This is a genomic window from Dactylosporangium sp. NPDC000555 (assembly GCF_040300025.1).
Lineage (GTDB): Bacteria > Actinomycetota > Actinomycetes > Mycobacteriales > Micromonosporaceae > Dactylosporangium.
This window is the reverse complement of record NZ_JBEPDB010000079.1, coordinates 1-43,618: the sequence shown is the minus strand read 5'-3', so window position 1 is coordinate 43,618 and position 43,618 is coordinate 1. Positions and strand designations below refer to the sequence as shown.

Sequence of the window (43,618 nt, the reverse complement as noted above, 5' to 3'; positions counted from 1 at the left end):
CGGCCGGCCCGCAGTCCCGCCGTGCCGACCGCGCCGCCGTGGTGCGCCGCGTCGGCGAGCGCTACCGCGAGATCCTGCGCGAGTTCCGGTATCCGAAGCTCGCCGACGCCTACCTGGCCGAGGACCTCACGCCGTACGTGCGGGGCGAGCCCTACACCGTCGCGTCCTCCGGCGGCCGCACCCTCATCGCCCTCGCCTGGCAGCTGGCGATGTTCGAGACCGCTTGGGAGACCCGCTCGTCGCACCCCGGGTTTCTGCTGCTGGACAGCCCGCAGAAGAACCTCGGCGCGCTCGGCGACCTCGAGGACGGCCAGACGATCGAGCGCGTCTACCGGCACATCGAGGCCTGGCTGGCCGGCCGCGGCGTCGGCGCGCAGGTCGTCGTCGCCGACAACGCCCCGCCCCCGACCGCCGCCGACGACGTGATCGTGCGCTACTCACGCCGCGCCGACCAGCCCCCCTACGGCCTCATCGACGACGACGTCTGAGGCTCAGGCCCGGATCACCACTGGGCCCAGGGCACGTTCCAGTCGCCGAGGCCGTCGGTGAGGAGCATCTGCTTGGGCGTGTTGCGGACCTCGACGATGTCGCCGGTGTCGAACGTGTCGTAGAACCACTGCGCATTGGCCGGGCCCACGTTGACGCAGCCGTGGGAGGTGTTGGCCTTGCCGTGGGAGGGGATGTTCCAGTCGGCCAGGTGCACGTATTCGCCCGACAGCGAGATCCGGCACGCCAGCCGGATCTTCTCCTCGTAGTAGTTCGGGTTGCTCTTGTCGGTGATGCCGTAGCTGGCGGAGCTCATCGTGACGAGGGGCTCCTTGGTCATCAGCACGTGCACGCCGGAGCGGGTGAAGAAGTCGATCGTCTCGCCCTTGGAGCCGGTCGTGGTCCCGCCCTTGCCCAGGCTGACCGGGATCTTCTTCACCATCTGGCCGTCGATGTAGCACTCCATCTGGTGCGTGCTGGAGTCGGCGATGGCGATGCGGGACGGGCCGATCGAGAAGTTGGCGGAGAAGTTGCCCCCGCCGTACACCCCGTTGCCCAGGTCGACCCCGAGAAGGTTGACGGCGACCTTGACGGTGGTGCCCTTCGCCCAGTACTTCTCCGGGCGCCAGTGCGCGCTCTGGTCGCTGACCCAGTGCCACTTGCCCTCGACGCCGGGCGAGGAGGTCACCTTCATCCCCTTCTCGGCGGCGGCCCGGTCCCTGACGGTCTTGTTGAAGAACACGATGACGGGCTGGCCGACGCCGTAGGTGGCGCCGTTCTTCAGCGCGAGCATCGGGTTGGCCTGGAACGTGATCGAGGCGACCGCGCTGGGCTTGAGCGTGGTGAAGCTGCTGGTCTCGTTGACGTCCTTGCCGGCCGCATCGACGCCGGCGACGGTCACCGTGTATGTCTGCCCATACGTCAGCGTCCCCGTCGAGGTCCAGTTGTGCTTGTCGTCGGCGAGCTTGCCGTCGAGGTTCTTGCCGTTGGCCGCCACGGTGACCGTGTTGAGGGTGCCGTTCTCGATCGCGACCGTGACCTGGCTGGTGGGCGGCACCTCCTTGCTGTCGGCGGCCGGCGTGACGGTGACCTTGGCCGGCGTGCCGCCACCGCCACCCCCGTCGGTCCCGTCGCCGCCGGCACCCGGCGACGACCCGTTCGACGCCCACGAGGCCTTGCCCTTGGTGTCGTTGTCACACGCGGCGAGCGCGGCGGCCGCGGCGACTCCGGCGCCTGCGGTCAGGATCTTGCGACGACTCAACATGTTTGTGTCCTCCCCCGTTCGCGAACGGTACCCACCCGGGGCCGCTGCGCAAAACCCCTTGGCCGGTATTGCCCGCATTGTCCGGACGAGCGAATCCGCACTCCCGGCTTGACGGGCCCGAACCGTAGACGTGGCCGGAGGCGGCCCAGGTTGACATCGACCGAAGGAGATGGAGACGAGAAGTGGTGACATAGGCGATAAATCCGGCGAGAAGTCGCCGGATCTATCGAGAACCGGACAGTGGACGGTTCAGGAGGCGGAGACGACCGTGACCTCGAGGCGGTCGGTGTAGAAGGCGACTCGCTTCTCGATCGGCGCCACGGCCGGGTACGGTTCCTCGTAGCTCCACACCGCGTTCTCGATCGTCGCGTCCGGCGTGACGACGGAGTAGTAGGACGCGTCGCCCTTGTACGGGCAGTACGTGCCGTGCTCGGTGCGTCGCAGCAGACTCTGGTCGACGTCGGCCGGCGGGACGTAATACACGACCGGATAGGTCGACTCCTGCAGCGCGAGCGCGTCCGTGGTGTCGGCGACGACGTGCTCGCCGGCGCGCACCACGACTCGCACGCTCGCGGGTTCGACGGTGATCGGGTGGTCGGGGCCTGGGATCAGCTGTGGGCGACTCATGTCGCCAACGCTATGCGGGCAGCAGCCGGTCGACCAGGCGGGCCGCCAGGTCTTCGTCGAGGGTCCACGGCAGGAAGATGGCCCGGTAGACGATCGGCGCGATGAGCTGGTCGATCACCTCGTCGGCGGTGAGCGGGTGCGCGGCCCCGGCCCGCTCGACGATCTGCAACGCCTCGGTGCGGCGGTTGCGCAGGCAGTCGGTCTCCCGCTCGCCGGCCGTCGGGGTGCCGCCGCGCAGGATCGCGGCGTTGAGCGGCTTGCGGTAGTGCTCGACGATCTCGCCGGCCCACGCGGCCAGGTCGGCGCGCAGGTCGCCGGTCCGCGGCAGCGACCGGTCCGGGTCGAGGCGGTACGTCGCGATGTCGTTGAGCATCGCCGGCGCGTCGCCCCAGCGGCGGTAGATGCTCGTCGGGTTGACGCCCGCGCGCTCGGCGACCATCGGGATCGTGACCTTCTCCGCCCCGCGCTCGCGGACGAGATCCTCCACGGCGTACCGGATCGCGGACAGCACGGCGGCGCTGCGCCCGCCGGTGCGGCGCACAGGGGCAGACATGATGTGACCCTCCTAACTAAAGCAAATATCATTGCTTTAACGCCCGGGATATGGCGTACGTTCAGCCTAACGCAAGAATCTTTGCTTTAGGAGTCGCGCGATGTCCACCGCAACACTCGATCGCCCGCTCGTCACCGGCCGGCGCCGGACCCTTCCGCCGGGCGTGGCGTTCGCCGGCGCCGCGCTGGCCTTCGCGTCCCTGTATCTCGCGGCCGGCGCGCCCACGCCCCTGCTGGTCCTCTTCCAGCATGAGTGGGGCTTCGCGCCCTGGGTGCTGACGGTGGCGTTCGCCGCCTACGCCTTCGGCCTGCTCGCCTCGCTGCTCGTCGTCGGCTCCCTGTCCGACCACGTCGGGCGCCGCCCGGTGCTCATCGGCGCGCTCGCCGTCGAGCTGGCCGCGATGCTCATGTTCGTGGTCGCGCCCGGCATCGGCTGGGTGATCGCCGCCCGGATCGTGCAGGGCGTCGCCACCGGCGCCGCGAGCAGCGCGTTCACCGCCGCCCTGGTCGAGCTCGCGCCGCCGGGGCACAAGCGGCTCGGCGGCACGCTCGGCGCCGTCGCCCCCGCCGGCGGCCTCGGCCTCGGCGCCCTGCTCACCGGCGCCGCCGTGCAGTTCACGCACGAGGCGAACCTCATCGTCTTCACCAGCCTCGCCGTCATCATGGCGCTGGGCACCCTGACCGCGGCGCTGTCGGCCGAGACGGTCAGCCGCCGCCCGGGCGCCGTCGCCGCGCTGCGGCCCCAGGTGTCGGTACCGCGGCCGGCCCGCCCGGACTTCCTGGCCGCCGCCCCGGCGCACCTGGCCTCCTGGATGCTGGCCGGGTTGTTCATGGGCCTGTCGCCGAGCATCCTGCGCGACGTGTTCCATCACGACAGCGGTCTGCTCAACGGCGTGACCGCGTTCCTGCCGCCGGCCGCCGCCGCGACCGCCGCCTACCTGCTCAGCCGGTATCCCGCGCGCCCCGTCGTCCGGTTCGGCACCGTCGCAGTCCTGGCCGGCGCCGCGATCGTGCTCGCCGGCATCGGCACGGTCACCCTGCCACTGCTGTGGGTGGGCGGCCTGGTGGGCGGGGCCGGCTTCGGCTCCACCTTCTCCGGCGCCCTGCGCACGGTCGGCCCGCTCGCCGAGGCCCACCAGCGGGCGGGCCTGTTCGCCGCGGTGTTCCTGGTCGCCTACCTGTCCTTCGGCGTGCCGGCCATGCTCGCCGGCCAGCTCGTCGCGCCGCTGGGTCTGCTCAACACCGTGCTGTGGTACGGCGGCGCGATCATCGTGGCCGCGCTCGTCGCGCTCGCCGCCCAGCTGCGCCTGGCCCGGTAACCCGCATCCCTCACGGGCAGGATGCGCTCGCGGGGCGGCATGTCCCGGCCGGATCGGGGAAGTGGGTCCGTGCAATCTCAGGAGGTTCAGATGCAGCTCGAAAACGCCGTCGTCCTGGTCACGGGCGGCAACCGGGGACTCGGACGGGCGTTCGTGGAGGAGGCGCTGGCCCGCGGCGCCCGCAAGGTCTACGCCGCCGCCCGCGACCCGCGGTCCGTGAGCACGCCCGGCGCCACACCACTCGCCCTCGACGTCACGGATCCGGATTCGGTACTGCACGCGGCCGGCGAGGCGCAGGACGTGACCCTGGTGGTGAACAACGCCGGCATCAGCATGCGCGCGAGCATGCTCAACGGAGCCATCGCCGACATCCGCAGCGAGTTCGAGACGAACTTCTACGGCACGATCCACGTCACCCGCGCCTTCGCCCCGATCCTCGCGGCCAACGGCGGCGGGCACCTGCTCAACGTGCACTCGGTGCTGTCGTGGATCAGCCAGGGCACGTCGTACAGCGCGTCCAAGGCCGCCGCCTGGCAGGCGACGAACGGGTTCCGGCTGGAGCTGGCGCCGCAGGGGACCGGGGTGACCGGCCTGCACGTCGGGTACATCGACACCGACATGACCGCGGGCATCGAGGGCGTGAAGGTGTCCGCCACCGAGGTCGCCCGGCTCGCCTTCGACGGGGTCGAGGCGGACGCGTTCGAGGTGCTCGCCGACGAGGTCAGCCGCAATGTCAAGCGCGGCCTGTCCGCCGCACCGGAGGCGCTCTACCCGCAGCTGGTGTAAGGGGAACCCGCCCGGCGCCGGCACGCCCCCGGCCGCCCCCCGACCGGTAGATTCGAGCCATGGAGCAGGTGACCATCGTGACCGGCGGCAGCCGGGGGATCGGCGCGGCGACGTGCCTGCGGCTCGCGCGTGACGGGCACCGGGTCGTCGTCGGGTATCGCAGCGCGGCCGGGGCGGCGCATGGCGTCGTCGACGCCGTCGCGGCGCTGGGCGGCCGCGCGATCGCGGTGCGGGCCGACACCGCGGTGGAGGACGACGTCGTCGCGCTGTTCGACGCGGCGGCCGAGCGCCTCGGCCCGGTCACCGGGCTGGTCAACAACGCCGGCATCGCCTCCACCCTGGGGCGCCTGGCCGACGTGCGGGCCGGCGAGCTGCGCCGGGTCATGGAGGTCAACGTCATCGGGGCGTTCCTGTGCGCGCGGCAGGCGGCGCGGGTGATGACCAGTGGCGGCGCGATCGTCAACGTGTCCTCGAGCGCCGCCACCCTCGGCAGCCCCGGCAACTACATCCACTACGCCGCCAGCAAGGCCGCCGTCGACGCGCTCACCCTCGGGCTGGCCAAGGAGCTCGCGGCCGACGGCATCCGGGTCAACGGCGTCGCGCCCGGCTTCGTCGACACCGAGATCCACGAGCAGACCGGTGACCCGGACCGCGCCGCCAACGTCGTGTCCCGTATTCCCGTCGGGCGGCTGGGCACGCCGGACGAGATCGCGGAGGCCATCGCCTGGCTGCTCAGCCCCGCCGCCTCGTATGCGACCGGCGCCACCCTCCGCGTCGCCGGCGGCCTCTGACGGCGGGCGCACCCCGTCAGCACCACGATCGCGGCCTCAGAGGCACCGCTCTCCGCCCCGGACCCGACCAGCCCGCGAAACGTCTCGGCGACGCTCTCGAACCCGGGCGCCACGGTCCCTTGCGCGACCTCGTTCACGGCTGCGCACAGTACCGCCCGACCGCGCCCAGCAGCTGTCAATATCGCGGCGGCGATGCCCGGACGTCAGGATTCCGCCAGGCGCGCGGCGTGGTCGAGGTGCTGCCGGGTGGCGAACTCGAGCACCTCGATCATCCCCGCGAGCATCGCGTCGTCGAATCGCCGCAGGTACGCGTTGCCCTCGCTGACGACTGGGCCGTACATCTCGATCACGGCACGCTCCGCGAGTGCGGTGGGGCGCACGGTGACCCGCCGGCGGTCGGCCGAGTCGCGCTCCCGTGTCACGTAACCGGAGCGCTCCAGCCGGTCGATCGCCGTGGTCACGCCGCCGGTCGTCATGCCCGCCGCGGCCGCCAGCTCGCCCGGTGACAGGGGCGTCGCCTCCGGGCCGAACAGCAGCTCGAGGCAGCGCAGGTCGGTGCGGTTCAGACCCAGCCGGAGCTGTACGAATCCCGCGGTACTGAGGCGGCGTAAGGGCTTTCGACTAGGTTGTCGTGATCTCGATGACCCTCGTCAGGGCTGCGTGCAACTGCAGCAACTCCTCCAGCGGCATGCCGAGGCGCTCCACCACGGCCGGCGGGATGCGCTCCGCGTCCGCGCGCAGCGCCCGTCCGGGCTCCGTGAGCGTGACTTCCAGGACGCGTTCGTCGTGCGGCGCCCGCCGCCGGTGGATGAGTCCGGCCGACTCCAGCCGTTTGAGCAGCGGTGACAGGGTGCCCGGGTCGAGCTGGAGCAGGCGGCTGAGGTCCTTGACCGACAGCGGTGCGTGCTGCCACAGCGCCAGCATCACGAGGTACTGCGGATGGGTCAGCCCCATCGGCTCCAGTAACGGACGGTAGAGCGCGATGACGTTTCGTGATGCCACCGCGAGCGCGAAGCAGACCTGATGCTCCAGGGCCAGCGGATCAGGAATCCGTACCGCGGCTGCCGCGTCCTCGGCCACGTGCCCCGCCCTTCCCGAAGGTGTTGGTCGCTGCCATACTAGCGGTACACCAATAGTTAGCACACCAATGATTTGCACTCGAAGGAATCGTCATGTTCGCGTTCAGGCGTCGTTCGCAGCCGAAGAAGGACCGTGTCGGGCACTTCCTGTTCCGGATCTTCGGTCCGGCCACCGTCGAGGGCGCGATCCAGGGTTGGAGCCCGGAGGCGCGCGAGCAGTACAAGCGGCTGCGGGAGAACCAGAAGCGCGCGGCCGAGGAGCGGCGCCGCGCTCGCGAGCCGTGATGCGGGCGGCCCAATCGCTTCTCCGTGATCACGGAGTAAAAGTGCACAAGGAGCAGCACGTTCGCTCCGTGATGATGGAGAACCCCGCCGGCGCCTGAGGTCCGTAGTGGGACGGTAACCGTACAGTTACACGTGATAGTGTTCTTTCGTGGGTGATCCCGACCGACATAGACCGGCGCCGTCATGGTCGCGTAGCCGCGGCCGACGGCACTGGAGCCGGTGAACGCCGGTGACGCTCATGCTGATCGGGCTGGCGCTGATCATGGCGTTGACCGCGGCGACGGCGTACTTCGTCGCGCAGGAGTTCGCCTACGTAGCGGTGGATCGCGGCGCACTGCGGCAGGCGGCCGAGGGTGGTGACCCCGCGGCGGCGCGAGCGTTGAAGGTGACCGAGCGGCTGTCGTTCATGCTGTCGGGGGCGCAGCTCGGCATCACCGTCACAGCCCTGCTGGCCGGTTATGTCGCCGAGCCGTACCTGGGCGAAGGGCTGGCCGCGCTGCTCGGGTCGGCCGGCGTCCCGCGCACGGTGAGCCTGTCGATATCCGTGGTGGCGGCGTTGCTGGTCGCCACGGTGGTGCAGATGGTCCTCGGCGAGCTCGCACCGAAGAACCTCGCCATCACCAAGCCGGACACGCTGGCCAGGTGGCTGTCGGGCTCGACACTGATGTACCTGGCCGTCGCCGGGCCGCTGATCAGAATTTTCGACGCCGCGGCGACGCGGCTGTTGCGCCGCGCCGGCATCGAACCGGTGGAGGAGCTGCCCCAAGGCGCCACTCGTGAAGACCTCGAACGCATCGTCGCCGACGCGCGTGACCGCGGCGAGCTCGACGTCGACACCGCGCGGCTGCTCGACTCCGGCCTGGACTTCCGCAACCTCAGCGCAGGCGTGGTGATGGTGCCCCGCGTCGACGTGATCACCATGCACGCCGACGAACCCGCCAGCCGGCTCGTGCGACTGCTGTCCAGCGGCCATTCCCGCTTCCCCGTCATCGGCGCCGGCGTCGACGACGTCACCGGCATCGTCTCGGTCACCGACGTGCTGACCCTCGACCCCGACCAGCGCGACCACACCCCGGTACGCGAGCTGGCCGCACCCCCGGTCGTGGTGCCGGCCTCCGCGAAGGTCGCCCAGGTGCTGGAGCGGCTGCGCGTCGAGCGACGGCAACTGGCCATCGTCACCGACGAGTACGGCGGGTTCGCCGGCGTCATCAGCCTCGAAGACATCGCCGAGGAGCTCGTGGGTCAGATCCGCGACGAGGACGACCTGCCCGAACCCGGCGCCGAACGCCAACCTGACGGATCCTGGCTCGTGCCGGGCCGGTGGCGGCTGGACCAGATCGCCGACGCCACCGGCATCCGGCTGCCCACGAATCCGCGCTACGACACGATCTCCGGCCTCATGCTGTACCGCCTCGGCCGGGTACTGACCGAGGGCGACCACGTCGACCTGGCCACCCAACCCGGACCCGACCTGCTCGCACAGCCGATCTGGCTGACCGCCGTGACCGTGCAACGGCACGTCGCCGCCACCGTCCACGTCGCCATGCGGCAGCGGTCATGAGTCCCACCACCGCCCTGGTCGCCTCACTGGCGCTGCTGGCCCTCAACGCCTTCTTCGTCGCCGCCGAGTTCGCCCTGGTCGCCTCCAAACGTCATCGGCTGGAGGCCCTCGCCGCCGGCGGTTCCCCCGCCGCACGCGCGGCCCTGGCGGGCAACCGGGAACTGTCGCTCATGCTCGCCGGATCCCAGCTCGGCATCACATTGTGCTCACTCGGGCTGGGCGCCCTGGCCAAACCCGCCGTGGCCGACCTGCTCGAACCGCTGCTGCGCGCCACCGGGCTGCCGTCCCAGGCCAGTTACGTCGCCGCGTTCATCCTGGCCCTGGCGGTGGTGGTGTTCCTGCACATGGTCGTGGGTGAGATGGCACCCAAATCGTGGGCCATCACCCAACCGGAACGTTCGGCGGTGTTGCTCGCCGTGCCGTTCCGGGCGTTCGCCCGGCTCGCCCGTCCTGCCCTCGCCGCGCTGAACGCCATGGCCAATGCCACCCTGCGACTATTCAAGATCACCCCGCAGGAGGAACTGGCCCAGGCTCACGGTCCCGAAGAGCTCCTGATCCTGCTGCAGACCTCGCGTCGGCACGGCACCCTGCCCGCCTCCGACGAGCAGCTGCTCACCGCGATGCTCACCCTGCAGCACACCACCGTCGCCACGGTCATGGTCCCCATCGAACAGGTCGTCACCGTTCACGCCGGCGCCACCGCCCGCGACGTCGAACAACTATGCCTGCGGCACGGCCGCTCCCGGCTCCCCGTCACCGACAACGGTCACATCGTCGGCGTCGTGCACGCCCGCGACGCGCTCAAAGCCACCACCGGCCACGTCGACGCCACCGCCGGTTACCTGATGACCACCCCGTACACCCTGCCCGCGCAGTGCAGCGCGCTGTCGGCGATCCGCTCCATGCGCGAACACCGCGCCCAGGTCGCCATCGTCACCGAACACGACGGCCCGATCGGCCTGGTCGCCCTCGAAGACCTCCTGGAACAGGTCATCGGCCAGTTCGACGACGAAACCGATCCGATCGTCGCCGCGTACCGCAACGCACCGGCTCGCCAACCCCACTAACGGGCCCTTCGCCGGCTCGTCTCTTGCAGCAGCGCCAGTCGTGCGGCGCCCACGGCAACGACGGCCAGCGCCGTCCGCCACACCACCACCCCGAACTCGACGGTCGTGACCTGCCCGGACCCGAAGCGCCCGGCCACCCCGCCGAGCCCCGGCACGCTGATGATCAGCGTCAAGATCGCCACCACCGCCATCGTCGGCGCGATCCAGACCGACCGCGGCCGCTCGAACGCCGCCCAGGCCGCGCCCGCCAGCACCACCGTGGCGGTGATCAGCAGCATCGCGAACGCCACGGTGACCGGCCGGTGCCCGTCGAGCCGGCCGGCGCCGTGCAGCGTCCACCCGGTCCACACGTCGCCCCCGCGCTGCAGCAGGGTGGCGGTCCCGCCGAAATCGGTGGCCACCGTGACGGTGTTGTCTTCCCGGGCCCACGGCAACGCCAGGGCCAGTAAGGCGGCGAGCGCACCGACGAGCGTCACGACCCGGCTGCCGATCCAAGCCGGCGTGGGCTCCGGAGCCGGCGTCGCAACGGACTGACCGACTTCGGTCTCCTGCGGTGAGCTCATGCCCGTAGACCGTAGCGGGACACCGCCGGCACCGTCACTCGCCCTTGCCGATGGCCCTCGATCCGGACCTACGCGGTGTCGGCGGGTGGGGTGACGCGGAGCAGCGCGCCGGCGCGCCCGGACTACCCGGGCCGCGCGAGGCGGCGCTGTGTCGTGGAGGCAGCGGGTGAGCATCGGCGCGGCCGACCGGCGCCTCAACCTCGTCGTGTGACACTGCGTGCCGCCGTAGGGTAGGGCCGTGAACACCTTCCCGCTGGGCAAGCGCAATGTCCACCGCGTCGGGTTCGGCGCCATGCAGCTGCCCGGCCGCGGCGCCTTCGGCCCGCCCCGCGACCGCGCCGAGGCTCTCGCGGTGGTGCGCCGCGCGGTCGAGCTGGGTGTCGACCATATCGATACGGCTCAGTATTACGGGCCCGACGTCGCCAACGAGATCCTGCGCAGCGCGCTGTACCCGTACCCCAGCCAGCTCGTGTTCGTCAGCAAGGTCGGCGCGCGGCGCGACGGCAAGGGTGCCTGGCTGCCCGCGCAGAAGCCCGAGGAGCTGCGCGCCGGCGTGCTGGACAACCTGCGCGCCCTCGGCGTCGACCGGCTGCACGCCGTCAACCTGCGCCTGCACTCGAAGTCGGCACCCAAGGCGCTGGATGCGCAGCTCGACACCATGATCGCCATGCGCGACGAGGGCCTGATCGGCGGCATCGGGCTGAGCAACGCCGACACCGAACAGCTGCGGCAGGCCCTCGGCCGCACCGAGATCGTGTGCGTGCAGAACCCGTTCAACATCGTGGACCAGCAGTCCCGGCCGGTACTGGACCTGTGCCTCGAACGGGGCATCGCCTTCGTGCCCTTCTTCCCGCTGGGCGCCGCGTTCGGCCGCGAACGAGTGCTCGGCCACCCGTGGGTCACGGCGGTCGCGCAGCGCCTGGGGGCGACCCCGGCGCAGGTGGCGCTCGCGTGGATCCTGGCCGTGGCGCCCAACACGCTGCTCATCCCCGGCACGGCCTCGCTGGGGCACCTCGAGGAGAACGTCGCGGCCGGTCGCCTCGTGCTCGACGAGGAGGCGCGCGTCGCGCTCGGCCTGCCCGGTGCGGCGTGAAGCGGCGCAAGGTCGGCAACCTGCTGGCGCTGTCGGTGCTGGCGTACCTCAGCCGCGAGCCGATGCACCCGTACGAGCTGTCCAAGACGCTGCGGAGCTACGGTGACGCGCGCAGCATCAGGTTCAACCACGGCTCGCTGTACATGGTCGTGCAGCAGCTGGCCAAGGCCGGTTTCATCGCCGAGCAGGAGGTCAGCCGCGAGGGCGCGCGGCCCGAGCGCACCGTCTACGCGATCACCGGCGCCGGTCGCGCGGAGCTGCGCGACTGGCTGCGCGAGCTGGTCGGGGAGCCGCAGCACGAGTATCCGGCGTTCGTCTCCGCGCTGTCGATGGTCTCCGCGCTGACGCCGGCCGAGGTCGACTCGCTGCTGCGCGAGCGGCTGACCGGCCTCGACGCGCAGCGCGCCGAGGCGATGGCCGTCATCGAGAAGGCCGAGGCCGAAGGGGTGCATCCGCTCTTCCTGGTCGAGGAGTCGTACCGCGTGCGGCTCCTCGACGCCGAGCGCGCCTTCGTCGAGGAGTTCATCGCCAAGATCTCCGACCCCGTGGAGGGCTGGGGCCCGATGTGGGCGGCGGCCCACGGCGCGGTTTTCGAATCTGAATAGTTGACTCTGACTAGTCGTTCCCAGATAGTTGATACCAACTATTCGAGGGAGCGGGGTCTGGTCATGTCCAGGATTGGCAACGCGATCATCGTCGGCGGCGGGATCGGCGGCCCGGTGGCCGCGATGGCGCTGCGGCGGGCCGGGATCGAGGCGACGGTCTACGAGGCGTACGACGGGTCGGCGGACGGCGTGGGCGGTGCGCTGAGCATCGCCCCGAACGGCCGGACGGCGCTCGCCGCGATCGGCGCCGAGGCCGCCGTTGCGGCGATCGGGCACCCGATGCGCGCGATGGTGATGCAGAGCTGGAAGGGCAAGCGCCTGGCCGAGTTCGGCGCGCCGCCGGGCCTGCCGGAGCAGCTGCTGGTGTGGCGCTCGGACCTGTACCGCGCCCTGCACGACGAGGCCGGCCGCCGTGGCATCCGCATCGAGCACGGCAAGCGCCTGGTCACGCTGGCCGACTCCACTGCCGGCGGCGACGGCCGGGTGGTTGCGCACTTCTCCGACGGCACGAGCGCCGCCGGTGACGTGCTCATCGGCGCCGACGGGATCCGTTCGACGGTACGGCGCCTGATCGACCCCGGTGCCCCTGAGCCCCGCTACGCCGGCCTGCTCGGCTTCGGCGCGCGCACGAGCGGTGACGGCCTGGTCCCGACCGGCGACAAGATGCACATGGTGTTCGGCAAGCGGGCCTTCTTCGGCTTCCAGGTCGGCCCCGGCGAGAGCGGCTGGTTCGCCAACCTGCCCCATCCGGTGCCGATGAGCGCCGCCGAGGTCCGCCGGATCGGCGCCGCCGAGTGGCTGCGACGGCTGGCGGAGGTGTTCCGCGACGACCGCTCCCCGGCCGTGGAGCTGATCCGCCGCACCGCACCCGAGGACCTCGTCATCACCGGCGGCCTCGAGGACATCCCGTCGGTTCCCACCTGGCATCGTGGCCGCGTGGTCCTCGTCGGCGACGCCGCGCACGCCACCTCGCCCAGCTCCGGGCAGGGCGCCTCGCTGGCCGTCGAGAGCGCCGTGCAGCTCGCCCGCTGCCTGCGGGACCTGCCCGTACCGGAGGCCTTCGCCGCGTACGAGGGCCTGCGCCGCGACCGCGTGGAGCGGATCATCCGGATGGCCGCGCGCACGAACAGCGACAAGGCCGCCGGCCCGGCCGCCCGCGTGCTGCGCGACCTGCTCATGCCGGTCGCGATGCGGCTGCTCGCCAACCCCGGGAAGTGGGCCTGGCAGTTCGACTACCCGATCGACTGGGCCGCCCCGGTCACCGCGCCGGCCCGGGCCGGCGCGTAGCCGGCCTGCCGGGCAGCCGGCGTCTCGTCGCTGGCGCCGGACCTGCCGGAGACGGCATCGAGCGGCCTCGGCGCCCGCCGCCCGGTGCGTTCGCGGGCACCGCAGCGTGCGACGATCGCCGCATGACACTGGCTGTGCTGGGCGCCGGGATCATGGGCGCGGCGGTGGCCCGGAACTGGATCAAGGCGGGTCAGCAGGTGCGGGTGTGGAACCGCACCCGGGCCGGCGCCGAACCGCTCGCCGCCGACGGCGCGGTCGTGGCGGACACGCCCGCCGACGCGGTCCGGGGGCTGGACGAGGCGGTCGCACGCGGCTTCGCCGAGGCCGACATGGCGGCGATCTACGAGGCCGTCCGCGCACCGTCGTGATAGCCCGACGACCCGTAGGAAAAATACAGGTCAACGGCGGTCTCCTGGCCGTCCACGGGTGGGAAGAAAGATGATGAGAGCGGCCGCCGATTGGGCCGTTGGCATCCGCACTGCGGCCGCCGAGCGCATGATCGCGCCGGACGTATCGGAAATTTCGGGTTTTATCGCCTCCCGGCCGATCGCCCGCCGCCGGCTGCTGGCCTTGGGCGGGGCCGCCGCCGTGGCGCTGGCCGGTTGCGGCGGACCGACCCGCCGGTCGCCGGTCCCGGCCGCGACGGCGCCGCCGGCCGTATCGCCGGCCTGGTCGATCCCGGTGTCGCTGCCGGAGCCGTGGGCCACGCCGCCGGTCACCCGCTACGAGGCCGGGCTGCGTGCCGCGGTCGACCGCTACCTGCGGCCGACGCCCGACCATCCGGCGTACCCGATGTATCCGGGCGCGGTCGTCTTCGCCGCGGTCGACGGGCGGGTCGCCGCGCACTTCGCCGTCGGCGACGCGGTCCGCTATGCCGCGGACAAGACGGAACTGCCGGTGGCCGAGCGCGTGCCGGCCCGCCCGGACACCATCTACGACCTGGCGTCGCTGACCAAGGTGTTCACCGCGGTGCTCGCCCTGCGCCTCGTCGAGCGCGGCCGGCTCGACCTCGACGCGCCGGTATCGCGGTACCTGCCGTCCTTTGTGGACAAGCCCGGGATCACGGTGCGGATGCTGTTCGCTCACACGTCCGGCCTGTCCAAGGACACCCCGCTGGCCGGCGGCTCCCCGGCCGACCGGCTGGAACACGTGCTGCGCGAGCCGCCGGTCGCCGAGCCAGGCTCCGCGTTCATCTACGCCGACCAGAACTTCATCGCCCTCGGCGCGATCGTCACCGAGCTGACCGGCGAGCGCCTCGACACCCTCGTCCGCACCGAGATCGCCGCGCCGCTGGGCATGGCCGACACCGGATACCTCCCGCCGCCGCGGCTGCTGCCCCGCATCGCCGCCACCGAGGGCGCGCTGCGCGGCACCGTCCACGATCCGGCCGCGGCGGCGTTCGGCGGCGTGGCCGGGCACGCCGGCCTGTTCGCCACGGCCGCCGACCTGGGCCTGTTCGGCCGGGCACTGCTGTCGGGCGGCGGCCCGCTGCTGCGCCCGGCCACGGTGCAGCGGATGCGCGCCAACACCAATACCCGCCTCGGCCCAGCGGCGGCGCACGGGCTGGGCGTCGACGTCGACCAGGCGTGGTACATGGGGCGTCTGGCCGGCCACGGCGCCTTCGGCCACACCGGCTTCACCGGCACGTCGATCGTGATGGAGCCGCGCCGCGGGGTGGTGCTGGTGCTGCTGACCAACCGCGTGCACCCCGACGCGGCCCGGGGCGGCAACAACGCCGCCCGCAAGGCCGCCGCCGACGCCCTCGCGGGCTGACTCGGCCGACCGGGCCGGCCGCGATGTGATCACAGTTGTATAGCTGGCTAGTTGGCTATACATTTGCGCCATGAGCGTGGAGTTCGCGCCGAAGTACCACCAGATCGAACAGGCGCTGCGCGTGCGCGTCGCGGCGGCCCGGCCGCACGACCCGGTGCCGTCCGAGGCCGAGCTGTGCGACGAGTTCGGCGTCAGCCGGATGACCGCCCGCGCGGCGCTGCAGCGGCTTGCCGCCGACCGGCTGGTGTACCGCCGGGTGGGCCGGGGCACGTTCGTCGCGCCGCCGCTCACCCAGCGCCGCGCCGACATGCTCGTGCGGTTCAGCGCGGAGATGCGCCGCCGCGGCCGGCGGCCCTCCGCACGCCTGCTCGGCGCCGAGGTGCGCCCGGCGAGCCCCGACGAGGCGGCGCGGCTGGCGCTGGGGCCGGGCGCCGACGTCGTCGCGGTGTCCCGCCTGCGGCTGGCCGACGACGTGCCGGTGGCGATCGAGCTCGCCGTGTTCCCGGGCGACCTGCGCGGGCTGCTCGACGCCGACCTCGCCCGCGACTCGCTGCACGAGACGCTGGTCAGGCTCGGCCGCGCCCCGGCGCACGGTTACGCCTCGCTCGACGCGCATCCGGCGACCGAGGACGACTGCCGGCTGCTGGACCTGCCGCCCGGCTCGGCGCTGCTGGTGGAGCGGCGCCTCATTCTCGATCGGGACGACCACCCGCTGGAGCTGACCGAATCCCGGTATGCCGGCGCCCGGTACGGCCTGCAGGTCGCGTTCTCGGTGGACTCCTGACGAAAGGACCCCGCATGCCGTCCGTACGACAGGTCGCGAAGATGATCGACCATTCGCTCCTGCGACCGGAGCTGACCCTCGCCGAGGTCGCCGCGGGCTGTGACCTCGCCGCCCGCTACGACGTCGCGTCGGTGTGCGTGAAGCCGTCCGACGTGCCGTTCGCCGCCGAACGACTCGCCGGTACCGGCGTCCTGGTCGGCACGGTGGCCGGCTTTCCGCACGGCGCCCACGCGACCCGGATCAAGGTCGCGGAGACCGCGGCGGCCCTGGCCGACGGCGCCGCCGAGATCGACATGGTGCTCAACATCGGCCGCCTGCGCGAGGGCCGCGACGACGACGTGCGCGCGGACGTCGCCGCCGTCGTGGTCGCGGCCTCCGGCGCGGCGGTCAAGGTGATTCTGGAGAATGCCTACCTGACCGACGCCGAGAAGCGCCGCGGGTGCGAGCTCGCCGAGGAGGCGGGCGCGCGATACGTCAAGACGTCGACGGGGTTCGCCCCGACCGGCGCCACGCTGCACGACGTACGCCTGATGCGGGCCGCGGTCTCGGCGCACGTCGGCGTCAAGGCGGCCGGCGGCGTGCGGACGCTGGACGTGCTGCTGTCCATGGTGGACGCCGGCGCCACGAGGTTCGGCGCCACCACGACCGCGGCGATGCTCGACGAGCTGGCCGCCCGGCACTCCGCGTGAGGTCAGGCCCGCGGCGGCTCCCGGCGGGCGGTCACTGCGTCCGGCGGCGTGCGGTCCGGTGCATCGCGATGCCGAGACCGATCGCGCTGACCCCGGCCAGTGCCAGCCCGCCGATCGTCCCGCCCGTCGCGCCACCGGTGACCGGCAGGGACGACCTTGACGGGGTCGGCGTCGCCGTGTGCGTGGGCGTCACCGAGTGGGACGGCGACTCCGACGGGGACTTCGACGGCGACTTGGACGGGGACTTCGACGGCGACGGGCTCTTCGAGTGCGTCTTGGTCGGTGTCGGCGAGTGATGGTGCCAGAAGTCGCCGTCGTCCGATGCGGTCAGCATCTGCGCCGGGGCGTGTGCCGGCGGCGCGGACGACCAGGCGGATAGCACGCCTGGACCGGCAATGAGCAGCGCCGCGCAGCCCGTGGCCGTGAACAGGACTTTCCAGACGGGTCGAGACATGAGGCCTCCCAGCTTCCGTAAAACCGAATGACGGAAGCAAAACCCCGCGATTGGTGGCCGTGTCGTCACATTCGGAGGCGATATTCCGGCGGATCCGGGGTCACCCGGGTCATCCGGCGGTATCGGGCCCGGTAGGCGGCAGCACGGGCGCCATGACGACGGTCCATGTTCGGACCGTCACCGAGAGCAGGCCCGAGCGGACCGCCTCGTCGTCCTGTTCGGCCAGGCGGCGGGCCTCCTCGGGGGTCTGGGTGGCGAGCACCGCGATGCCCTCGCCCTCGCCGGTCTCGCTGTCCTCGAGCGGGCCGGCGGCGACCAGGGTGCCGTCCTGCGCGCGCCGGCGCAGGAACGCCAGGTGTTCTTGAAAGCCGGGCTGGTCGGTGATCCGGACGGCGGGGTCGGCGGCGGGGCCGGGGCGGTGCTGCAGGACGTACCAGATGCGGGGTCGCGCCATGGACCAAGGATCGCACCGTCAGGCCGGCGGCGGAGGGGCCGCCGAGGAGCGGATCACCAGCTCGGTGGCGAGCTCGACGTGCAGCGCGTCGAGCTCGTGCCGCTCCAGCAGGCGGATCAGCAGCGAGACCGCCATCCGGCCCATCTCCTGCAACGGCTGGCGCACCGTGGTCAGGCCCGTCGCCCGGGCCAGGTCCAGGTCGTCGAAGCCGGTGATGGAGAGGTCGTCCGGGACGCGCAGGCCGCGCTCGGCGGCGGCGCGCAGGGCGCCCACGGCGGCCTTGTCGTTGAAGCAGACCAGGGCCGTCGGGCGATCCGGCAGGTCGAGCAGTTCGCCGGCGGCGCGGTGGCCGCGCTCGGTGGCCGGCTCGATGCTGCGCAGCAGCTCACCGGAGGGGAGCACACCCACGTCGGCGAGGGCGGCGTTGTGGCCGGCCAGGCGGGCGTCGCTGGCCAGCCACTCGGTCGGGCCGCCGATCACGCCGATGCGGCGGTGGCCCAGCTCCACCAGGTGGGCGGTGAGGCGCCGGGCGCCGGCGAAGTGCGCGGCGGAGACCGAGACGATGTCGCGCGGCAGCGTGGTGCGCGGATCGACGACCACGAACGGGAAGCCGCGGCGCTGCAGTTCGACCAGGTCGTCGCCGGGCTCCGGGGGCAGGATCACGATGACGCCGGTCAGTCCGTCGCGGCCGTCGAGGTCGGCGAGCAGCGGGGTGCGCTGGGCGGCCTCGCCGGCGGTGAGCACGAGCTGGCGGCCGTGCAGCGTGAGCGTCTCGGCGATCGAGGTGACGATCAGGCCGAAGTAGTCGGTCAGCACGTACGGGCAGCGCACGAACACCGCGCCGCCCCTGGGCCGGTCACTCAGGCCGATCCGCGCCCGCAGGCGCTCGGCGGCCTCGCGGACGAGCGTGCGGGTGGGCGGCGCGACCGAGGGGTGGTCGTTGAGCGCGCGCGAGACCGTGGCGATCGACAGGCCGGTTTCCGCGGCGATGGCACGCACCGTGACCCGCCGGTAGCCGACCATGGTCACCACCCCCGTTTCATGATCCGCGGCATAGACGTTTCTCTAAAGACTCTTGACAGTCAATGCCTGTGGCGGTTTCCTGATGCTCTGCGATGTTACACCGCCGTTTCATTTGTTACATCGCTGTCGGCGTCCGCACCCGCCATGTCCCGCCCCTGGCCCTAGGAGGCCGCATGCACCGTCCCCGTATCAGGCTGCGCACCGGGCTCGCCGCGTTCGCCGCCGTCACCGTCACCGTCGGCGTCGTCGGACTCGTCGCCGCGCCGAACGCCCTCGCCGCCGGCGAGACCGTCAACGTCTGGCTCACCACCACCAGCGACGCCGGTGGCCGGAACGTCACCCAGGGCCTGGCCCAGCAGGCCGCCATGGGCTTCACCTCCGGCACCGGCGGCGCCGGGCAGAACATCACCGTCAACGACGCCACCCGCTACCAGACCTTCACCGGTGGCGGCGCCTCGTTCACCGACACCGCCGCCTGGCTGATGAACAGCTCCGGGGCGCTGTCGGCGAGCACCAGAAACACCGTGATGCAGAAGCTCTTCGATCCGAACAACGGCATCGGCCTGAGCTTCCTGCGCAACCCCATGGGCGCCTCGGACCTGGCCCGCTACGGGTACAGCTACGACGACCGCCCGGCCGGCCAGACGGACCCGAGCCTGGCGTACTTCAGCATCGCCCACGACCTCGCCGACGTGCTGCCGCTGACCAAGCAGGCGCAGCAGCTCAACCCGCAGCTGACCACGATGGCCAGCCCCTGGACGGCGCCGGCGTGGATGAAGGACAACGGCAACCTCAACGGCGGCTGGCTGCAGTCGCAGTACTACGCCGCCTACGCGCAGTACTTCGTCAAGTACATCCAGGCGTACAAGGCGCAGGGCGTGAAGGTCGACTTCGTGACCCCGCAGAACGAGCCGACGTGTTGCGCCGGATACCCGTCGATGAGCTGGAACGGCAGCGGCCTCGACTTCTTCGTCGCCAGCAACCTGCTGCCCGCGTTCCACGCCGCCGGACTGTCAACCAAGGTTCTCGTGCACGACTGGAACTGGGACATGTACGACTCCTACGCCGCGCCGTCGGTCAACGACGCGGCCATCCGCAACGACTCGCTCTTCGGCGGCATCGCCTGGCACGGCTACGGCGGCAACGTCACCAAGCAGACGTCGGTGCACAACCAGTACCCGGGCGTCGACGCCTACAGCACCGAGCACTCCGGCGGTACCTGGATCGCCAACCAGCAGAAGGAGGACATGCTCAACCTGATCGACTACGGGCGCAACTGGAGCAAGAGCTTCACGAAGTGGAGCCTCGCCGTGGACCAGAACGGGGGCCCGCACTATGGGGGCTGCGGCACCTGCACCGGCCTCATCACGGTCCACAATGGAGACTCGCGCAGCGGGCAGGTCGACTACACCATCGAGTACTACACGATGGGCCACCTGACGAAGTTCGTGAAGCCGGGCGCCTGGCGCGTCGACTCCACCGCCAACGCGAGCGTGCCGAACATCGCGTACCTCAACACCGACGGCACCCGCGCGCTGATCGCCTACAACAACACCGGCAGCACCCAGCAGGTCACCGTGAACTGGAGCGGTCAGCACTTCACCTACAGCCTGCCCACCAGGACCTCGGCGACCTTCACCTGGAAGTCCGGCGTCACGGGCGGCGTCGGGGGCGGCGGTTCGCGCACCGGCCAGATCACCGGTCTGGGCGGCAAGTGCGTCGACGTGGCCGGCGCCAGCTCCGCCAACGGCGCGGCCGTCCAGCTGTACACCTGCAACGGCAGCACCGCCCAGCAGTGGACCGTCGGCACCGACGGCACGATCCGGGCGCTGGGCAAGTGCCTCGACGTGACCGCGGCCAGCTCCGCCGACGGCGCGAAGATCCAGCTGTACGACTGCAACGGCACGACGGCGCAGCAGTGGACGGCCAACTCGGACGGCACGCTGCGCTCGCTCGGCAAGTGCCTCGACGTGACCGGCAACTCCTCGGCCGACGGCGCGCGACTGCAGATCTGGACCTGTTTCGCGGGTGCGAACCAGCGCTGGACACTGCCCGCGTAGAAACGCCCGGGTCCCGGACGGCGACGGTGGAGTCGTCGTCCGGGACCCGATCGCCGCGCCGGGTCCGTGCCTTTGACGAGCGTCACGTCGACAGCGCGGGCCCGTGCGGTACTATGGCCACGTGAATTTCGGTTATCGGGCGTTTACCGTGGCTCCGGGTGGAGCCGGCGGTCGCTCGCGCTGACCTAGTTCACCCGGAGCCAGCAAGGGCGGAGACCTCAGTCTCTGCCCTTCGTCGTGTCACGCGGCGGGGCTGGTCTCACCGGGCCCGCCTCCCCTGGGAAGGACTGAGACGGGTCATGGACACCAACAATCTTCGAGTCACCGGCTACCAGCCGCTGGTCACCCCGCGCGAGCTCGCCGCCGAGCTGCCGATGGACGACGAGCGGGCCGCGGTCGTGCAGCGCGGCCGGGACGAGGTGCACCGCATCGTCACCGGCGCCGATGACCGGCTGCTCGTGGTCGTCGGGCCGTGCTCCGTGCACGATCCGGTGGCGGCGGTGGACTACGCGCACCGCCTGGCGTCCGCGGCGCGGCGACTGTCCGCCGACCTCACCGTCGTCATGCGGGTGTACTTCGAGAAGCCCCGCACCACCGTCGGCTGGAAGGGCCTCATCAACGACCCCGGGCTCGACGAGACGTTCGACGTGCCCCGCGGCCTGCGGCTGGCCCGCCGGCTGCTGCTCGACGTGCTCGGCCTCGGGCTGCCGGTCGGGTGCGAGTTCCTGGAGCCGACCAGCCCGCAGTACATCGCCGACGCGGTCTCGTGGGGCGCGATCGGCGCCCGGACACCGGAGAGCCAGGTCCACCGGCAGCTGGCGTCGGGCCTGTCGATGCCGGTCGGGTTCAAGAACGGCACCGACGGCGACGTGCAGGTCGCCATCGACGGCTGCCGTACCGCGGCGAGCCGGCACGTGTTCTTCGGCGTGGACGAGGACGGGCGGGCCGCGGTGGTCTCCACGGCCGGCAACCCGGACTGCCACATCATCCTGCGCGGCGCCCGTTCGGGCCCGAACTACGGCCCGGCCGACGTCGCCGACGCGCTGGCCCGGCTGGAGAAGGCGCAGATGCCGCGGCGGCTCATCGTCGACGCCAGCCACGGCAACAGCGGCAAGGACCACGTCCGCCAGGCCGGCGTGGCGCACGAGGTGGCCGAGCAGGTGGCCGCCGGCCAGGACGGGATCGCCGGCGTGATGCTGGAGAGCTTCCTCGTCGCGGGGCGGCAGGATCTGGGGGGCGAGCTGACGTACGGCCAGAGCGTCACCGACGCCTGCATGTCCTGGGACACCACCGAGGCCCTGCTCGACGACCTCGCCGCGGCGGTGCGGGCCCGGCGCGCCGCCTGACACGGAAACGGCCCGGGCCGTGTGGCCCGGGCCGTTCGCGGTCTGGTCGAGGTTCACGCGTTGGTGAGCTGCTTCGGGGCCGACTCGGGAACCGCGAAGCCCTCGCTGCGTGGGGTGCGGGCGGCGTGGAGCAGGCCGGCCGCGCCGACCAGGAACAGCAGCCCCGAGGCCGTGTAGGCCACCAGCGCGGCCTGGGCGGCCTTGGCGCCGAACTCGCTGAAGCCGTACGAGGTCAGCAGCATCCCGCGCAGGGACTCACCCTTGAACACCGTCTCGCGCTGGCCGTTCACCTCGGTGAGCTGCTTCTGCAGGTCGGCCAGGGCCGGGTCGTCCGCCTTCTGGGCGGCCGCGATCTTGGTCTTCAGTTCGGTCTGCACGTCGCCGAGCTGAGCGTAGGTCTTGCCACCGGCGATCGACTTGAGGTGCAGGCCGATGAACTCGTTGGCGTAGCACTCGGCCTTCTTGCCGCTGTCGAGCGGCTGGCCGGCGTACTCGACCAGGCACGCGACCTGCTTCTCCTCGGCGGTCAGGGTGTCGGCGGTCTTGAAGGTGATCTGCTGCTGGGAGAGCTGCGTCCTGACGTAGTCGTTGGCGAAGTTCGCGTTGCTGGTCAGGACGAGGCCGGCGATCAGCAGCAGTCCGGCCAGGACGACCAGACCGGCGCCGACGATGATGTCGAGGGTCTTGCGCTTCATGGTGGCCCTCCTGGGCTCGGGTCATGCTCGGTGTGTGATGCCAATAGCGTGCCGGTCCGGCCCCGGCGCTCGGGAGAGGCCAAGCGCCCGCCTGCGTGGGACCGAGGTCCCGTCATGCCGGGACCTACGCCACCGGTCGATTCCCGGGGCGTCGCCGGCCCCCTCAGGGGAACCTCAGGCTCGCGCCGTCGACCTCCATGACCGACAGCAGCACCGCCCAGTCGACGAAGGCGGTCCGCAGCTCGCGGATCGCCAGCGCGCCCGGCCACAGCACATCGGCCTCGCCCAGGACCACCTGCGGCAGGGCCACGACGCTCGGCTGGGGCAGCAGGCTCTTCACGTTGCCGGCGATGATGTTCAGCAGTTCGCCGGCCGCGTCGACGACGTCGTCGAGGCGCACGCTGCCGGTCGGCAGATCGAGCATCGCCGCCGCGATCGCCGACATCCCGTCCAGGCGGCAGCGCAGGATCACGTGGCCGTTCCACGCGCCGGCGATGGCCGCCGCGCCGGTGACGTCAAACGGCGCCATGTACGCGGCGGGCGGCATCGGCTCGCCCGGCGGGCCGCTGCCGAGGTAGGCGGTCCAGACCTGCCAGACGATGCCCTGCAGCGCGTCGGCGGAGACGGCGCCGCCGTCGATGTCGGCCACCATCGGTCGGCTCCCTTCGGCATACCCGTCCGGCAATCGCCACATCGGTCACCGCGGTGACCGGTTGAGCCTTTGGCGGCGCCTGTTCACGCCGGGATACCTTGATCGGAGTACGGAAGGGGGCACCATGGCCGAGAAGAACCTAGCCGAGGAGAACGCCTGGCTGCGCCGGAAGGCCGAGGAGCCGGGCCACGCGAACTGGTATGTCCAGCGGTTCCGGGACCTGGCCGCGAGCGGCGCCGACCTGGCCGGGGAGGCCCGGCTGATCGATGCCATGGTCCCGCGCGGCGCCCGGATCCTCGACGCGGGCAGCGGCACCGGGCGGGTTGGCGGCTTCCTGGCCGCGGCCGGCCACGAGGTCGTCGGCGTTGACCTGGACCCCGAGCTGGTCGCCGTCGCCGAGCAGGACCACCCCGGGCCGACCTGGCTGGTCGGCGACCTCGCCGAGCTCGACCTGCCGGCCGCCGGCATCCAGGCCGGCTTCGACGTGGTCGTCTGCGCCGGCAACGTGATCACCTTCGTGGCGCCCGCCACCCGGGTGGAGATCCTGCGGCGCCTCTGCGCGCACCTGGGCGAGGGCGGGCGGGTCGTCGTCGGGTTCGGCGCCGGGCGCGGCTACGCGTTCGACGAGTTTCTGGCCGACGCGGCCGCCGCCGGGCTACGGCCGGACCTGCTGCTGAGCACCTGGGACCTGCGGCCGTTCGCCGCGGACTCGGACTTCCTCGTCGCGGTGCTCGGCTCCGGCTGAAGGGGCGGGCGGCTGCGCCTCACCGACGTGCGGCCCATCGGCCAGCGGCCCGTCGACAGCCGCCTGTATGTCGTGACACCCCCATGCCGCTGCCGGCGCTGGTCGCCGGGGGAGGCGGTCACCGGCGACGCGAGCGTGTTCGGCGTCTCGATGCCGCCGCATCCCCGCCCGGCCGCCTTCGTGCCCCGCAGCGGCGGGTCCGGCGCGCTCGTCGACCTGGAGTACGCCGCCCGGATCGCCGCCGTGGCTCGCGGCGCCGTGCCCCGCGGCCGAGCGCGCCGAGGTCTGGCTGGCCCCGGCGCCGGCGACGACGTCGTGGCCCGGCTGCGCGCGGCCGCACCATCTCCGCTCCGCCGGGCGCGCTCCTGTGCCGGGTCGACGTCCGAAGTGGACGGTGGGGCGTCCGGATCGCGCTGCTCGCCGCCGTGGCCGTGGCCGCCGCCACCGTGCAGGGCGCGCGGCTTCGGCGGCGGCGTGGCCAGGCTCGCCCTCGCGCTCGTGCCGCCGGCCGTCGTGGCGTCGCCGCTCGCCGGCCGTCGTGGTGGCGTCGCCGCTCGCCGGCCGTCGTGGTGGCGTCGCCGCTCGCCGGCCGTCTCGGCGCCGTCGCGCTGCGCCGCGGCCGGCTCACCACCGGCCCGGCCGGCGTGTGGCTGGCCCGCCGCCCGTCCGCGGCCCGGCTGCTGGCCGTGCTCGTGGTGGCGCCGTCGCGCTGATCATCGCGGTGCTCACCGGCGCGGACATCAGGACGCCGCCGCCGGGCACCTCAACCGCATCGCTGGCGTCGCTGGGATTCGCCGGCGCGGCCACCGCCACCGCGCAGCGCCGGCAGGGCGAGTGCGCGGAGGGCCGAGACGGGCGCGCCGGGAGCGCTCTCCGTCGGCGCCGCCAGCCGCCTGCAGCTGCTCCAGGCGGTGCGCGCCGCGGACCCGTCCGGGCGATACGCGATGGCCGTGGTACCGCTGCCGGACGCCCTCGCCGTCGATGGACCGCGCCGTTCGGCCACGGCCCTGCGGTCCGGCGGACCCGTCCCGGCCCGCCTCGGCGACCGTGCGCGGCACGACCCTGAGCCTCGACATCACGGTCACCCGCCTGGACCGCACCGACGACGCCCTGGCGGTCGCGGTCGCGCCGCTGGACGGCCATCCCACCGCTGCTGATCCTGGCCGCTGGCCTCGTCGCGGCACCGGCGCGGTCGCGTGGATCGCTGCGGCCTGCCTCCGCTGTGCGGCCTGCCGGCGCTCGCCCTGGCCGTCGCGCTCGCCGTGCTGGCCGTTGTGGCCGTGCTCAGCAGCCTCCGCCCGCGGCCGCGACGGGTCCGCGACTGGCCGTCGTGGCGCTCACCATTGCGCGATGGTCGGGCGGTTGGTGATGAAGTGGTAGATGCGTTCGGCGGTGTCCGGCAGCGGGTCCGTGCCGTCGACGACGAAGTCGGCGAGCTGGCGCCCGGGTGCGACGTTGCGGGCGTGCGCGTCGCGCCCGCCGTCGAGGTAGGCGCGCAGCACCGCGCGCGGGTCGTCCAGGCCCAGCGCGCGGCGGGCGAGGCTGATGTCCATCGGGGTGTCGACGTAGACGGTCCACCGCGCGGCCCAGCGGATCGGCGGCAGCGCCAGGGCGAAGACGCCCTCGACCACGACCAGCTCGGCGTCCTCGTGGGCGTCCAGCCGGTCCTGCAGGCTGTCGAGGTCGACGCAGTGCTGGTCCTCGCCGGCGCTGTCGCCCAGGCCGACGACCGGGACGCCGAAGCGTTTGGCCACGGCGTCGGCGATGCTGCTCTTGCCCGCTCCCGCCGGGCCGCCGATGACGAGCAGGGGCGGCAGCACGCGCATCATGATCCGCGACCCTACCGCGCCGGAGGGCTGGGCACGAACCCGATTCGTCAGCGGGGCGAGCGGTCGGCAGCGGCAGGAGGACCGATGCGTCGTTGCGCGACCCATGCACCGGCGTGGAGACCGGGCCGGAACACGCGGGTGAACAGGCGTCGTCAAAGATCCGGCGCACAAGCGCCGCCGGTGCGGTACCGTAGCCCGCGTGTCGTCCTGATCACCTCGGGTGAGGATGGATCCATTTGCCGCGCGGACCTGCCTCGAAGCCACTCCTTGTCGTGGCTGTCTCGGTGGCCGTGGTCGTTGGGCTGGGCGGGACGGGCCTGCTCCCCGCGTGGTGGTCGCAGCTCGTCGACGACCTCGCGCAGTTCGCCGCCGGCGCGGCCGCGACCGTGGCCTGCTGGCTCACCGCCCCGCGCTACACCGGCGCCCAGCGGCGTTGGCGGCTGTGGATGGGCACGGGCGCCCTCGGCTGGACGATCGGCCAGTCGATCTGGAGCTGGCATCAGCTGTTCCGCGACGACGCGCTGCCCTCGCCGTCCCTGGCCGACGCCGGCTACCTGACCCTGCCCGTCTTCGCGCTGCCCGCGCTCGTGTCGCTGGCCGCCGCCCGGCCGCCCGACGGCGCGCCTCGGCGCCGCCCCGGCCAGCTGGTGATGGTGCTGGACGGGCTGATCGTCGTCGGCGCGCTGTTCGTGCTCACCTGGGCCACGACGCTGGGCTCGGTGTTCAGGGCCGGCGCGGCGACGCCGTTCGCGTACTCGGTCGCCATCGCCTACCCGATCACCGACCTCGTGCTGACCGTCATCGTGATCCTGCTGCTGGCCACGTCGGCCCACGCCAACCGCGGCCAGCTCACGATCCTCGGCGCCGGGCTGCTGTGCCTGTCGCTGTCCGACAGCATCTTCGCCTACCTGGTCTCCAAGGGCGCCGACAGCATGCCGCCGGTGTTCGACGCCGGGTTCATCGCCGGGCAGGCGCTCGTCGCCGTCGCCGCGCTCACCCCGCCGCGGCCGGGCGACGCGCCGGAGCCGCCGCGGCACGGGCGCTGGGCGCACCTGATGCTGCCCTACGTGCCGGTCGCCTTCACCGGGGTGCTGTTCATCGCGCAGCTGATCCGCGGCACCCCCGTGGACGGCGTGGAGATCGTCGTGGAGACCGCGGTCATCTCGTTGCTCATCATCCGCCAGGCGGTCACGCTGGTGGAGAACGCGGTGCTGCTGGACCGGGTCACCGAGAGCCAGGCACGCCTCGCCCATCAGGCCTTCCACGACGCGCTCACCGGCCTGTCCAACCGGGTGCTGTTCCACGACCGCCTCGAGCACGCCCTGGCCCTGCATCACCGCGACGGCCGCCCGCTGGCGATCCTCTTCTGCGACCTCGACGACTTCAAGGCCGTCAACGACCGCTTCGGCCACCTCGTCGGCGACCGGCTGTTACGCCAGGTCGCCGAGCGGCTGCGCGCCGCGGTGCGCGACAGCGACACCGTCGCCCGGGTCGGCGGCGACGAGTTCGCGATCCTGATCGAGGGCGCCGGCGACCCCGACGAGCCGGCCGAGCGGGTCATGGCCGAGATCGGCCGGCCGTTCGAGCTCGACGGGCAGATCGTCACCGTCGGCGTGAGCGTCGGCCTGGTCCGGGCGGGCGAGCACGGCCCGGTGCTGTCCGCCGACGCGCTGCTGCGCCGGGCCGACGCCGCCATGTACTCGGGGAAGCGGCGGGGCAAGGGGACGCTGGTGCGGTACCGCGTGGACCTGCCCGACGGCACGGGCAGCTCCGACCTGGCCGAGGCGCTGGCCGCCACGCTGCGCGACGGGCGCGGCCTCGACGTGCACTACCAGCCGATCGTCCGCCTCCACGACGAGACGGTCGTGGCCTTGGAGGCGCTGGCCCGCTGGACCCACCCGAGCCTCGGACCCGTCTCCACCGACGTCTTCATCGCCACCGCCGAGCAGATCGGCCTCATCCGCCTCGTCGACGACTTCGTGCTCGACCGCGCCTGTCGCGACGCCGCCGCCTTCCGCGGCCCCTGGGCCGGTATCGCCGTGCACGTCAACACCTCCGCCGCCCGGCTGGGCCGCCGGGAGCACGAGGAGACGGTGCGGGCCGCGGTCGTGCGGCACGGTCTGGCACCGCAGCGCCTCCTGCTGGAGCTCACCGAGACCGCCCCGCTGCCCGACCTGGGCGCCGCCGCCGGTGCCGTGCGCCGCCTCGGCCGCTTCGGCGTCCGCTTCGCCCTCGACGACTTCGGCACCGGGTACAACGCCCTGGCCCAGCTGCACGCGATGCCGGTCGACGAGGTGAAGCTGGACCGCTCCTTCACCCTCGCCGACCACGGTCGCAGCGAGGCGATCTGCCGCTCGATCGTGCAGATCTGCACCGGCATCGGCGTCACGGTGGTCGCCGAGGGCATCGAGACCGACAGCCAGGCCGCGGCGATGGCGGCCCTGGGCTGTCAGTACGGCCAGGGCCACCGCTTCGGCGCCTCGGGCCCGCTGGAGAAGGTGGCCCCGCCGGGGGTGCTCGACCCGAACGACCGCGCCGTCATCGGCCGCTGACCGTCTCGTCGGGGGAACAACGCAACGGCCGGGCGTGACGGCGGCTCAGGCGGTGATGCGCTCCATGGTGGCCACCAGCTCCTCGGCGGTGGCGGGGGACAGGTGCGCGGCATCGAGATACAGGCTCAGGCGCAGCGTGCCCGGCACGTCATCGAGGTGGACGAACAGCGGCTCGAACGACGGGGCGTCCTGGGCGGCCACCCAGCGGAACGACGACTCGCCCGGCTCGATCGGCGTCTCGTCGCGCGCCGGGCCGCGGCGGTCGTTGAAGTAACAGCCCAGCTCGATGTCGGTGCCGCGCTCGGCGGCCACCCGCGCCACCACCCGCTCCATGCCCGTGTGGTGGAAGTAGGCGTACTTGTACGCCGCCATCGTCACGCGGCGGGCACGCTCCAGCAGCTCGCCGAACGGTGCGCCCGCCGCCTGGATGCTCAGCAGCCCGGCCTGGGCCAGGGTGCACACCACGTCGGCCAGGCCGGGGCGGAAGCGGTTGCTCACCATCGGCCGGATCACCACCGGATCCACGCCGGTGACCGAGGTGAGCGCGCCCGCGTACGCGGCCAGCAGCACCGTCGACGTGTCCAGGCCCGACCGCTCCGCCCAGCGGCGCGCGGCCAGTCCCAGCGCCGGCGAGGTGAACTCGCCGTGCCAGTACCGCGGCGACTCGACCGTCGCGGGGCGCGGGAAGCGGTCCGGCGCCACGGTGCGCAGGATGCCCTCCCAGTACCGCTGGGCCGCCGTGTTGTGCCGCTGTCCCGCCGGGGACGCCTGCCACTGCGCCTGGGCGAACGGCTGCAGCCCGCGCACCGGCGTCGCGGTGCGCTCGGCCACCTCGGTCAGCATCGTCATCGCCCCGGCGGCATCGGTGACGAAGTGCGAGACCAGCACCGCCATGTGGGTGAGCGCGCCGCCGCTGTGCACGACCGCCATGCGCAGCGGCCACTCGGTGGCGAAGTCCAGCTCCTTGGCCCGCCAGCGCTCGCAGACGTCCTCGGCGACCTGGGCCGGGTCGGCGTCGCCCGCGTCGATTATCTCCAGGTCGATCTCGCCGGTGGCGTACACGACCTGGGTCGGCGTGCCGTCGGCGTCGAAGCGCAGCAGGGTGCGCATCGGCTCGTAGCGGCTCATGAGGTACCGCAGCTCGGCCGCGACCTCGTCCACGGTCGTGCCCTCCGGTAATGGCGTCACGCCACCGAGCGGTAACCACGTCCCCTGCTTGACGATCGCCGACCAGTTCTCGAGCTGGCCCCACGACAGCGGGCCAGACCTCGGCGGCCCACCGGCCGTCCCTTCGCCCTGGAACCCGACGCTGACCCGATCCGGCGCAGCACGCATCGCCGGCCCTCCCATCCATAGTGACGGCAGTGCACGACCTCTCGGCCCGGCCGGCATCGGCGCGCGGCGGGCAGAGGCGGCCTGCACAACGTGGCGGGTCGCAGCAGGGCGCATCGGCTCGCCGTAGCGTACGAAAGTGCGTTCCCGGGCACCATGCGCCGGATGTACGATTGCGCCCTGGCTGCCGGGGCGATGCCCGGTCAGGCCCCCGCGTCCGTTGTGTGACGGCCGTCGGGCAGGCGCCGGGTGGCGCCGCGGCGATGCAGGAACTCCAGCAGCGGTACGGCCACCCGCCGCGTCGTCCCGAGCGCCTGGCGGGCCTCGCTCAGCGTGAACGGCTGCGGCAGCGTGGCGAGGCGCTCGACGGCGGCCTCCGCGGCGCCGGGCAGCAGCACGATGCCGTCCGCGACGCGCAGCAGCAGGCCGGCCTTCGCGGCGGCGCCGAGCTCCTTCGGGCCCAGGCCCAGGGCCGCGAGGCGGTCGCTCTCCGGCGCGGCGAACGGGGCCTCGGCAAGGCCGGCCCGCACGGCGTCGATGGCGCGCAGCAGCCGCTCCGGCAGGCGCTGCCCGGTCCCGATACGTCCATTGTGGATGGTCAGCGGCGGGGTCAGGAGCCGTTCGACGAGCGCGCGGTCGGGCAGGTCCAGGCGGCGGCGGATCGCCTCGACCGGGGGGTCTGGGTCGACGGGGTGCGCCTCGGCGTACCGGCGGACCTCCGACGCCAGGCGCGTGCGCAGCTCGGCCTCGTAGGCCGGGTCGAGCAGCCAGCCGGCGCTGGGCCCGGGGATGCCCATCCGGGCCAGCTCGCCGGCGTGCACCAGGCGCCGGCGACGCAGCTCGCCGGCCACGTCCGGGCGTCCGTCCATCGTGGACAGTTCCAGCGCCCGGGCGGCGGCCGCGCCGCGGCGGCGCAGCTCGGGCGGGGCGACGTCGAGGACGGTGACGCCGCCCGGCACGCGGTGCAGGCCCGGGTCGCGCAGCAGCGCCCGGTCGCCGGCGTGCAGCGGCAGGGCCCGGGCCAGGCGCAGGCGCGCGGTGTCGGTGCCCAGCGGGCGCAGCCGCGCCGGGACCGCGGCCGAGCCGATGTGCAGCACCACCGTCGCGGGCAGGCCGGCGACCGGTTCGCCGTGCACCCGCACGTCGACGAGGTCGGTGAACACGAACCGGCCCGGCGAGACCAGCGCGTCGCCGCGAGCGACCGCGGAGCGCTCGACGCCGCGCAGGTTCACCGCCACGCGCGCCACCGCGTCCACCGTGGACACCGGCTCGCCGAGCGACTGCAGACCGCGGACGTGCACCGCCGCCCCGTTGAGCTCCAGGTCGGTCTCCGTGGCGAGGCGCCCGGCGCCGAGGGTGCCCGTCACGACGGTACCGCTGCCCCGGATGGTGAACGAGCGGTCCACCCACAGCCGGACCGGCGCGTCCAGGTCGGGCCGCGGCAGGGCGGCGCCGAGCCGGTCCAGCGCGGCGCGCAGCTCGTCGAGGCCGGCCCCGGTCACCGCGCTGACGGCGACCGCCTCGACGTCGCCGGCCGACGTCTTCGCCAGCCGCGCCAGGGCCTGCCGGGTGGCCGGCTCCGGGTCGGCCAGGTCGGCCCGGCTCACCACGAGCAGCGCGTGCCGCACACCGAGCGCGTCCAGGGCCGCCAGGTGCTCGGCGGACTGCGGCTTCCAGCCCTCGTCGGCGGCGACGACGAGCATCGCGGCCGGCACCGGCCCGATCCCGGCGAGCATGTTGGGCACGAACCGCTCGTGCCCCGGCACGTCGACGAACGCGACCGTGGCGCCGGAGGGCAGCCGCGTCCAGGCGAACCCGAGGTCGATCGTCATGCCGCGGCGCCGCTCCTCGGCCCAGCGGTCCGGCTCCATCCCGGTCAGCGCGCGCACCAGCGTCGACTTGCCGTGATCCACGTGCCCGGCGGTCGCGATCACCCACATGGGCGCTCGGTCGTGTTGTCGTCGCTTCGCTCGGGCGCTCGGCGTGCGGCGCGCAGGATCGCCGCCACCACCGTCTTGTCCTCGTCCTCGGGCACGCAGCGAAGGTCGAGCAGGAGCCGCTGCCGCTCGACCCGCCCGACGACCGGCGGATCGCCGAGCCGCAGCGGCCCGGCCAGCTCCTCCGGCAGCGCCAGCGCGGCCGAGGGCAGCTCCACCTCCGGCGCACCGCCGCCTCCGACCACCGCGACGGTGTCGACGACCTCCGCGGGTAGCCCGCCGAGCGCCTCCCGGAGCGCCTCGGCCCGCCGGCGCAGCCGCTCGACCGGCGCCCGCAGCGCCCGCCAGGTCGGCGTCTCGGGCCCGAGCAGCGTCGCCTCCAGCGCGGCGAGCGTGAGCTTGTCGACCCGCAGGGCACGGGCCAGCGGATGCCGCTGCAGAGCCCGGACGAGATCGGCCCGCCCGAGCAGCAGCCCCGCCTGCGGCCCGCCCAGCAGCTTGTCGCCGCTGGCGGTGACGAGGTCGGCGCCTGCCCGCAGTACCGTGGCGGCGTCCGGCTCATCGGGCAACAGCGGGTCGGCGTCCAGCAGGCCGGACCCGATGTCGACCACGAGCGGCACCGGCAGACCCTTGAGCCGCTCGACCGCCACGGCGGAGACGAACCCGCGCTGGTAGAAGTTCGAGGGATGCACCTTGAGGATGAACCCGGTCTGCGGCCCGATCGCCGCCCGGTAGTCCTCCAGCGAGGTCCGGTTGGTCGTGCCGACCTCGCGCAGCCGCGCCCCCGTCGACACCAGCAGATCCGGCAGCCGAAACCCGTCCCCGATCTCGACCAGCTCCCCGCGGCTGACCACGATCTCCTTGCCGGCCGCGAGCCCGGTCGCCACCAGCACGAGCGCCGCCGCCCCGTTGTTCAGCACGTGTACGGCCTGCGCCGCCGGCACGGCCTCCGCGAGCGCCCGCATCGCCCCCAGCCCGCGCCGCGCCCGCCGCCCCGACTCCAGATCGAGCTCGACGTCGGTGTGTCCAGCGGCCGCGACGACCGCCTCGACGGCCGCCCCGGACAGCGCCGCCCTGCCAAGATTGGTATGCAGCACCACGCCGGTGGCGTTGAGCACGGGACGCGGCCCGCCGCGGCGCTCCAGCCGCCGCAGCGCCGCCTCGACCACCTCACCCGGCGCCAGCTCGCCGCGCCGCACCCGGTCGAGCTCCTCGCGGACGACGCCCCGGGCCCGGTCCCGCGCGAACGCCGCCAGTCGCGGATCATCGAGCACCGCATCGGTGCGCGGCACGGCCCGTCGCGGATCCAACGCGCAGCCCCTTACCCTCGCTAGACGTGAAACCCGTTGGAACGTTAGCAGCTTGCGTGGCCCCTCCGGCCCTGCTCAAACGATGGCCGGCCGCAGCCGTGTGGGCGGTGTTCGCCGGCATTTGCGGAGTGTCCTGCGCGCTGACGCTGCGCCGCCCGGAGTTCGACCGCTTGGCCGACCTGACTGTGTACTACGGCGCGGTCCGATGGGCCCGGGCCGGGCTGCCACTGTATGACTACGCTGCCGACAACGGTGACCCGTTCACCTACCCGCCATTCGCCGCGATCGTGATGTGGCCCCTGGGCGGGCTGCCCCTGCAGTTGATCCGCGTGCTGTGGCTGGCCGGCACCTGCCTGGCAGTGGCTCTGATCGCCTACGTCGTCATCCGGCGCCTCGGCCGCGCCAATCTTCATGCGGCAGCGGCCGCCTGCGTCCTGGCCGTGTCCGCCCCCATCCAGAGCGACCTCAGGTTCGGCCAGGTCAGCGTATTCGTCGTCGCGCTTACCCTGATCGACGCGCTGGACCTGCTGCCCCCTCGATGGCGCGGAGTGCTCATCGGTATCGCCGCCGCGATCAAGCTGACCCCGTTGCTGTTCGTCGTCTACTTCCTGATCGCCCGACGCCACCGAGACGCACTCCGATCGACCGCGAGCTTCCTCGCGGCGGGCGCCCTCGCAGCCGCCCTCCTCCCGGCCGACAGCCGGCAATTCTGGACCCACACCATCGCCTCGACGTCCCGCATCGGTGACCTCGCCTCACTCGGCAACCAATCGCTGCACGCCTTGCTGGCGCGCGCCGGGGTCGGCCCCGAGCACCGGCTCATCGTCTGGGGCGCTCTGGTCGGCATCATCTGCGGCCTGGCGCTCTGGCGAGCAAGACAACTCTCCGACGAGGGCCGGCCCGTCCACGCCGCGGTCCTGGTCGGCTGCGCAACCGTCGCCGCATCCCCGGTGTCGTGGACCCATCACCAGGTATGGCCGGTTCTCGCAGGCATGCTGCTTGTCGCCTCTGGTGTCGCGACCAAACGAGCAGCGGGCGTGTTCCTGGTGGCCGTCATGACACTGAGCCTGGCCAACGTCATCGGCGAGTCGATATCCAACCCCGGCCTTCAATATTTGTTCACCAACGCCAGGGGCATCGGCGTGGTGGCGATTTGCTGCATCGGGTTCGGCGCGGTCGCCCACGGCCGCCTGCAGTTGCCCACCATGGTCCGGATCAGACGCGCACTGGTCACCGTGGTGGCTGGCGTTGCCTTGTTCGCCCTGCTGCCGCTCCCGCCCAACTATGACCCGGGCCTGCGTACGTACTCGCTGGCCGAAGCTCAGCGGGAGTTCTCCATGACCCAGGTCTCCTGCGACGGCGGGCCCTGTGACATGACGTTCGGTGGACGGCTGGTCGTGAACTACTCGATCGGAGGTTCCGACGAGAAATTCGTCGTTGACGGTTGGGTCGACGACCGAGTCGGCAAACTCGCCGTGCGAACGGCACCAGGGGCCCCGATCCACTTCATCCCGATCATGACGCTCGACGGTCAACGGATCTTCTGCTTCGGCGGAACCAACCTCTACTACGGGCAACTACTCATCTACGACACCGAGGGACGGCTGATCGAGAACCCACCCCGGGCCTTGTGGAAATAACACCATGATGCGGTTCCGCCGCGCCGGGCGACCTTGCGACCGGCGTACGTCTGGCTAGGCTTGGCCCGAGGGAGGTGATCTCCATGACCAGATTCCTCATCGAGGGGACCTACACGCACGAGGGACTCCGCGGGCTTCTCAAGGACGGCGGCAGCGGGCGTGTCGAGGCGGTCCGGAAGATGGCCGAAAGCGTCGGCGGGCGTCTCGAGTCCTTCGACTTCTCATTCGGCGATCAGGACACGCACGTGATTTGCGACCTGCCCGACCACAAGGCCGCCGCAGCCGTCGCGCTCGCGATCGGCGCGGCCGGCGGAGCCACCACCAGGACCCTGGTGCTGCTGCGTCCGGAGGAGGTCGACGAGGCGGCGCACAGGGCCGTCGAGTACCGGGCGCCCGGCGTCTGAGCCGCCCGGCGGTCGCCGCATCTGTGCCTCACCCCGCGGTGCGCCGGCCCGTGCCGGACGCGCCGAAGCCCCGGACGTCCTCACCAGGAGGAGTCCGGGGCGGTGTGAGGCTGAGCTCGCGCAGCGATGTGACGATTGCGGCGGCTCGGGACGGTGGCGCTGGGCTGGCCGAGCAACTCACCGCGACCGCGCGGCCGGCGCCACACCGCTCCTTCACGATCGATTCCTTCGCGACCGACTCCTTCACGATCGCCGATGAACCGGCGACGTTTGCAGCTGGCCGGCCTGGAGCAGGGCAACCGCCCGTGTCCCGATCTTGAACTTCTGGGTTGGCCGGATGCCGTCACCGAGCGGCACCCGTCGTCCCCGCGCGGCGACGACAATCATGGCGTCGGCCGGCAGCACCGATGCGACGGCTCGTACCATTCCCGCTGTGCCCGATTCGGCGTTCGCGCCGTGCCATTCGGTCTGTTCGCCGTACGGAACGTCGGTGATGACAAGATGCGGAGTCCGTCCGTCGAGCACCGCGGCGAGCTGTGCCGGGTCGAACGCGTCCGCCACCTGGGCGACGCTCGGGACGTCCCCTCCGTCGCGCGTGAGCTGCCGGGCGAGCCGACCGGTCGCCGCCACCGATTCTTCGTGAGAGGATTTGCCGTACCTTTCAGCCAGCTCGGCGAGGTCCGCTGCCCGTGCGCTCAGACCGGCCTGGGTGAGCAGCGTCAGGTTCTGCCGGGCCAGGGCCACCGGGTCGCCGTTGATGTCCGAGGCGATCACCTCGTTTACCGCTCGGCGGTGCAGGAACGCCAACACGGTCAGCAGGTAGCCGCTTCCGCAGCACGGATCCCAGATCGTCACCGGCTCGTTCGGGCCGAGGGCAGCCAGGCCGCGAAGAAACATCTCTGAGGCCAACCGCACCGGGAACGCCGGATGCCCTGAAGCCGAGTGGAGAACGGACCCGCTCGCGAGATCCGCGTAGCTGCGCCCAGATGTCACAAACCGGTAGCCCATCCTGCACCTCTCGCCAAGATCTCATAGGCCGGCGCCCATCCGGGTACTGCAGGCGACAGCCATGGGCTACAGCTTCGCAAACGGCGCCGGCCGCCACGGCGGCCCAGAACATCACGGCAAAGTGTGGCCGGGTGCTGCGTGAAGCAACCGGGACTATCCTTTGCTGTGAGTCCCAGATCTGCGAGGGGGTCGCCATGCCGGTCGTGCTTGTTACTCAGGGGCCGACTTTCACGCAGGAGCGGTACGAGGAAACTGTCCGGAGACTCACTGGCGGTAAGAGCCGTATGGAGACGCCTTCGGACTGGCCCGTCGAGGGCCTGCTGACGCACATCGCCGGAGAGGGCGAACATGGCTTCCGGGTAGTCGACGTGTGGGAGTCCGAGGAGGCTTGTCGCCGATTCGGCGACCGCCTCATGTCGGTCCTGGAGGAAACCGGCGTCAAAGACGAGCCAGAGATGTACTCGGCGCACACGTTTGTGTCGGCCTGAGCCAGACCACATCCACGTGTTGCTCGACGGTCGGCGGCATGCGGTGCTTGATCTGTCCTAGGCCGACGGATACTGCCGCGTGTCGCGATTCGACACCGCTGGCCGACTCGGCGGCGGCCAAGACGCCCGCCTCCCGCGACGGCGGGATAGCTGGTAGAGCTGCTCGTGGAGCACCTGTTCTCATCGGGTGAACCGAGTCCGGGCGACCCGGTCCCCGGCGACGGAGACCCACTGCGTGGTCGAGGCGCCCGTGCGCGGCGGCCGCGAGCAGCGCGCCGCCGGCGGTGTTGTTCCATAGTCGCAGGACGTCGGCGCACCGACTCGATCGACTCGACCTCGTCGAGGTACAGCAGGGTCGAGATGCTGTCCGGCTCCTCCGCCTCGCCTCGTCCGTGCTCATGCGCTACCTCCTCGACGCGATCGTGTCCCGGGCGGGACGGCGAGCCTGGCGAAGCCGGTCATCGAAGCACGACTGGCGCCGGTCCGTCGGCCGCTCGCTCACGGCGGCAGAAGTGTGCACTCCCGGTGGGGCGAGGCTGGAGCTGCGGTTCCACGTCGACGTCCGGGTGGCGCCCGACGTGGCCGAGCAGCGGATCGCTGCGGCTGTCAGCGCGGGTGGGATCGTTGTCGATGACAGCCAGGCGCCCTCGTGCACCGTGATCGCGACAGCGCTTCGCTGCCGCGTTCGACCATGCCCGGCGTACCGCGCCGACAAGGTCGACGGCAGTGTTCCTACGCCACGGCGGCCGGCCCAACTCCGGGTCGTGCGACTTTAGGCTCCGGCGCCCCCCTCCGCCTTCGCCCGGTCCTCCTGAACGATCCGCCGAGCGGTTCTCGCGAACATCAGCCCGCTCAGCACGACGAGGACACCGCCACCAATGAAGATCCAGCCAAAGACATGGGTCGCGGACGCCTGGGAGTCGGCCTGCTCCTCCGCGGTCTTCGGCTTGCCCTCGCTGCCGTTGACGATCGTGACGCACTTTTCGCCCGAGTTCATGGTCCGCCCGCCACATACTGGATCACCGGTCGCCTGCGTGAGGTGTACGCCAAAACCGATGCAGCCGGCCGCGATCACGGCGACGACAATCACGGCGATGGTCCAACCGGCAACAGACTGCTTGCCACTGCTCAAGGCGTTGCACTCCTACCGCTTTGTTCTCGATTCGTGCTCCAGCGGCGAAGATGTTAGCTCGCTGGGCCGTCGGCCGCTGACCGTACGGCTGGCCGAGCACGATCTGCACTACTTGGCCGGACGGCTCGCCGACGTTCCAGTTGGTGTACTCGTCGCCGGCCGTGGTGGCGAGCGGAGCGACGCCGGACTGGTCAAGATGTCGGCGGGCGATCCGCAGGCGTGGTTTTGGTTCGTCAGTTGCGGGCTCTGACGCTTCTCGGCGACGTGAGCACCGGCGATGGCGGAGGCGTAGCTGCGGGTGAACAGGGCCAGACCCGTCAGCAGCCGCATGACACGCAGCGCGCTGCACCGGTTGCACCATGGCCACTTCGGCGCCCAGACGTCATCACGCATGACGACGGTGGCAATCAGGAAAAGCAGCAGACCGAGGGGATCAGGGAAAGGTCCACGGCCAGGGCCGCGATGAGAAGCGCAGCGATTTCGTCTGCGTCGCCGGGCGGCCATGGCGCGCACACGTGCGGAAGGCCGCGAGCCATCGTCACCTGAGCGGATGCGATCTGGACCAGCGACATAAACGGCTCCCGAGCCTCGCGATGCTGTTGCAGCAGGATGCCATACCCCCGGTCAAGACCGCGGCCATGCCGCCGAGCGCGGTCCGCGGCATGAGAGTGCGCCGGGATATACGTCGAAGCCCCGGAGGTCACCTGGACGCGGTCCCGTGGCGTGGCAGGCAGCGGCTGTGCTACGTGGGTGCGTCAACCCGCGCCAGGTCGGATGCGAGCACTTGGACCTGCGACAGTTGCTCGCTGTTGAGCCGCCTGGCGTCCCAGGCCAAGGCGGCGAGTTCGGCCCGGCGAGGGTACAAGCGCGCGGTGTCCCCGGACGGGCCGACGCCGGTCAGGGCGGCCAGGTCACCGGCCGCAATACCGAGCACCGCTGCGAATGCAGTGACGTAACGCGGAGTCAGCGCCGACTCCCCGCGTACCACGTGGTAGATCGTCGAGTCGGAGACGTAGGGGCCGTCGCCTACGTCGTGCAGCAGCTGCGCGATGTGCGGGCGGATGTTCCGGTTGACCAGCAGACCCATCACCAGCGCGCCGGGCCCCGGCGGAACCCGCGCCGGCCGGAGCGGCTCATCAGGTACAACTACCGGAAGCGAGCGGATGTAGTGATGTAGCCGATCGAAACGCTTCCCGAACAGACGCATGGCCGAGCGCATCACGTGCCCGACATGCCAGGGATGGGTGCCGCTCGCCGGGGCCAAGTCGACCGGCACGTCATGACCGGCGATCACGAACAGGTCCGCAGCGTGCAAATCCAAGGCAGGTGCCAAACGACGCAGCAGAGCGGCACCGGCGTAGCCGCCGGCCAGCACGGCGGCGAGCTCCGGCACCTCAACCAGACCTGGGCGATACTGCATGCGTTGCTCGCCGGATCCTGATGTGCACCCGGACCTACCTCCACGCCGCGTCGCGTCGATGATCGGAGACACTCTCACCGTGCGAAACGACCTCGACCAGATCGAAGCGGCGTTCGTCGGCACGCCACTGGCCGGCCTGCCGATCGGACACGGCCCGTCGGGCACCGTCCTCGTCGCCGACATCGACCCCAACCGCCTGCACGAGGCATGGCAGGCTGCCGACGCCCTGGTGCCGGTCATCGGACGCCGCCCCGTCATGGTCACCGACGACTTCGACGATACGCTGAGGATCCGGCCCGAGCCCGAGCCGGGCCCGTCGGAGTCGGAGCTGCGCGCGTTCGCCGAGGCGGCCGAGTCCTCCGAACCCTGGCTGGCCTACCGCCACTACAGCGAGGACGACGAGGTCGACAAGGGTGAGGTCGAGCATTACGCGCGTGGCATGGCCGGCGTCGACCTGACGGCCCTGGTGTCGGATGTGGCGCTACCGACTCCGCGCCAGGCGCTGGAGCGGGCGCTGTACGACCGGCTGCTCGCCGACGCCGACCTGTACGCCCGGGTGCTTGGCAGCGTCCGGTTCGTGACGCAGACCGGCTGCTGGTACACCCCTGACAGCGCCCTGCTCATGTTGCTGCCCACCAGCGACGTCCGCAGCTCGGGGTATTGGGTGGACTTCTACGGTGCGCTCACCCGGGAGTACCAGCGGAAGCTCGCCGAGGTGCTGGCGCAGTGGCATCACCGATGGGACGCCCGCCTGGTCGCGTCGTGGGGCACCATGCTGCAGTTCCAGGTGGGTCGTCGCCCAGCACCGGGTGACGAGGCGTGGACCGCGGCCGGCCAGCTCAAGGCGCTCGCCCCGAACCTCGACCTGAGCCGGTGGGAGGTCGCCGTTGCCTTGCCCGCCGGTGACGCGTGGTTCGTGCACAACCGGCCCTGACGAACTCGATCAGACCGCAACCTGCGAGCGCGGCCGTCGCCTGCGGACTGAGCCGCCCCTTGAGGTCGTGGCACTCGTTCGGCCGAGCCGCCCTGTCATCGGCACGAGCGCGCCCGGCCTGTGGGTCAAGCCGGTCGGAGCGGCGTACGGAGCATGATGATCGATGGCGAACCGTAGCGCCCGGTCGGCGGCATGAGAGTGCGTCGCTAAATCTAGAGCCGGCCGGTCCAGGGCTTGCCGAGGCCAGCTCGTACCGCACTGCGTCCGGGCGGCAGGTCAAGCACGTCGATCAGGCTTTGGTCTTCGTCGACGGCGTGATGCAGATGCCCGATCTTCCCGGTGCTGCTGTTCGCGTCGGAGGCGCCGATGAGCTGCCACGTGCCGTCGTCGGCGTCGTGACTGACCAGCAGAATGGGCTCGTGGCGCTCGAAGACCTCGAGGGTCTGGATGCAGGTGGTCCCGAGGAGCCAGTGCCGCGTCCACCAGGCCCGTCGATCGTGCTGCATGACGCGGTCGGTGACCCACCAGACGAACGGCAGATCCTCATGGGCGCGCGCCTGGTCCGCGGTCAGATCCGGTCCGCTCTGCGGTACCCGCTCGATAGGCTCGTCGGTAAGCGAGAACGCATGCCGTCCTCATTCACGAAGATGTCCGTCGCGGACCACCGCCAACCCGCCGACCCGGGTCCTGATGCCCGCCGGCCCGCGTCGGGCCGAAGCGAGCACGCTGGCCGGTCGACCGAGGGTGTCACCCTGCTCCACCTCGATCGAGACCGTCCGTGCCCCTGTCGTGTCGAGCAGGTGGGCGGCCAGGCAGCCGGTGCTGTTGGCGTTGGCGACGTCCTCGTCGACACCGATCGCCGGCGCGAACATCCGCGCCGCACCCGGTCGGTCGCCCACCGGCGGTACGTACACGAAACAGCCGAGGAGCCCGTACCGCCGGCACGCCGCCGTCAGCCTGCCGAGGTGTGGGCAGACTCGGAGCAGCGCCGACCGGTCGTGGACCGGTACCAGCATGCGTGGTGCGCCGGGCGCGGCGATCCGTGGCACGTCGGTCGGATGCGGGTCGTCCGCGGTGAGCCCGAGCGCGGCGACGATGGCGGCGCGCTCGTCCGGTGCCGGGTGGCGCAGCGCGACGAGGCCCTGGTCGAACCACACCTCGATGCCGGCGGGGCGGCGGATCGCGACGGTGTCGAACGTGCGCCCGCCGGTGTGTTGGCGGTCGTTCAGCTCGCCCAGCGCGGTGCGAGTCAACCGGACGGCCTGCGCGGCAACGGTGCCGTGGCCGCAGCCGGACAGTTCGGCGGTGGCGGTGAAGAACCGGACCGGCCAGCCACCGCCCGGCGTCCGCCCCGGGCCGAGGAACGCCGCGTGCGAGGTGCCGGCCGCAGCAGCGACCGCCCGCCGGTCCGCGTCCGTCGCCGTCGGGTCGTCGTCGGTGACGGCCGTGGGGCTGCCACCCCGGCCGTCGCGCCGCACGCACGCATCAACCACCGTGACATCCGGCCAGGACATCGGCCCACCTCTGACGCTCAATGAACCGGCAACCGCAAACGGCGTCCGCCGATAGCCAGACATGGCCGCAACGGCCGACCGAACGCGTCCCGGAGCCTACCGGCCTGCCTCAGTCGGTGCCGTCCTGCACCGGATAGTGGATGATGACCGCACCGCCGGTGGCGTAGTTGGCGACATCGGCGGCCACCCGCTGGCCTTGCGGCGACGCCCGCGCCGTGGCCATGGCGGCGGCGTCAGCGAAGTCGCCTTCGAAGACCGCGAAATATGGCGCTTCTCCGTTGGTCGCCGCCACATCGAAGCTGTAGCGCCACGCAAGCAGGCCGGGCAGATTCATGACCAGTGGAAGATGGTTGGTCACGTAGTAGTCGCGGAAGTGGTCAGGGTCGGCGGGCTTGGAATACAAGACCACCAACTTATGCATGACGACCTCCGTCCACCCTGTCCAAAGACGAGACCATAACACTCCGGGTGACCTGGGAGCTCCTGCAAAGAACGAGGGACGACACGGAACGGTTCGGATCGCCTCAAGATCCGATGCACTGTCATCGGCTACTTATCTACTGGTGCTACGACCGCAGCCCGGCCAGGCTGGGTCGAGGTGATCGGCAGGGTCGCTCTCTCATCGGCTGCCCACTGCTGTTTCGTGTGGCTCTCATTTGGCATGCGTCCTGCCGGTCACCGCGGCGTGGAGAGGCTCAAGAGCGCCTCTGTGTGTCAACCCGTGCCGGGGATCAGTTTGAGTTGATCTTTCATGAGGTGTCGGTAGAGGACGTTGGTGAGTCGTCGTTTGAGTGCGCGGCGGGCTTCGGCTGGTGTCTTGCCTTCGTTGAGTTTGCGCTGGTAGTAGACGCGGCCTGGGCCTGGATCGCGGGCTTGGACGAGGGCGATGGTGTGCAGGGCTGTGTTGAGTTGCCGGTTGCCGGTGGGGTTGAGCCGGTGGCGGTTGCGGTCTCCGCTGGAGGTCTCGAGGGGTGCGGTGCCGGCGTAGCTGGCGAAGTGATGTGTGGTCGGGAAGCGGGTGATGTCCCCGACGTGGCCGAGGATCTTTGCGGCGATGATGTGCCCGATGCCGCGGATGCTGGTGATGGTGGAGTGTGTCTCACTCAGGACCTGCCGGGTCTGGGCCTCGTTGGCGTGCAGGCGCCGGTCCAGGTGGCGTAGGTCCGTGATCATGTCTCTGGCCAGGTCGCGGCGGCAGCTGTCGGTGGCGGTGATCGGCCGGATACCGCGCAGCAATGCCGCGGCCTTGTCCGCGGTGAGGTCCAGCGCGGCGCCGCCGGGGATCAGATCACGCAGCAGCACGTGGAGCCGGTTGAGCAGCCGGACGCGTTCGCGGGCCAGGTCGTCGCGGCGTTCGGACAGCAGCCGCAGCCGGGTGTGATGGTCCTCGGCCACGACGCGACGCAACCGCTGGTGGCGCATGGCGGCGTGCGCAACGCTGGCCGCGTCCGCGGCGTCGGTCTTGCGGGTGCCGCCGGTGTCCAGCAGCCGAGCTCGAGCGGCGAGGCTGGCCGGGACGTCGACCACGTCCTCGCCGGCTGCGGCCAGCAACTGGGCGATACCGCGGCCCAGACCGGCGGCACCTTCGACAGCGAAACGCCGCTGCGGCCAGAGGACGGCCCAGCCGGTCAGTGTCTTGTATGCGGCGGCGTTGATGGTGATCCGCCGGGTTGCCAATGCCCGTCCGGTCTGGTCGAGGGCGACAGCGGTCAAGGAGGACTTGTGCGGGTCGATGCCGATCGTGATCACGGGGAGCTGGGTTCCTTCCGCCAACCGAAACGAGGGTCACCGTGGCGGGCAGCCTGACTTGGGGAAATCGTTGAGCACGCCTCTGTTGAGCCACGCCACGGCCGGGCGCCGGCCAGCGGCGGCACGCTCTTGAAGAGCCAGCCCGAGGGCGGCAAGGGGTATGCGAGCCAGTGCCGACCGGCGCCCTGACGCTACGGGCTGCAGACCCGCGCATCTGACTCCAGTAGACAAGTCAGGGGTCTGCCCAGCTCGAAGTAGCGCTGCCCTCCTCGCTGACATCAGCGAATGTCGGATTGAGGGAGGAACGGCGTGGCACGAGTGATCATCGG

General features: G+C 71.9%; 46 protein-coding genes and 1 pseudogene. 25 read left to right on the top strand and 22 right to left on the bottom strand.

Features of this window, described 5'->3' with window-relative positions; genetic code table 11:
• A pseudogene (locus tag ABT297_RS34005) lies at nt 1–488 on the top strand (DNA recombination protein RecN); the annotation flags it as partial.
• A 14-nt stretch (nt 489–502) separates the two neighbouring features.
• Here ABT297_RS34005 and ABT297_RS34000 read toward each other — a convergent pair.
• The 3 genes from ABT297_RS34000 to ABT297_RS33990 form a co-directional block, all read right to left on the bottom strand.
• Complete coding sequence (locus ABT297_RS34000) at nt 503–1,750, bottom strand: L,D-transpeptidase family protein (RefSeq protein WP_350556573.1); 1,248 nt, start codon at nt 1,748–1,750, stop codon at nt 503–505.
• 249 nt (nt 1,751–1,999) lie between these two features.
• Nucleotides 2,000–2,377 (bottom strand): DUF427 domain-containing protein, encoded by a 378-nt coding sequence (locus ABT297_RS33995; RefSeq protein ID WP_350556572.1) that lies wholly within the window; start codon nt 2,375–2,377, stop codon nt 2,000–2,002.
• Between the two features lie 10 nt (nt 2,378–2,387).
• Nucleotides 2,388–2,930: a TetR/AcrR family transcriptional regulator gene (locus tag ABT297_RS33990; RefSeq protein WP_350556571.1), complete on the bottom strand. Its 543-nt coding sequence runs from the start codon at nt 2,928–2,930 to the stop codon at nt 2,388–2,390.
• Between the two features lie 100 nt (nt 2,931–3,030).
• Between ABT297_RS33990 and ABT297_RS33985 the strand changes: the two genes are divergently transcribed.
• The 3 genes from ABT297_RS33985 to ABT297_RS33975 all read left to right on the top strand — a co-directional run bounded on the left by ABT297_RS33985 (nt 3,031) and on the right by ABT297_RS33975 (nt 5,825).
• The gene (locus ABT297_RS33985; RefSeq protein WP_350556570.1) at nt 3,031–4,248 is read left to right on the top strand and encodes an MFS transporter; all 1,218 of its coding nucleotides are present in this window, start codon (nt 3,031–3,033) and stop codon (nt 4,246–4,248) included.
• A 90-nt stretch (nt 4,249–4,338) separates the two neighbouring features.
• Nucleotides 4,339–5,034 (top strand): SDR family oxidoreductase, encoded by a 696-nt coding sequence (locus ABT297_RS33980; RefSeq protein WP_350556569.1) that lies wholly within the window; start codon nt 4,339–4,341, stop codon nt 5,032–5,034.
• Nucleotides 5,035–5,093: 59 nt separating this feature from the next.
• Complete coding sequence (locus tag ABT297_RS33975; RefSeq protein ID WP_350556568.1) at nt 5,094–5,825, top strand: glucose 1-dehydrogenase; 732 nt, start codon at nt 5,094–5,096, stop codon at nt 5,823–5,825.
• Nucleotides 5,826–6,028: 203 nt separating this feature from the next.
• Here ABT297_RS33975 and ABT297_RS33970 read toward each other — a convergent pair whose 3' ends face one another.
• Together ABT297_RS33970 and ABT297_RS33965 are read right to left on the bottom strand one after the other, a co-directional pair.
• Entirely contained in the window at nt 6,029–6,391 is a 363-nt protein-coding gene (locus ABT297_RS33970) for a MarR family winged helix-turn-helix transcriptional regulator (RefSeq protein WP_350556575.1), read from the bottom strand.
• 55 nt (nt 6,392–6,446) lie between these two features.
• On the bottom strand, nt 6,447–6,875 hold the full coding sequence (locus ABT297_RS33965; RefSeq protein ID WP_502885692.1) for a MarR family winged helix-turn-helix transcriptional regulator: 429 nt from the start codon (nt 6,873–6,875) through the stop codon (nt 6,447–6,449).
• Between the two features lie 122 nt (nt 6,876–6,997).
• On the opposite strand from ABT297_RS33965, the gene ABT297_RS33960 reads away from it, so the two are divergent.
• The 3 genes from ABT297_RS33960 (at nt 6,998) to ABT297_RS33950 (ending at nt 9,817) form a co-directional block, all read left to right on the top strand.
• Complete coding sequence (locus ABT297_RS33960; RefSeq protein WP_350556566.1) at nt 6,998–7,189, top strand: hypothetical protein; 192 nt, start codon at nt 6,998–7,000, stop codon at nt 7,187–7,189.
• 238 nt (nt 7,190–7,427) lie between these two features.
• Nucleotides 7,428–8,750: a hemolysin family protein gene (locus ABT297_RS33955; protein ID WP_350556574.1), complete on the top strand. Its 1,323-nt coding sequence runs from the start codon at nt 7,428–7,430 to the stop codon at nt 8,748–8,750.
• Complete coding sequence (locus tag ABT297_RS33950; protein WP_350556565.1) at nt 8,747–9,817, top strand: hemolysin family protein; 1,071 nt, start codon at nt 8,747–8,749, stop codon at nt 9,815–9,817. Before ABT297_RS33955 ends, ABT297_RS33950 begins: the two co-directional genes overlap by 4 nt.
• Here ABT297_RS33950 and ABT297_RS33945 read toward each other — a convergent pair.
• Entirely contained in the window at nt 9,814–10,380 is a 567-nt protein-coding gene (locus ABT297_RS33945) for a hypothetical protein (protein WP_350556564.1), read from the bottom strand. The two genes, ABT297_RS33950 and ABT297_RS33945, sit on opposite strands and share 4 nt — an antisense overlap.
• A 238-nt stretch (nt 10,381–10,618) precedes the next feature.
• On the opposite strand from ABT297_RS33945, the gene ABT297_RS33940 reads away from it, so the two are divergent.
• The 8 genes from ABT297_RS33940 to ABT297_RS33905 all read left to right on the top strand — a co-directional run bounded on the left by ABT297_RS33940 (nt 10,619) and on the right by ABT297_RS33905 (nt 16,907).
• On the top strand, nt 10,619–11,473 hold the full coding sequence (locus tag ABT297_RS33940; RefSeq protein ID WP_350556563.1) for an oxidoreductase: 855 nt from the start codon (nt 10,619–10,621) through the stop codon (nt 11,471–11,473).
• Nucleotides 11,470–12,078, top strand: coding sequence for a PadR family transcriptional regulator (locus tag ABT297_RS33935; protein WP_350556562.1), 609 nt, complete (start codon nt 11,470–11,472; stop codon nt 12,076–12,078). The genes ABT297_RS33940 and ABT297_RS33935 overlap by 4 nt, the downstream gene beginning before the upstream one ends.
• Before the next feature lie 63 nt (nt 12,079–12,141).
• Nucleotides 12,142–13,365 carry an FAD-dependent oxidoreductase gene (locus ABT297_RS33930; RefSeq protein ID WP_350556561.1) on the top strand — a complete coding sequence of 408 codons (1,224 nt, stop codon included), beginning with the start codon at nt 12,142–12,144 and terminating at the stop codon, nt 13,363–13,365.
• 122 nt (nt 13,366–13,487) lie between these two features.
• Nucleotides 13,488–13,733 (top strand): NAD(P)-binding domain-containing protein, encoded by a 246-nt coding sequence (locus ABT297_RS33925; protein WP_350556560.1) that lies wholly within the window; start codon nt 13,488–13,490, stop codon nt 13,731–13,733.
• 70 nt (nt 13,734–13,803) lie between these two features.
• A complete protein-coding gene (locus tag ABT297_RS33920) occupies nt 13,804–15,138 on the top strand; it encodes a serine hydrolase domain-containing protein (RefSeq protein ID WP_350556559.1) in 1,335 nt (444 codons plus the stop codon).
• A 70-nt stretch (nt 15,139–15,208) separates the two neighbouring features.
• Nucleotides 15,209–15,922: a GntR family transcriptional regulator gene (locus tag ABT297_RS33915; protein WP_350556558.1), complete on the top strand. Its 714-nt coding sequence runs from the start codon at nt 15,209–15,211 to the stop codon at nt 15,920–15,922.
• Nucleotides 15,923–15,936: 14 nt separating this feature from the next.
• On the top strand, nt 15,937–16,611 hold the full coding sequence (gene deoC / locus ABT297_RS33910; protein WP_350556557.1) for a deoxyribose-phosphate aldolase: 675 nt from the start codon (nt 15,937–15,939) through the stop codon (nt 16,609–16,611).
• Nucleotides 16,612–16,679: 68 nt separating this feature from the next.
• A complete protein-coding gene (locus ABT297_RS33905) occupies nt 16,680–16,907 on the top strand; it encodes a hypothetical protein (protein ID WP_350556556.1) in 228 nt (75 codons plus the stop codon).
• Nucleotides 16,908–17,174: 267 nt separating this feature from the next.
• Here the strand turns inward: ABT297_RS33905 and ABT297_RS33900 are convergent, their stop codons facing one another.
• Both ABT297_RS33900 and ABT297_RS33895 read right to left on the bottom strand, forming a co-directional pair.
• The gene (locus ABT297_RS33900; protein ID WP_350556555.1) at nt 17,175–17,519 is read right to left on the bottom strand and encodes a YciI family protein; all 345 of its coding nucleotides are present in this window, start codon (nt 17,517–17,519) and stop codon (nt 17,175–17,177) included.
• A gap of 18 nt (nt 17,520–17,537) precedes the next feature.
• Complete coding sequence (locus ABT297_RS33895) at nt 17,538–18,542, bottom strand: LacI family DNA-binding transcriptional regulator (RefSeq protein WP_350556554.1); 1,005 nt, start codon at nt 18,540–18,542, stop codon at nt 17,538–17,540.
• Nucleotides 18,543–18,715: 173 nt separating this feature from the next.
• Here ABT297_RS33895 and ABT297_RS33890 point away from each other — a divergent pair, with 173 nt between their 5' ends.
• Both ABT297_RS33890 and ABT297_RS33885 read left to right on the top strand, forming a co-directional pair.
• Entirely contained in the window at nt 18,716–20,602 is a 1,887-nt protein-coding gene (locus ABT297_RS33890; protein WP_350556553.1) for a ricin-type beta-trefoil lectin domain protein, read from the top strand.
• A 299-nt stretch (nt 20,603–20,901) separates the two neighbouring features.
• The gene (locus ABT297_RS33885) at nt 20,902–21,948 is read left to right on the top strand and encodes a 3-deoxy-7-phosphoheptulonate synthase (protein ID WP_350556552.1); all 1,047 of its coding nucleotides are present in this window, start codon (nt 20,902–20,904) and stop codon (nt 21,946–21,948) included.
• Between the two features lie 53 nt (nt 21,949–22,001).
• Here ABT297_RS33885 and ABT297_RS33880 read toward each other — a convergent pair whose 3' ends face one another.
• Nucleotides 22,002–22,643, bottom strand: coding sequence for a hypothetical protein (locus tag ABT297_RS33880; protein WP_350556551.1), 642 nt, complete (start codon nt 22,641–22,643; stop codon nt 22,002–22,004).
• A gap of 163 nt (nt 22,644–22,806) precedes the next feature.
• Entirely contained in the window at nt 22,807–23,295 is a 489-nt protein-coding gene (locus ABT297_RS33875) for a chemotaxis protein CheX (RefSeq protein ID WP_350556550.1), read from the bottom strand.
• A gap of 124 nt (nt 23,296–23,419) precedes the next feature.
• Between ABT297_RS33875 and ABT297_RS33870 the strand changes: the two genes are divergently transcribed.
• Complete coding sequence (locus tag ABT297_RS33870; RefSeq protein ID WP_350556549.1) at nt 23,420–24,040, top strand: class I SAM-dependent methyltransferase; 621 nt, start codon at nt 23,420–23,422, stop codon at nt 24,038–24,040.
• 566 nt (nt 24,041–24,606) lie between these two features.
• Entirely contained in the window at nt 24,607–24,753 is a 147-nt protein-coding gene (locus tag ABT297_RS33865) for a hypothetical protein (protein ID WP_350556548.1), read from the top strand.
• Nucleotides 24,754–25,377: 624 nt separating this feature from the next.
• Here the strand turns inward: ABT297_RS33865 and ABT297_RS33860 are convergent.
• Nucleotides 25,378–25,869, bottom strand: coding sequence for a uridine kinase family protein (locus tag ABT297_RS33860; protein WP_350556547.1), 492 nt, complete (start codon nt 25,867–25,869; stop codon nt 25,378–25,380).
• 272 nt (nt 25,870–26,141) lie between these two features.
• Between ABT297_RS33860 and ABT297_RS33855 the strand changes: the two genes are divergently transcribed.
• The gene (locus ABT297_RS33855) at nt 26,142–28,421 is read left to right on the top strand and encodes a putative bifunctional diguanylate cyclase/phosphodiesterase (RefSeq protein ID WP_350556546.1); all 2,280 of its coding nucleotides are present in this window, start codon (nt 26,142–26,144) and stop codon (nt 28,419–28,421) included.
• 45 nt (nt 28,422–28,466) lie between these two features.
• Here ABT297_RS33855 and ABT297_RS33850 read toward each other — a convergent pair whose 3' ends face one another.
• From ABT297_RS33850 to selA, 3 genes are all read right to left on the bottom strand, one after another.
• Nucleotides 28,467–29,756, bottom strand: coding sequence for a condensation domain-containing protein (locus ABT297_RS33850; protein ID WP_350556545.1), 1,290 nt, complete (start codon nt 29,754–29,756; stop codon nt 28,467–28,469).
• 200 nt (nt 29,757–29,956) lie between these two features.
• Nucleotides 29,957–31,693, bottom strand: a complete 1,737-nt coding sequence (gene selB / locus ABT297_RS33845; protein WP_350556544.1) for a selenocysteine-specific translation elongation factor — start codon at nt 31,691–31,693, stop codon at nt 29,957–29,959.
• The gene (selA, locus tag ABT297_RS33840; RefSeq protein ID WP_350556543.1) at nt 31,684–33,000 is read right to left on the bottom strand and encodes an L-seryl-tRNA(Sec) selenium transferase; all 1,317 of its coding nucleotides are present in this window, start codon (nt 32,998–33,000) and stop codon (nt 31,684–31,686) included. Before selA ends, selB begins: the two co-directional genes overlap by 10 nt.
• Before the next feature lie 98 nt (nt 33,001–33,098).
• On the opposite strand from selA, the gene ABT297_RS33835 reads away from it, so the two are divergent.
• Nucleotides 33,099–34,640, top strand: a complete 1,542-nt coding sequence (locus tag ABT297_RS33835) for a glycosyltransferase 87 family protein (protein WP_350556542.1) — start codon at nt 33,099–33,101, stop codon at nt 34,638–34,640.
• A gap of 83 nt (nt 34,641–34,723) precedes the next feature.
• The gene (locus ABT297_RS33830; RefSeq protein WP_350556541.1) at nt 34,724–35,044 is read left to right on the top strand and encodes a GYD domain-containing protein; all 321 of its coding nucleotides are present in this window, start codon (nt 34,724–34,726) and stop codon (nt 35,042–35,044) included.
• A 243-nt stretch (nt 35,045–35,287) separates the two neighbouring features.
• Here the strand turns inward: ABT297_RS33830 and ABT297_RS33825 are convergent, their stop codons facing one another.
• Nucleotides 35,288–36,052: an rRNA methyltransferase gene (locus ABT297_RS33825; protein ID WP_350556540.1), complete on the bottom strand. Its 765-nt coding sequence runs from the start codon at nt 36,050–36,052 to the stop codon at nt 35,288–35,290.
• A gap of 194 nt (nt 36,053–36,246) precedes the next feature.
• Between ABT297_RS33825 and ABT297_RS33820 the strand changes: the two genes are divergently transcribed.
• Nucleotides 36,247–36,540 (top strand): hypothetical protein, encoded by a 294-nt coding sequence (locus ABT297_RS33820; RefSeq protein WP_350556539.1) that lies wholly within the window; start codon nt 36,247–36,249, stop codon nt 36,538–36,540.
• A gap of 772 nt (nt 36,541–37,312) precedes the next feature.
• On the opposite strand, the gene ABT297_RS33815 is transcribed toward ABT297_RS33820, so the two are convergent.
• Nucleotides 37,313–37,630, bottom strand: a complete 318-nt coding sequence (locus tag ABT297_RS33815) for a hypothetical protein (protein WP_350556538.1) — start codon at nt 37,628–37,630, stop codon at nt 37,313–37,315.
• Between the two features lie 4 nt (nt 37,631–37,634).
• On the opposite strand from ABT297_RS33815, the gene ABT297_RS33810 reads away from it, so the two are divergent.
• The gene (locus ABT297_RS33810) at nt 37,635–37,922 is read left to right on the top strand and encodes a hypothetical protein (RefSeq protein ID WP_350556537.1); all 288 of its coding nucleotides are present in this window, start codon (nt 37,635–37,637) and stop codon (nt 37,920–37,922) included.
• 157 nt (nt 37,923–38,079) lie between these two features.
• Here ABT297_RS33810 and ABT297_RS33805 read toward each other — a convergent pair whose 3' ends face one another.
• Nucleotides 38,080–38,244, bottom strand: coding sequence for a hypothetical protein (locus tag ABT297_RS33805; RefSeq protein ID WP_350556536.1), 165 nt, complete (start codon nt 38,242–38,244; stop codon nt 38,080–38,082).
• A gap of 170 nt (nt 38,245–38,414) precedes the next feature.
• Complete coding sequence (locus ABT297_RS33800) at nt 38,415–39,092, bottom strand: XRE family transcriptional regulator (RefSeq protein ID WP_350556535.1); 678 nt, start codon at nt 39,090–39,092, stop codon at nt 38,415–38,417.
• A 79-nt stretch (nt 39,093–39,171) separates the two neighbouring features.
• On the opposite strand from ABT297_RS33800, the gene ABT297_RS33795 reads away from it, so the two are divergent.
• Nucleotides 39,172–40,026: a DUF4253 domain-containing protein gene (locus tag ABT297_RS33795; RefSeq protein ID WP_350556534.1), complete on the top strand. Its 855-nt coding sequence runs from the start codon at nt 39,172–39,174 to the stop codon at nt 40,024–40,026.
• Nucleotides 40,027–40,238: 212 nt separating this feature from the next.
• Here the strand turns inward: ABT297_RS33795 and ABT297_RS33790 are convergent, their stop codons facing one another.
• The 4 genes from ABT297_RS33790 to ABT297_RS33775 form a co-directional block, all read right to left on the bottom strand.
• Nucleotides 40,239–40,532 (bottom strand): hypothetical protein, encoded by a 294-nt coding sequence (locus ABT297_RS33790; protein ID WP_350556533.1) that lies wholly within the window; start codon nt 40,530–40,532, stop codon nt 40,239–40,241.
• Between the two features lie 129 nt (nt 40,533–40,661).
• Nucleotides 40,662–41,540: a PhzF family phenazine biosynthesis protein gene (locus ABT297_RS33785; protein ID WP_350556532.1), complete on the bottom strand. Its 879-nt coding sequence runs from the start codon at nt 41,538–41,540 to the stop codon at nt 40,662–40,664.
• Nucleotides 41,541–41,649: 109 nt separating this feature from the next.
• Nucleotides 41,650–41,961, bottom strand: a complete 312-nt coding sequence (locus tag ABT297_RS33780; protein WP_350556531.1) for an EthD family reductase — start codon at nt 41,959–41,961, stop codon at nt 41,650–41,652.
• Nucleotides 41,962–42,254: 293 nt separating this feature from the next.
• Nucleotides 42,255–43,289, bottom strand: a complete 1,035-nt coding sequence (locus tag ABT297_RS33775) for an IS110 family RNA-guided transposase (RefSeq protein WP_350556530.1) — start codon at nt 43,287–43,289, stop codon at nt 42,255–42,257.
• Nucleotides 43,290–43,618 lie beyond the last annotated feature (329 nt).

Coding starts and splice junctions, on each gene's coding strand:
- ABT297_RS33975 (WP_350556568.1), top strand. CDS start 5,094: ATGGAGCAGGTGACCATCGTGACCGGCGGCAGCCGGGGGATCGGCGCG.
- ABT297_RS33890 (WP_350556553.1), top strand. CDS start 18,716: ATGCACCGTCCCCGTATCAGGCTGCGCACCGGGCTCGCCGCGTTCGCC.
- ABT297_RS33915 (WP_350556558.1), top strand. CDS start 15,209: ATGAGCGTGGAGTTCGCGCCGAAGTACCACCAGATCGAACAGGCGCTG.
- selB (WP_350556544.1), bottom strand. CDS start 31,693: ATGTGGGTGATCGCGACCGCCGGGCACGTGGATCACGGCAAGTCGACG.
- ABT297_RS33905 (WP_350556556.1), top strand. CDS start 16,680: ATGCCGAGACCGATCGCGCTGACCCCGGCCAGTGCCAGCCCGCCGATC.
- ABT297_RS33930 (WP_350556561.1), top strand. CDS start 12,142: ATGTCCAGGATTGGCAACGCGATCATCGTCGGCGGCGGGATCGGCGGC.
- ABT297_RS33810 (WP_350556537.1), top strand. CDS start 37,635: ATGGTCCAACCGGCAACAGACTGCTTGCCACTGCTCAAGGCGTTGCAC.
- ABT297_RS33790 (WP_350556533.1), bottom strand. CDS start 40,532: ATGCAGCACGATCGACGGGCCTGGTGGACGCGGCACTGGCTCCTCGGG.
- ABT297_RS33870 (WP_350556549.1), top strand. CDS start 23,420: ATGGCCGAGAAGAACCTAGCCGAGGAGAACGCCTGGCTGCGCCGGAAG.
- ABT297_RS33895 (WP_350556554.1), bottom strand. CDS start 18,542: ATGGTCGGCTACCGGCGGGTCACGGTGCGTGCCATCGCCGCGGAAACC.
- ABT297_RS33925 (WP_350556560.1), top strand. CDS start 13,488: ATGACACTGGCTGTGCTGGGCGCCGGGATCATGGGCGCGGCGGTGGCC.
- ABT297_RS33980 (WP_350556569.1), top strand. CDS start 4,339: ATGCAGCTCGAAAACGCCGTCGTCCTGGTCACGGGCGGCAACCGGGGA.
- ABT297_RS33955 (WP_350556574.1), top strand. CDS start 7,428: ATGCTGATCGGGCTGGCGCTGATCATGGCGTTGACCGCGGCGACGGCG.
- ABT297_RS33885 (WP_350556552.1), top strand. CDS start 20,902: ATGGACACCAACAATCTTCGAGTCACCGGCTACCAGCCGCTGGTCACC.
- ABT297_RS33830 (WP_350556541.1), top strand. CDS start 34,724: ATGACCAGATTCCTCATCGAGGGGACCTACACGCACGAGGGACTCCGC.
- ABT297_RS33880 (WP_350556551.1), bottom strand. CDS start 22,643: ATGAAGCGCAAGACCCTCGACATCATCGTCGGCGCCGGTCTGGTCGTC.
- ABT297_RS33995 (WP_350556572.1), bottom strand. CDS start 2,377: ATGAGTCGCCCACAGCTGATCCCAGGCCCCGACCACCCGATCACCGTC.
- ABT297_RS33985 (WP_350556570.1), top strand. CDS start 3,031: ATGTCCACCGCAACACTCGATCGCCCGCTCGTCACCGGCCGGCGCCGG.
- ABT297_RS33800 (WP_350556535.1), bottom strand. CDS start 39,092: ATGCAGTATCGCCCAGGTCTGGTTGAGGTGCCGGAGCTCGCCGCCGTG.
- ABT297_RS33850 (WP_350556545.1), bottom strand. CDS start 29,756: ATGCGTGCTGCGCCGGATCGGGTCAGCGTCGGGTTCCAGGGCGAAGGG.
- ABT297_RS33900 (WP_350556555.1), bottom strand. CDS start 17,519: ATGGCGCGACCCCGCATCTGGTACGTCCTGCAGCACCGCCCCGGCCCC.
- ABT297_RS33950 (WP_350556565.1), top strand. CDS start 8,747: ATGAGTCCCACCACCGCCCTGGTCGCCTCACTGGCGCTGCTGGCCCTC.
- ABT297_RS33860 (WP_350556547.1), bottom strand. CDS start 25,869: ATGATGCGCGTGCTGCCGCCCCTGCTCGTCATCGGCGGCCCGGCGGGA.
- ABT297_RS33945 (WP_350556564.1), bottom strand. CDS start 10,380: ATGAGCTCACCGCAGGAGACCGAAGTCGGTCAGTCCGTTGCGACGCCG.
- ABT297_RS33785 (WP_350556532.1), bottom strand. CDS start 41,540: ATGTCCTGGCCGGATGTCACGGTGGTTGATGCGTGCGTGCGGCGCGAC.
- ABT297_RS33825 (WP_350556540.1), bottom strand. CDS start 36,052: ATGGGCTACCGGTTTGTGACATCTGGGCGCAGCTACGCGGATCTCGCG.
- ABT297_RS33920 (WP_350556559.1), top strand. CDS start 13,804: ATGATGAGAGCGGCCGCCGATTGGGCCGTTGGCATCCGCACTGCGGCC.
- ABT297_RS33875 (WP_350556550.1), bottom strand. CDS start 23,295: ATGGTGGCCGACATCGACGGCGGCGCCGTCTCCGCCGACGCGCTGCAG.
- ABT297_RS34000 (WP_350556573.1), bottom strand. CDS start 1,750: ATGTTGAGTCGTCGCAAGATCCTGACCGCAGGCGCCGGAGTCGCCGCG.
- ABT297_RS33820 (WP_350556539.1), top strand. CDS start 36,247: ATGCCGGTCGTGCTTGTTACTCAGGGGCCGACTTTCACGCAGGAGCGG.
- ABT297_RS33805 (WP_350556536.1), bottom strand. CDS start 38,244: ATGTCGCTGGTCCAGATCGCATCCGCTCAGGTGACGATGGCTCGCGGC.
- ABT297_RS33990 (WP_350556571.1), bottom strand. CDS start 2,930: ATGTCTGCCCCTGTGCGCCGCACCGGCGGGCGCAGCGCCGCCGTGCTG.
- ABT297_RS33780 (WP_350556531.1), bottom strand. CDS start 41,961: ATGCATAAGTTGGTGGTCTTGTATTCCAAGCCCGCCGACCCTGACCAC.
- ABT297_RS33960 (WP_350556566.1), top strand. CDS start 6,998: ATGTTCGCGTTCAGGCGTCGTTCGCAGCCGAAGAAGGACCGTGTCGGG.
- deoC (WP_350556557.1), top strand. CDS start 15,937: ATGCCGTCCGTACGACAGGTCGCGAAGATGATCGACCATTCGCTCCTG.